This is a genomic window from Spirosoma foliorum (assembly GCF_014117325.1).
In the GTDB taxonomy this organism is placed as follows: domain Bacteria; phylum Bacteroidota; class Bacteroidia; order Cytophagales; family Spirosomataceae; genus Spirosoma; species Spirosoma foliorum.
Genome location: NZ_CP059732.1, coordinates 2,360,343 through 2,418,013, shown reverse-complemented (window position 1 = coordinate 2,418,013; position 57,671 = coordinate 2,360,343). Strand labels below are relative to the sequence as shown.

Here is a 57,671-nt window from a genome sequence, read left to right as displayed (position 1 = left end):
GTGTCGGCATGGTAATTCTCGGGGAAGATAGGCCGCAAAGCACGGTCTACTAAACGGCTAATCAGAATTTCGTGATCGCCCAGGCGACCTTCCCGTCGTTGGAAACTTCCTGGAATCCGACCAGCAGCCGCAAATTTTTCTTGATAATCAACAGACAAAGGCAGGAAATCAACCCCTTCTTTGGCATCTTTACTCGATACGACAGTTGCCAGTAGCATTGTGTCGCCTAATCGTACAACCACCGCCCCATCGGCCTGTCGGGCCATTTTTCCGGTTTCGATGGTAATTTCCCGCCCGTCGGGCAGCGCAACGGATTGCGTGGTGATTTGAAACATACAACAGATTTTGAATACGTCCTCTTACAGCTTTAAACCGCTTTAACAGCCTGGCACACCAATGGCTATTAACCGTTTCCGGATTTTGTAATCTACTAATTTTTTAACAGGTTTTCACCACTTTCCTATAGAAACTACAAAAATGAGGGAATCTACTAGTTGCAGATTCCCTTTTTTTGTGAAGTCGCCGATTACTTCCGCAATCCTAGCGCGGCCAGAATAGCCCGGTAACGCATGATGTCTTTTTTCAGGAGGTAGTTCAGCAACCGCCGACGCTTACCTACTAATTTTAAAAGACCCAGTTGGGTGCCGTAATCGTGCTTGTGAACTTTCAGGTGAGCAGTTAAATGACTGATCCGGTAAGTGAACAGCGCGATCTGGGATTCGGCCGACCCGGTGTCCGTTGCGCTTTTGGCATGGCCCGAGGTAGAGAATATCTCCTGTTTTTTTTCGGTCGTTAGATACATCTTCAGACAGCTAATAAAATGAAAAATTGAATTTGGGTGCAAAGATAGCAAAAATAGTCGATATTCGCTAGGAATATATCAATAGTTCCTGTAGCTGACAACCACTTAAACCTGATGACTAACCACTGACGACCGACGATCTTTAAAAGTCGCAACTCTCCTCTTTAACTTTTCCCAGGCAATGACATACACATCTTTATCGAACAGGCGTGAGTCGTGCCGGGCACGTTGCATCAATAGAAGCCCAATTGGTAATAGAACAATATTGGCCATCCAGGCACCAATAGGTACCCACAAGAGCCCCTCTTTGGCGTATTTGTCACCTGTGATCGTCAATACATATAAGAAAATAAAGAAGACGATGGCAATAAGTACAGGAACGCCAAAGCCTCCTTTCTTGATAATAGCGCCCATCGATGCACCAATCAGAAACATGATAAAAATCGAAATTGACTGTGTGAATTTGTGATGCGTTTCTAACTGATATTTCCACACGCCTTTCTCTTTTTCAGTCAGATACGTCACATTTGATGTTGAATACGATAAAATATTCTGTGCCTGACTTAGCGCTGCCTGCGCTAAATCGGGGATTGCAATAGCCCGTTTTTTCAGGACAGAGTCAACCCATTTTCCATCCTTCACTACCTTCTGTCGAAGAACCGCATCTGCTTTAAATTGGTAATTGTAATATTGACGTGAAGTGCTGGCTACATTCAGACTTGTCTTCGTATAATCTTTCCGTAACGAGTCTGTCAACGTCGACAGTTCGTTCAGGTTCTTCATGTATTCGTGATACTCAAACTGGTTCTCATCCGTCCGTTTAATCCCGAATGATTCCATGCTGATTACGAGCCGATAATCCTTAAAGCCATTCCGCATAAACTGTGCTCCCTGATTAGGTGCACCAGCGGTGAAACTAAAGCTATTATTATCTGAATACTCTTGATAATCATTCCCGTTGAAAAGCTGGAAAACAAGATAAGATCGATCCTTATCCATGAACATCCTCCCCGAATCAGCCAGAATAATTTCGCGATTACCAGCTTCCAATCCAGTCGTTGAATGCTTATAAATAACCAGCCCCTTCAACAAATCGCCGTTTTTACTCTCTTTGGGCCCTTTAATCTTGTGATCTACTTTGATACTATAACCTGGTAAATCGTTATAAAAAATGCCTTCTTTCAGATTCAATGTAGCTTTTGCGGTTTTGATATCATAGAGCAGACTATACCCTTTCAGGTTTGCCCAGGGTGAAACCGAATTGTTGAACCAGAACGAAAATATACTGATACCGACTGCCACAATCAGCAAGGGCTGCATAGCTCTTGTGAGGGAAATTCCAGCGCTTTTGAGGGCTGTCAATTCAAAAAATTCGCCGAGATTTCCGAACGTCATCAGCGACGATAGCAAGACCGCCAATGGAAGAGCGGTTGGTATAGTCAGGAGGGCAAAGTAAAAAAGTAATCGACCAAAGGTAGCCAGGTCTAGATCTTTGGTAACAAAATCGTCAATATAAAACATCAGCAGCCGCATCAGAAAAATAAAGATGACGACAGTGAGGGTCAAAAAAAACGGCCCCCAAAACGAGCCGAGTATTAATTTATCAATTTTTTTCATATAAATGAATAATGTATAATGTTGAATGTATAATGCTATCTCCCTAACGAGCTGTTACACATTATTCATTACTCATTATACATTTTTAACTCCCTACAATTTCCTTCAGTTTATCAATTAAACCATCCCAAAGGTCTTTGAGTTCTTCTTCATCCGTTGTGCTGGAGTAGTCAGTGACACGGAGAAACGTCGACTGTGTTAATTCACTTTGATCGACCCGGAAGTCAACGTAGTTATTATCGCTCTCGTTATCGTCTGTATTTAAAAACTCAAAGCGCACCCCTTTATTTTGCCTCATAGACACTTGCCGAGCAATGTGGCTTTCGTTATCCCATTGAAAGTCGAATCGCTGTTCGGGCATCGTATTGACCTTGCTGGCAAACCATTGCGAGAGGCCCGATGCCGTGCTGATGTAAGGGAACAGCATTTTGGGAGATGCCCGAAGTTCGTACTCGGTAATAAATTTCAATTTCTCCATAACTTATTAGACTAAAGGGGTCATTGGCAAAGGTAAACGATTTTTTTTGCGAAAGTCAACGTCATTTTTTGTTTAAAGAGGATTTTTGCCTACTTTTGTGGAATCAAACGGCGGGGTAGCTCAGATGGTTAGAGCGTAGGATTCATAACCCTAAGGTCGGCAGTTCGATCCTGCTCCCCGCTACTTAGTTTTTGAAGCCCTTTACACTTCTGTAGAGGGCTTTTTTATTCCCCCAGATAACTGCGAGCCCTCAACCAAGCGCTATAAAGCCTTACCCTATTTGCTAAATGTATTCATTTAATGGGATTCTGCCGAACATTCCTGCAGAGATTTTTCTGTTAGTCCGAATTTCATGAAATAACCAGGGCAATTCTTTCTCAATAGGCCAGTTACGAATTCCTCTAGGCGACTAATAACGATCCCCCTGACAGTATGGTGACTGTCAGGGGGATCGTTATTAGTCGTTAGCAGAGACGCTAGATGTCAATCTATTTCCAGATTGATTGAGCGGTGTATAGCGCCAAATCTTTCACATCAATAGCAGTGCCCCAGAAATGAAGCCCCTCACTGTTTCCAGATACCGGCTTTCTTTCCAGAGAATACGAGTAAGCCCCACCATCGATAAACACTTCTATGGACGTGCGATCAACATAAATATCAGCTGTGATCTCCATGCTGGTCATATTTTCTGGTGAATAGAAAACTCCATTTACCCGGTTATTATTCATATCATAATCCAGCACCCGCTGTCCGAATAACGACAATCCCGCACTCGTGGCATGCGACAGTTTAAACGTCGTCTTGATCCGAAAGCGATCTAACGAACCAATAGATTTCAATTTCTCGTTAGCCTCTGCAGCACTCAGTGACGAGCTTTGCTGTACTTTTTCAAACAACTGTTCTGCTTCTTTTACCGGTACACTACTCAAACGTAAGCCATTTTTGGTTGTATGTAGCTTTAGCTCGGTGGGTAGTAGCATCATATTGTTGAACGGCATCCCCGGCTGGGCAACACGTCCCCAGCCAATTTGAATGCGTCGGGGATCAGTTTGGGGCATATTGGCGAATGTCTGTGCGGCATAGATAGTCCCCGTTACATAATAATGCTTGCCCGATTCGGGTGTAAACGTTTTCCCATCGAACGAGCCGATCATATACGTAGCAGATGCCCCATACATCACCCATTTTGTTTTCTTAGTATCACCATCAATTGGCAATTCAAACAAGTCAGGACATTCCCAAAAACCAGTCACATGACTTTCGTATCGCCACTCCTTCATGTTCTTCGACGTATAAATCGAGTGCCCGTCCCGCTCGTTTAACACCATTACCCAATGCTTACCAGGCTCATACCAAAACACGCGAGGGTCGCGGGTGTCTTTGCTGTTCCACTTTGCTTTAGAATCAATCAGTGGGTTCTTCGCATATTTTGTCCAGGTGCGGCCCTTGTCCAGACTATAGGCCATACACTGAATCTGTTTTTCGGGATTATCGACTGTGTAAAAAGCAACCATAGCCGGGGTATTGCCCTGATTAAATCCGGCAGTATTGGCATAATCAATCACAGTCGACCCCGAAAACATGGTACCTAAACTATCAGGGGAGAGCGCAGTTGGCAATTCCTCCCAGTGAATCATATCGCGGCTTACGGCATGCCCCCACGACATGTTTTCCCACTCTCGCTCATAGGGGTTGTGTTGATAAAAAAGATGATACTCACCGGCATAATAGATCATGCCGTTGGGATCATTTATCCACCCCCGGCGGGTTGAAAAGTGATACTGAGGCCGGTTCTTCTCCCGATACAACGAATCCTGACCCGCAATTTTATCGGCCTGATAGATTTTCGTCAGCCCTTCCCGGCTACCATCGTATTGAATAGTAATGGTTTTTCCCTGAAGCCCCGCCATATCGCAAAACACCCAATAGTCGGGTTCACCAGCGGCAAGCCGTATTTTGAAAGAGCGCTCCTGCTTAGTATTGATCAGGAATTTCATTGTCCCCCGGTTTTGTGTTTGCGCTATGGGCAGGTTCAGATATCGTTTGTTAATCGTCATGGACACAGACTGTGCATAAAGAAATTGGCCAACAGAACTGGTCAGTACGACTAGTATAATGAATTTTACTAGTGATTTCATCGTCAATTAAGTAATTAGGAGCTGAAGGACTTAATTTAGAATTTATACTTTTATTAGGACTTTCGCAGGGAGCCATGCCACGGTGAAGCACATCGTGTATTAGTAAACACGATCGGGTGTTGTGGGGGAAGAGCCTGCCTGATTTTCATTTATCAATTTTATCGTATGAAACAGCCTTCAATTTCTCACATAATCGTTCAGGTTACGCTGTTTCTAACTGTATCAATACTTCCTTTACAAGCACAGGTTATTCATCTAGATAGCCTGACAATCGACTTATCGCAGTCTAGCAGAAGTGATATCGGCCGGTTGAAGTCAGCTTTGAGTCAACCCATTTATTCAGCACAAACGGCCGATTCGTTGCTTACCCGAACCCGCCAACTGGCCTATCTCCCCGGACAAGTCATCGCACTCTGCCAATTGGCAGGAATCCGATTACAACAGCAGCAAAACCAGCAGGCCACTGCCCTATTGCAGGAAGCCAGTCAACTAGCTGAGCAAATTCGCGATTTAAGAGAATCAGTATGGGCCATGAATCAGGTTTCCAGAATTCAACGCATGAGCAGTCGAGTTGCGCCCGTATTTTCTGCCTCCTTTGCTAATGTGCTGGAATCGTTAGGAGTAGCCATGAAGATTAGTTCATCTATGATGGCAAAGAATAAATCCCGCTCATTTTCTACTGAAATGAACGCTCAGGTCGATAAACGGCAATCTGATCGGCGTTCCATTCCATCAAATCCGTTCGATTATATAACACCACCGATACCGGGAGCGGATTATAATCCACTACAGGGACACCATTTTCACTTTAAGCCAGATATTGTCGATCGCCTGCTCGATACGTTGATTCGTTTTGACAAAAGCAGTCCACGCGTAGTTATCAAACTCTCCGAGCAACGAAAACGACGGGATTCGAGTCAGGCAATGAGTAAGGCATATGCCAAAGAAGGAGATTATGCCAAGGCTTATCAGTATTTTTTGCAATACAGTGCGTATAAAGACAGCCTAACCGCTGAGACGACTACCCGACGTCTGGCCTCTCTGCGCTACAAGCAGAATCTGCTCAAAAAGGAAGCCCAGATCAAGCTGCTCACCAAAGATCGTCAATTACGCGAGCAGGAATCGAACCGCCAGAAGCAGTTTGTACTGGTTCTTGTCGGTGTCATTACCCTGCTCATTGGATTTTCGCTCATTCTGACACGTAACAATCGAGCCAAACAGCTGGCTAATAAGCAACTAAACGAACAGAAGGAAGCCCTTCAACAGGCACTCGTGGAGTTAAAAACGACTCAGGCCCAACTCATCCAATCCGAAAAAATGGCTTCATTGGGCGAATTGACGGCTGGTATTGCGCACGAAATTCAGAATCCGCTGAACTTCGTTACTAATTTCTCGGAAGTCAGCACAGAGCTGGTCGATGAATTAAAAGAAGGGCCTTTCCAGAATTTGCCGGACTCGGAGAAGGAATACGCCGATGAGATTTTAGGCGACCTAACCCTGAATCTTCAGAAGATTACACACCACGGAAACCGGGCTTCGTCAATCGTTAAAGGGATGCTGGAGCACTCCCGAACTTCAACCGGTGAACGCGCCCCTACCGACTTGAACGATCTGTGCGACGAATATATGCGGTTATCCTACCACGGATTACGTGCCAAAGACAAGACCTTTAACGCAGAACTAAAAACCGACTTTGACCCACTCGTCGATAAAATCGATGTGATACCACAGGATTTGGGCCGGGTGCTGCTCAATCTGTTGAACAATGCTTTTTACGCTGTTTCAGAAAAGAAAAAACAACAGCCCAATCATTACCAGCCATCTGTAAGCATCAGCACGAAACGGCTGGAGAACCAGGTAGAAATCAGGATAGTGGACAACGGCACCGGTATACCCGAAGCGGTTAAAGACAAGATTTTCCAGCCTTTTTTTACCACAAAGCCGAGTGGTTCGGGCACGGGGCTGGGCCTTTCTCTTTCCTACGATATCATTACCAAAGGGCATAATGGCTCGCTACAGGTTCAGAGTCAGGCCGATGTGGGTACCGAGTTTATTATTTCGCTTCCGTCAGATAAAAAATCGGTGCCATTTTCTAGCGCGAAACCCTCCTAATTTCCTCCTTTAAGTGTCTTTTAGCATGACGGACAATTCATTTTTTCAAGCAGGAGTCTCCAGCAAGTCAAAGCAACGAAAGGAACTATATCAGTTGTTAGGCAAGCTACCTGATCGGAAACGCCCCATAACGGTGGAGCTAATTTCCACGCAGGAAAGCGATGAGTTAATTACAGAAAAACTCCTTCTGGATATCAATGGGATTGAGAAGGTACCCGCCTATTTTACGAAGCCTAAGAATCATCCCGGCAAACTTCCCGTAGTTTTATTTAATCATTCTCATTTCGGTCAGTACGAAGTAGGAAAAAATGAATATGTGTTGGGCAGGCCCGAAATGCAGAAGCCCCCTTATGCTCTTGCCCTGGGTCGAGCGGGTTACGCGGGCCTGTGCATTGATAGCTGGTGTTTTGGGGAACGCCACGGACGCAGCGAAATGGATACCTTTAAGGAGATGCTTTGGAATGGTCAGGTATTGTGGGGGATGATGGTGTATGATCATTTACGAGCACTGGATTACCTGCACACCCGATCGGACGTTGATACAGGCCGCATAGCCACAATGGGCATGTCGATGGGCAGTACTATGGACTGGTGGCTGGCGGCTTTAGACGAACGGATTAAAGTCTGTGTTGATCTGTGTTGCCTTACCGATTACCAGGCCCTATTAGAAGCCAGAGGACTTGGCTTACATGGCATCTACTACTATGTTCCAGGTTTACTGACACAATTTACCACGAGTCAAATCAATGGACTGATTTCACCCCGCCCCCACTTTAGTCTGGCCGGGCGATTCGATCCACTGACACCACTAGCTGGTCTCAAAAAAATCGATCAGCAACTAATTGAAATCTATCGGCACGATGGCGCACCAAACGCCTGGAAATTAAAGATTTACGAAAGCGGACATCAGGAAACAGAAACCATGCGGGCTGATATTATGACTTTTTATCAACAATGGTTATAAGCCGACGCAACCTTAATGCCTGTTCTTCCGTATGCTGAGCGAGTGGGAGTCACACTTTGGGTCGAAACTTATTGTGACGAAAGTTAGATTTGGGAGAAAAACGCTGGAACTTATAGCTCCGGCGTTTTTTGTGCGGCTGTCCTGATCTATAAACCGGCTTCTTTCCACACCATTTTTCTTATTTTCAAAAGATTCTCTATTTATTAAAAAAACTGAGCTTATGCCCCACCATGAGGCATCAATTGGCTCAATTATTGCTACTTAATTAATGTTCATTGCCGTCTGTTTACAGATTTCAATGAGCTACATATATGGGTATATGGGAAACGCTGACTCAATTGGGTCAGCGTTTTTTTGTTATCTCCTGGTAATTGTTACTTTTTGGCAGAGATCAAGTCTTGATAAGTACGTTTCCCAAGCCCATATAGTCATTCATAGAAATAGCCCGCCAAACTTGGCGGGCTATTTCTATGAATGACTAGCCGCAAAAAAGCGATTACTCAACACGTTTCTGTAAGCTTTTCCGCACTTTATCGGCCGCGGCTAAATCCATCAGCGTAAGATTTGCACTCTTTCTAAGGGTAGGCGATGCTGTCAAAATTTCTGTTGCCATTTTGATCAGTAGAGCGGCTGTAGCCGCCCCGTTCACTTTCCGACGGATAGTACGGGACGGGGTAGCTTTAGCTGCATGAGACGCTAGCGTGTGCAGGTGAATTGACTCCATTTAGCTTAAAATTTGGTTGTTTACGTTCTAATTTAATAACAAAATAAACGCAACTTTCCGCATAAAAACAGCTACTATTTAAGCGTAAAAAGCTAGTCATTCACAAGGAAAACCCATTAATTATCAAGATCATAACGAATAAAAATACGCAGATTTAGCTTTGATCATTTTGTGTGACCCCGATGGGGTCAAATGTTTATAGAAATACCCAATTTGCTATAAGCATTTGACCCCATCGGGGTCACACAAAATACACTTTAATTTAATTTCGCTTGATTGCTTAATTGACGACCACCGGAAAATTGGTATCCAAATCAGAAGACCCCGGTGTAGCAGTGCCATTTTTAACATTCGGCTGGTGCCGTAGCACAACGTTTAGTTTACCAGATCCAGCAGCGCCTGTTTTCACTTCAATCGTTAGCCCAATCGGGTAAGGACCTGGCGATGGATTCGTGTCCCGATCTGTCAGCGTTACCGTTAACAGATTCGAAGGCGTAGGTGTATATACGAACAAGTGCTCATTGGCCTTTTCCTTGATTTCTTCCGTAGCATCCAGCACTGGCGTTTTTGTTTTATCCAGCAGTCCAATAACACCCGTATAGGTCGTATTCGCTTTCAGGGTGAGAGTAGCCTTGCTAAAATCAGCCGTTGTATTCAGATTTTCGATCGTTGCGGTAAGGCTTTCTGTTGGCGTAGCCTTGTTTGTGAGCGTGAGTGAAGCGGTTGTAATTGCCTCATTATCATCGGTAGGCGCTACGTTTTGTTCATCTTTACTACAGGCTCCAGCGAGTAAGGCAATACAGGCGAGCCAGATAACTTGATTTTCTAAGTACTTCATAACTGACAAATTTTAACTGTGAAACTAGGTTGTAATTAATTGAGCATTTAAGGACATAGCTACGCCACGGTTAGCCTTTTGGAAGACTATGGCATTGCATTTTTCAAATTCCGTCAGGAATTCACGTGTTTTTGGAAAGCGAGAAAGGCAGCTTCACTTTAAGCATAATATTCCTCCCCGGCTCATCGGCGAAATAGCGAAAGCGGTTCAGATAATCCCGATACGCTACGTTAGCCAGATTGGTACCGCTCAGAATGACACTCATCGGCTGCCTGCCCACCTGAGTTACGAAACCCAGTTCGGCACCGAGCAGAAAATAAGCAGGGGGCGGAGCGGCAAAATCACCCGTAAAAATGATCTGCCCATTTTCCTGGCGACTCGTTACCGCCGGCGCTCGGTTTTGCCGGGCCACGTACAAGCCACTCAGCGATACATAGAGATTCGACAATTTCCCCCATTTCTCCCAATCGTAGCGCAGGCTATTATCCGATCGGTTAGCCGGAATATAGACGAGGTAACTACGATCGGTCTGATTATAGGCAAACAGCAATGAATTTTTGGTCGTTACGGTTAGTTGGTCCGTTAGTTTATAATTCAAGGTTGCATCGATTCCCCGAAATGTAGCGCGCACTTGCGTATACGTGTATGACGGGAAAGCCCCCCTTTGCCGAACAATAGGCACCGAATCCGGTTTCAGGTAGATGTAGTTATTAATCAGGTTATTATAAGCCCCAATCTCACCGCTCAGTCGCTTACCTGTATAGGCCAACACAAGATTTCCATTGTAAGCCTGCTCAGGCTGGAGATTCGGATTGCCCCGTTCGTAGGCTACCGCACTTTGGTGTAAACCGTTGGAATACAGATCGGCTACATTAGGCGCCCGCCAGGCTGTGCTTAGGTTAGCTGTCAGCGTTAAGTCAGGCCGAAGTTGATAAGCTAGCCCCAACGAGCCGTTTGCATTTTGCCAACTGTGCGTCTCGTTGTAGGTCTGCTTGGTGGCATCATCCAGAAAATAAGCCCGCAACCACCGATAATCATACCGCAACCCGCCCTCAATAGTCCAGGGGCCAACAGCATAGCGTTCTATAGCGAACAACCCCGCTCCATAGTTTCGGAAGTTTGGAATCAAAAACAGATACTGCCGAACATTACCCTGTGTGATGCCATTGAAACCAAGGCTACCTGACCATTGTCCGGCCGATTTGGTTTTGATGGGCGCATGTTCCCAAACCAAATCCATCGTTTGAGATTCCAGCTTGAGGTACAATTCGGGCGTCAGTATGCCACTAAATGAAACATAATCGTACTCTCGGCGCTGATTTTTTTGCCAGGCATAAGTCGCCGTCAGTTCGCCCCCACGACTGGAATGAAGATAGGCTCGTACTTTCAGCATATCGTGCTGCACATCCTGATAAGGACGACCCAGCGAGTAGGAAAATCCAGGTTGCGACAGTGGTTCCGTGCGCTGGAGAGCAGCATACAAATCAGCTAAACTACTTACCTGAGCCCCCGTGAAAAGGCCAACTTTGGTGTCGAACTGACTGAAAAATACCTCTGCACCCCATCGTTTATGATCGTAATGTAAATCGCCAGAAAAGTTGTTTTCGTGATAGCTGGTATTTTCCATATAATAATTAGGCGTTCGTACATAGCCCGATCGTTTTACCGTACCCTGCAATCGCCAGCTTAGCCCCGCTAATTTCTTACTGAATACACCCTCCATCATCCCGGAGGCTACACCCAAGCCGCCATTGGTTCCACCCACTACGTTTACTTCCCCTCCGATTCCGGGTCTCGTAGGCATGGCTTTAGGCTCCACTAGAATTACGCCACCAATGGCATCGGAACCGTAACGAATACTGGCCGCTCCCTTAATAACTGTCAGCCGAGACGCCAGAAACTGATCAATCTGTGGGGCATGTTCGGAACCCCATTGCTGGTCTTCCTGCCGAATTCCATTGTTCAGAATAATGATTCGATTGCTATATAACCCATGAATAACGGGTTTAGAAACACTAGGACCGGTCTGAATCGAATACAAACCTGCAAGCGACTTTAAGCTCTCGCCTAACGATTGACCGCGTGTTTGATCCAGCGCTGCACCCGATAAACTAACTTGCGTCTGTAATAATTGCTGGGCTTCCGAACGGTGCTCTGTCACAACAACTTCCTGCAATAACTGATTATCGGACACTAGCTGTACGGTAGGTAGCGTCATCAATGAATCGCTACCAACGGTTACAGAAACCGTTTTTGTTTTATAACCAACAAATTGATAGTCAATCGTATACTTACCAGCGCATAGTTTATTGATTCGAAAAGAACCTGTTGAGTCGGCCACCGAACCAGTTTGCAATTCGTGGATATAAACCGTTGCTCCTACCAGTGGCTCATGCGTATCCTGTCCTAAAATCCGGCCATGAACTACTTTAGTACACATAGCCGATTGTGACCAACCGACTGAAATCGTGTTGGTTAATACCCAAATCCATAAACCGACTTTCCAATAGTTACGCATCAAGCTTTTCCCCAATCTGATTTCAAGGTCCCCTCAAGATCATTTATGCAACAACGTTGCAATATTAACTAAAAATATGAGATGACGTCTTATTTTCGAGTTATTGACTGATAATTTTGTTAAACCCCACCGGGCAAAAACACAAAAAGCCACTGATAGTCAGTGGCTTTTTGTGTTTCAACAAGTTTTCATCTAGTGCAGAATCTCAAAGACTAATTCGCGTAGAATATCGCTCTCGCTCATGGTTGGCGTGTCAATTCCTTTGCTTTGGGCATCGGCCCTCCGGATGGCGTGAATAATGGAGGCTACTTTGGGAAGCGGAAATGTACGGGCTGCCGACTGGTAATCTTTCACGAAAAACGGATTTACGCCGAGTAGTGGGGCCAGTCCTTTATCGCTCTGATCTTTAGATGCCTGCACCAATAAGACCTTACTGAAATAGCCAAAAAGTTGTGACAGAATGACGACTAATGGATTGTCTTTCGGGTTTCGCCCGAAATAATCAACGATCTGATTCGCCTTCACCACATCGCGTTGGATAAGGGCTTTTTGCAGCTCAAAAACATTGTATTCTTTACTAATCCCGACTAATCGCTCAACGGTTGCGGCCGAGATCTCTTCGCCCACATGGAGATTAATCAGAATTTTGTCGATTTCGCTCGCCAACCGTTTAAGGTCGTTGCCAATGTGATCGGCCAGGAGCTGACAGGCTTTAGGGCTAACTTTGGCCCCCTGTTCGCGGCAGTACTCGCCCACCCAATCGGGTATCTTGTTGTCGTATAGCTTTTTAACACCCAACAGTTTTCCTTTGGCCCCAAACGCCTTCACCCAGGCTTTACGCTCGTCGAGGGCTGGCTTGCCGTCTTCCCGTGTATAACAGAGCATCAAAATGGTACTAGAAAGCGGATTCAGCGCGTAATCTTCGAACAGTGTCTGTGCCGATTTATCGTTGATGCCATTCATCTGCTGGGCTTCTTTCACGAGCACCAACTGCCGCTCGGCCATGAATGGATAGCGTCGGGCGTAGTTCAGAACGGCCCCGGCATCCGTATCTTTCCCGAACAGGACAAACTGATTGAATCCTCGCTCAGCAACTGGAACAGCCACTTTTTCAAGTTCCTCAGCGATCCGATCAATATAATAGGGTTCATCGCCATGAATCAGATACACAGGGGCAATCCGTTTGTTACGGATATCTTTCAGAAGAGCATCAACAGCAGGAATCAAAACGGTATTCGGTTTATGGTATTTGGCAACTGGTAGTGCTGAGTGATGTCAGGTTCTTAAACCTGACATCGTGAGGTTTCTTAAAACCGATTTTAGCACTTCTTAGACAATTAAAGGTTTTGAGAAACCTTTAGCGTCAGGTTTAAGAACCTGACATCACTCATATTAATCTGAATCTTGAATCACAAAAATAACGCTTACTAAACATTTATGCCGAATTAAAACGCCAGAACACGATTCCTGCGAAAAGTAGCCCTGTGTTTTCTATATTTAGCTCTTCACTCCCAGACACTTCACTCAATGCCAAAACATCTCCTCTATTTCGCCATTTTCCTGCTTAACTACTCTCTACAGGCCATCGCCCAAACACCCAGTTCCTACGAACGGCAGGAAGTCATGATCCCGATGCGCGATGGCGTTCGGTTGAATACAGTGATTTACACGCTCAAAAACAGTAAAGAAGCGCTGCCTTTTCTGCTGACACGCACGCCATATGGTGTTAGCGAAACGCCAACTCCCGATCGTATCCAATACGTAAAAGACATGGCCGACGATGGCTATATCTTTGTTTATCAAGACATTCGTGGGCGCTACAAATCGGAAGGCACGTTCGAGATGCAGCGCTTTACCCGAGATAAGAAAAACTCAAAAGCTATCGACGAAAGTACGGACACCTACGATACCATTGAGTGGTTGCTTGCGAATGTTCCGAACAACAACAAAAAGGTGGGCATGTATGGGATTTCATACGCAGGCTGGACTACGGCTATTGCCGCTATTGACCCACACCCCGCTCTGGTGGCCGTTTCGGAGCAGGCAACCCCCTCTGACATGTTTCTGGGAGACGATTTTCATCATAACGGAGCGTTTCGGTTGAGCTATGGCTTTGAATATGCCTTCATGGAAGAGGCCACCAAAACAGATTCGTTGTTTCCGTTTCCCAATTACGACACCTACGACTGGTATTTGAAATTAGGTCCGCTTTCGAACGCTAACAAGTTGTATTTCAACGGAAAACTACCGACCTGGAACGACTTCGTCAAACACCCGAACTACGATTCATTCTGGCAGAAACAATCGCTCATTAATCGCATTGATAGTAGCCCTAAAATACCGACTATGAATGTAGCAGGCTGGTGGGATCAGGAAGATTTTTACGGCCCCCTGAAAGCCTACCAACTTTGGGAAAAGCAGGATCAGGCACACAAAAACTTTCTGGTAGCGGGTCCCTGGAATCATGGTGGTTGGGGCCGAAGCGACGGTAGCACCTTAGGAAATATCAAATTCGACACAGCCACATCGGTAACCTTCCGAAAGGAGATTCAGGCACCCTGGTTTGCGTACTATCTCAAAGGGAAAGGTTCTGGGAATTTTGCCGAAGCCGTTACGTTTCAAACAGGTTCAAATACATGGAAACGCTATGAAACCTGGCCCCCTAAAGAAGCCTCGAAGCGTAACCTGTATTTTCAGTCCAACGGTAAACTATCGTTCGATGCACCAAAAGCAACAACTGGTTCCGATGCGTATGTGTCTGATCCAGCGCACCCTGTCCCCTATCGCACGCGCCCAATTGAAGCTACTTACGGACCAGGTTCTCGCTGGCGCACCTGGCTTACTGAAGATCAGCGATTTGTACACAATCGCCCTGATGTGCTGTCCTGGGAAACGGATGCTTTGACCGAAGATATAACGGTAACAGGCGAAGTATTGGCTAAATTATTTGCCGCGACAACGGGTAGCGACGCCGATTGGGTTGTCAAGCTGATCGATGTGTATCCAGCCCACGATCCGAAGCAACTCGCCATGAGTGGTTATCAATTGATGGTAGCGAATGATGTGTTCCGGGGCCGATTCCGTACTAGTTTTGAAAAGCCGGAAGCCATTCAGCCCAACAAGACTGAAGCCTATTCGATTGATCTCCATTCCATTAACCATGTGTTCCGGAAAGGCCATAAAATGATGGTGCAAGTTCAGAGTACCTGGTTCCCGATCATCGACCGGAATCCGCAAAAGTTTGTTCCAAACATTTTTGAAGCAAAAGAGAGCGATTACCAAAAAGCCACCCACACCATTTTCCGCTCGGCTGCCTATCCATCACATCTGGAGCTGAGCGTGGTTGGAAAGTAAAGACGTTTTTGGGCAATTACTCTGCCTTTGTCCTGTATAATCAATCAACATGGTCTGAGTTTATAATCATCTATCCAAGCCGAACGCCCCAACTCGTGCAGCCTAATCGATTAGTTCACATCAGCGAAGACCCCACTATTAAGGTTTTCGAACCCAAACCTTCTCCGTCTCATTTTGATTCTATTCATGGGGATGTCGTGTTTGCAATTACCGAGACGCTCTTGCACAATTACCTGTTTCCTAGAGATTGCCCAAGAGTAACGTTTTATTCCAAAGACAGTACGTCAGAAGTTGACAAGGAAAAATTTCTAGGCAATACGCCTGCATCGTTTGTCGTCGTGCTGGAAAATAAATGGCGTGAGAAAATAGAACAAGCCCAGCTTTATTGTTACGAATTTCGGCCGGATAATTTTGTGTTACTTGACGAAGGCGCTGGCTATTATGTCTCTTACCAAAGTGAAACACCTTTATCCATGCGAATTATAAAAAATTGTTTAGAGGAATTAGAAAAGAGAACTATTGAGGTGCGCTTTGTAGAAACGCTGTGGCCGTTAGCTCGGGAAGTAGCTGAGTCTACATTGCAATTTTCCTTGATCCGAATGCGAAATGCAATACCTGAATCTTGAACAGTAGAATTGCTTGTTTTACCAATCAGACGATAGGAGGAATATCAAAGTTCCCATGGGTTAAGTTTAAAATTCCTCCTATCGTCTGATTGGCAAAAAGCAACAGTCTTTAAACATAGTACAATTATTGACTCTACTAATCAATGTAATAGTTTACCACTACCTATCGCCGAAAAGTCGGGCATTTGATAACGGATGGCGGAATCAGGTAATGAATGGAAAGTTGGGCCAGTATATAAAAATCATTACCCGGTAGCCCTCGCCTGACATCCGGGGAAACAGCATATAAGGTTGATAAGGCCTTAGTTCGGTCATCGCCCGTACGAGCAGCAATTGGTTCAGCCCGTCGATCTGACATTGTAGCTGACAAGGCCGATGGCAAATCGCCCGGATTTGGATAAAAGCCACTTACATCATCGAGATAATCCGTAAACGTGTAGCGAAAACTGAGTTCGGCGGCCAAATTCAGGCTTTCCGTAAGTTGCCAGCGCATGCCTGCGCCAACCGGTATGGCGGCTGTAAGCAACGAATAGGGCTTAGCGTAACCAGGCTGCCCTTGCCCTTCGGTGCCCAGTGGTTGCAAAGCAACCCAGTCCCCTAAAGAACCATCTGCATTGACAGGCGTCCTTGCTTTAGGATTGTGTGCCACCAGCGCTACACCAAGCGTCAGATAGGGGGTAAAGGCTGGGCGTTGGTTTGGCCGACGGCCCTCAGGAATAAATTGATAGATACCACTCAACGCTAACTCTTTAAGGTCATTCCGGAAGTGAAGATTCCGCTGAAATTGAGCGGGATGCCCATTCGGTTCGTCTTTATTAAATGTGTAATCATCTCCAGCCAATCGAATTAGGGTTAAGGATGCCCGAGCAGAAAAGCTGGGGGTAAGATGACGGGTAAAGCTCCCTCCTACGTTCCAGCGGGGTGACAATGAAAAACTTTGAAACGCTTGATTGGGTGGCGCCAATTCTCCCAAATAGAATGACGCTCCTCCAGCGATACCCACTTCAGAAAACGGAATAAATTGTGAATTACCGCGACGTTGCGCTTGCACATTAGGCAGGCAAAAAAACGCTATGCAAAACATAGCCGGTACTAATTTCATAGACATACAATTCGAATGGTACCCAAATAACGCGAAATGGGTCCTTAATGCCACAAAGTTTAGAAAATTTGTGGCGATTACGGTACTATAGCCGATAAGAAATGGCGTTTTTCACTTTAGTAACGGCAATAGTTGCTGTATGTATATAAATTGAGAAGAGTTACTCAAACTTCTACAAGAACCACTATTTACTCATATTCGTCTTTTGAGAAAGGCTATTAATCACGCTAAATCTCAAAGATTTAACGTGATTAACAGCCTTCGCTCTTAGTTCTGGGACGTGAATTGATACACCCCTGAGCCGATCTCAACAGGCAAGTAGCCGTCTTTATAGGCTTTTACGGTTATAGCCGAATTTGTTTTTACGGCTTTGCCAGCCTCTAAAACAGTCGTAGGATTTATTGTTGGGATGAAAACAGTGGCTATGGTATTAATAGGTACTGTAACCTGCACCTGAATGGAAGAGCCGTCTTTTTTCCAGGCGGTTGTAATCATTCCGTTGATGGAATGGTAAGTTGCTTTTACTTGCTTAATACCCAGCCGGGCAATTTCGGGTTTGATCGTAAACGTTCGATAGCCAGCTTCTCCAACCTGAATTCCGGCGGCATACTCAAATAACCACTCATTTACGGAGCCAAAGGCGTAATGGTTAAAGGAATTCATGCCCGCATTATTCTCGAAGCCTTTGCCCTTGATGTAACTATTCCAACGCTCCCATATGGTATTGGCACCATTGACCACTTCGAACCCCCAGGAAGGATAGTCTGTACTTAACAATAAATTGTACGCTTCATCGCTGTGCCCCGTACTCGATAAGGCAGGCAATAGTGGCTTCACCCCTAAAAAGCCGGTTGAGAGTTTGTTATTATTCGCCTTAATAAGTTCTACCAGCCAATTACCCGCCTTTTGGGTAAGGTCTGGTTTAAGCATATGCATGTAAATCGCATTGGCATACGCGGTTTGGGTATGTCCAGCAAAACCCATGTCTCCATCTACATAGCCATCTCCATTACCATACGCAGCACTATTCGTTTTAAACTTCCCGGTTTCGTCGGTGTAGTGCGCCAGAAATGCCTGTTTGATCTTCGTAAAAATGGTCGTGTAATACGCCGACTCATCCTGTTTGCCGATAGCCTTGGCCATTTCGGCCATCATAGAAGCCACGTAGCCGTAGTACATGGTTGCCAGCATGTCGGGAGGTGTTTTCTTCCCCACCGAAAGCCAGTCGCCAAAGCCACCTTTAGGGGAAATTTCCTCGAAGCTGCCTTCTTTATAAACATAGTCTCCTTTACTCTTTGCTTCCATAAACTTGAGATAGGCCACCATATTCGGCCAGAATTCCCGAATTACCCGGGTATCTCCGTACGTTTTGTAAATGGTATACGGGCAAATAATCCCAGCCTCCGACCAACCCGGCGAATACGTATCTGTTTTGCGAACGTTGGGCGCGGGGGCATAAATTGGATAGGAATGATCGGCTCGTTGTGCGTCGTTTAAATCAACCAGCCATTTTGTGTAAAACGCCGAAATATCAGTATTGAAAGCAGCAGACTGAACATAAGCCTGCGCATCTCCCGTCCAACCCAGTCGTTCATCGCGTTGTGGGCAATCTGTTGGAACATCAAAATAATTGGATCGTTGTGTCCACACAATGTTCTGGTACAGCTTATTAATTAGTAGATTATCTGTACTGAACGAACCAGTTGAGGGGGTAGCAGAGGTCAATACAATGCCCGTAATCGCATCTAGTCTTGGGGGAGTTCTGAACCCAGCAACTTCTACATATTGAAATCCATGATAGGTAAATTTTGGAGTCCAGGTTTCACCGTCCTTACTGCCCTTAAGAATATACGTGTCCGTAGCACGAGCCTTCCGTAAATTCTCGGTCATTAGTTCACCATTTGGGAATAACACTTCGCCAAATTTCAATCGAATGGTGTCCCCTTTGTTGCCTTTAACTTTAAGCCGTACAACACCTGCAAAGTTTTGCCCTAAGTCAAAAAGGTATTTCCCACCCGATTTTGGCGTGACAGTTTTCGCCTTTAATTCCTGAAAAACCTGAATTGGATTTCCAGGATAAACCTCAATCTTTCGTTCCGCTTTATCTGGATAAGTGCCACTTTTCTTCCATTTCGAATCATCGTAACCAACTATACTCCAATTATCAAAGTCGAGATTGGCATTGTGCGTTTCACCATTTAAGATGTCGGCTTCAAGGATTGGGCCGTGATTTGTCTTCCAGCTTTGGTCGGTAGTTATGATCTCTTTCTCCCCATTGGTATAGTCTACTTCCAGTTGCGCCTTTAGCAATGGAACACTTCCATAGAAATTCCGCACCACGGGATTACCTACCAGCAAGGCGTACCCAAGATAACCAGCATACCAACCATCGGACAGAATAGCGCCCAGTGCATTTTTACCCGTCTTTAGATTGGCCGTAACATCGTAGGTTTGATAATAAACCCGCTTGTTATAATCGGTCCAGCCAGGTGTAAAGTAGTCTTTCCCAACACGCTTGCCATTGATCTGAAACTCATATAAGCCAAGCGATGTAACGTATAACCGTGCTCGCTTAATGAGCCCTTTCAGTTGAGTTTCTTTTCTGAAAAACGGAGCGGGGGGCAGATGATACGTTTTCCCTTTTCCTAAGGCCGTTAAGTCATTTCCAATCCATTCGGCTTTCCAGTCGGATTTAGTTAGCAAGCCCATTTCCCATTTGGCAATGGCGCTCCAGGGGCCAGGTTCGCCATTTTTATCCCAACTCCGAACCTTCCAATAACAAATAGCCCTGGCAGCCAATGGCTTACCCGCATATTCTACTTGATTAGTAGCATTGCCCGCGACTTTATTAGAATTCCAGAGATCGGCTTTGTCTGCAACTAATTGTTCAGGCGATGAAGCGACCAGTAGCTGATAGGCCGACTGTGTCTGACCTCTTACTAGAGATGTCAGCTCCCAACTTAGGCGAGGTTTTCCGACATCAGTCACCGGATTTACTTTGTATTCAGTACGTAGATTAACTGGCTTTAAATCTGAGGCCATAACAACCGATTTAGCCCCTAATTGGAGGGTAATAATACAGGCAATGAACAGCATAACCTGCGCCTTAGACCGGACAAAAATCATGAATTAGTCAGGGATTACTACCTAAGAAAATCCGTTATAAATGGATTGATATACTGCCACGGGAAAGGTTCGATAAGTAACAAAACTACTGTATAAAAAGCCTTTCGAATCCGAATTTACCGAACGTCGATAAGCCATTAGTATAAAGTAAAACAGCAGATTTTTTCATTTGTAGAAATGAATCGGCCATGCAGTTACCAAAGCTTATTCTACGAAAAGTACAAGTACCAACCTGTTTCATTTGAGTCAACAAAAGGAGGGTATTTTTACCACTCACTCAAAATAAATCCAGTCTAATCTAACCCTAGCGCTGGATTTGCGTTTCTTTTGTAGAACACTTTTCCATTCATTAATTCATTACATGAAGTATTCACTCAGTTTAGGGCTGTTTTTACTGCTAGCAACGGTCGGTTTTTCTCAAAACCTACTCGGGATTTCGACCAGCCGCTATGGAGGAACTAACCGCCTATATATTAATCCAGCTTTAGCTGCAGATTCCCCCTCAAAGTTCTATTTGAACGTATTTACGGGTAATGGCCATGTTGATAACAACTATGTCCGGTATCAGGCCCCATTTTCCTTACTCAGTCTGCTGACAGGCACTGTACCTGCCCAATATAAAAACTCAAACGGGACCATTAAATTTGAGCAAGACTATACCCAGGAGATGTTAAATGGCAGAGCAAAAAATGGGACGGTCTCGGGTGAAATTCGTGGCCCGTCTTTACTGATGAAAACCGGTGAACGAGGAGCATTTGCAATCACCACCCGCTTTCGAGCCGTGGGTCAGGTAGTTGGGGCTTCGGAGCCACTGCTATCGTCCTTGCGAGCCAGTTTGAATGACGGCGCCTTGTATAGCATTCCTAGCACCGACAATAAATTCAATGCCAATGCCAACACCTATGCCGAATTAGGTTTAACCTACGCTGGGACTGTTCTGGAGGGCGATGGCCGTAAACTTCTTTTAGGGGCAACGGCAAAATTTATGCTCGGCTATAATGGCCAGCAATTGATTAACCGGGGTATGAATTACCGGATTGTACAGGACCCTGCTAACGCGAATAATGCTTATCTGGAGGTTAATAAACTGGATGCAACCTTTGCCTACACGAATTATCTTCAGAATCGGAGCTTAACTCCATCTACTTTATTTAGCTCTTCGGTACCTGGCCGGGGCTTTGGGGTTGACATTGGCCTGACTTATATTGACCAATACGATGCCGAAAGTCCAGCCTTGCAATTAGGCATCGCACTGACCGATGTTGGCGGCCTGACTTATAAAGGGCAGGAATACAGGTATACTGATATTGGTACAAACCCTGTTAAGTTTCGAAGTAGCGACTTTAATAATCTTAATGGAACTGGTTCGATCATTGAAGTTATCCAGAACAAATTAAACACTGGTCGAACTCCCGATAACAATACGTTTAGAGCTGGTCTACCAACCTCGTTAAACCTAACAGCCGACTATCAGTTACCCAGTGGATTCGGTATAAACCTGACGTATTTGCAGGACATGCGGGCGTTACAGGCAACTGCTATTCATCAACCAACCATACTCGCTGTTACGCCGAGATACGATGCTCGCTGGCTAAGTTTAGCACTGCCTATTGCTTATCTGAATGGTGGGATAACCGCAGGGGGTTCTATACGGGTTGGGCCAGGTTGGTTGGGCACCGATAATTTTCTGGGCCTGATTGGCACAAAATCCAACGGTATTCAGCCTCGTGGCTTAGATATTTATGCGGGCTTAGCATTTGGTATTGGGCGAGTTAACGAGGAATAAAGTCGTGATGCTCATGAAATGAGTGTATATCCCGATTTACCGACTCCACTAAATCCATCGCTCTATTTGCAATAAAATGCGTATTTTTGATTAAATCTGCCAGTAAAACGGGTATTTGTAGGGTCTGTTATGACCGAGCGCGCTACTTTTTTCGATACACCACTTTTGTACCTCAAGGGATTAGGCCCGCAACGTACTGAACTGCTCAACAAAGAGTTGAATTTGTTCACCTACGGCGACCTGATTCAATACTATCCTTTTCGCTTCGACGATCGTTCCCGCTTTTATACCATCGACGAACTGATGGATTCCATGCCTTCGGCTCAAATACGCGGGCGATTACGGGACTGGTATCTGGAAGGTGAGGGACCGAAAAAACGATTGGTCGCGACGTTTACCGATGGTACCGGCTCATTGAGTCTCGTCTGGTTTCAGGGGATTACGTATATCGAAAAAACCTTACGGCGCGACGGAGAATACATTGTTTATGGAAAGCCCCAGTCGTTCAATGGGCAGTTTAGTATCATTCATCCCGAACTGGAAAACGCAAATACCGCTTCGGAACACGAAATGGGCTTTTTCCCGGTTTATAATCTGACCGAAAAACTCCGTAAACGCCATCTCGACAGTAAAGTTCTTGGCAAGGTGATGCGGATCTTGCTCGAACAATCGTGGCCGCATATTCACGAAACGCTACCCGATTCGCTCATTCAGCAATTTCGGCTGATTGGTAAACGGGAAGCTATGTGGAACATTCACTTACCTCAAAATCAGGGCTGGCTAAAACAGGCTCAGCGTCGGTTGAAATTTGAGGAACTGTTCTACAACCAGCTACGACTGATCAAAAATAAGCTTATTCAGAAGGAGGAATTTCCGGGACAGGTATTCCGGGACACCTCACTGATGAAGCACTTTTATAATGAACTGCTACCCTTTGAATTAACCGGTGCCCAGCAGCGGGTTATCAAAGAAATATACGCCGATTTTCTGACCGGGAAGCAGATGAATCGGCTGTTGCAGGGTGATGTGGGTAGTGGTAAAACCATCGTTGCTTTTATTGCCTGCCTGTTGGCTATTGGAAATGGTGCACAAGCCTGCCTGATGGCCCCTACCGAAATTCTGGCCGACCAGCACTACAACGGCTTAAAGCCTTTTGCGGATGCTATGGGCTTAAACCTCGGTATTCTGACGGGTTCGACCAATAAGAAACGCCGGGTGGTTTTGCACGAAGAGCTGCAATCGGGCAAGATGCACATTCTGGTTGGCACACACGCCTTACTCGAAGATGCCGTGCAATACAAAAACCTTGGCCTGTGTATCATTGATGAACAACACCGATTTGGCGTTGCGCAACGGGCAAAACTCTGGCGGAAGAACGAAGTAGTTCCACCACACATTCTGGTTATGACAGCTACGCCGATTCCACGCACGCTGGCCATGACGCTCTATGGCAATCTCGATGTATCCGTTATCGATGAACTGCCCAAAGGCCGCAAACCCATTAAAACCGTCCATAAATACGACAAGCACCGTTCTGAAGTATTCGGGTTTATGCGCCAGCAGATTGAGCTTGGTCGGCAGGTATACGTCGTGTATCCGCTTATTGAAGAATCCGAAAAGCTTGATTACAAAGATCTGATGGATGGCTTTGAGAGTATGCAGCGGGCTTTTCCTCGTCCAAAATATGAAGTAGGCATGCTACACGGCAAAATGCTTCCTTACGAGAAAGATGACGAGATGAAACGCTTTTTAAAGCAGGAAACCCAGATTCTGGTAGCCACAACCGTTATCGAAGTTGGGGTTAACGTACCGAATGCCAGTGTAATGGTCATTGAAAGCGCCGAGCGATTTGGCCTTTCTCAGCTCCACCAGCTACGTGGGCGGGTTGGTCGGGGTGCCGAACAATCGTACTGTGTCATGATGACCGGCTACAAACTCAGTAGTGATACCCGTACCCGGCTAGAAACGATGGTTCGGACAAACAATGGCTTCGAAATTGCCGATGTCGACCTTCAGCTACGTGGCCCTGGCGATCTCACGGGTACGCAACAAAGTGGAGTAATGGATTTAATGATTGCCGATCTGGCTAAAGATGGCGCCATTCTCACAGCAGCCCGCGAATCGGCACAGGCAATCTTAGCCGAAGACCCAGAACTCGTGCTCCCCCAGCACGCTCCCATCCGAAATCACGTCGATGCGCTTAAGCAGACTGAAAACAACTGGGGACGTATTTCTTAAATTTTTTTAGAAATATTTTTTTCTCTGTACCCTGGCTAGGAACAGTCAAACATGTCTTCTTTTAAATTCCAGCAACTGTATAAAACACAACAGCCTTGTTTCAAAAGAGTCACGTAACTGCTTAGATCACAGAAAAATAGCCAAAGAAAAATTAAACTCTATTACCATAAAATCCTATTTAATCTACAGCTTTTCTTCAAGGTGATTAACTATTTTTTAATCCTTTTTTGTACATTAGCAGCAAATAATGTTAAAATAAGCTCTATTTTAGGTAATTATTAACGAGTAAAAACACTCAGTACTTAAGCTTTAACCCATTGTTAAATTAACAATAAGTTAAAGCTTATGCAAAAACAATGTACGCACCAGAAGCTCTTCTTTCTGCGAGAAGATGCCTTCCCAACAAGCACGATCAGGCCCCGGAAGATCGTGTTTTGTTCTCTGTTTCTGTTTAGCCTGTTTTGCTCGATTGGGGCCTTCGCTCAATCGAAAGTAACGGGTAAGGTAATTGACGCACAAGGCTTAGCTCTCCCAGGAGTTAGTATTGTTGTCAAGGGCACAACAACAGGTACAGTATCTTCAGCTACCGGGGACTACACGCTTAATCTACCTAAAGGCAACGAAACGCTGGTCTTTTCTTACATCGGATATGTAAGCCAGGAAATCGCAGCAACTGGTCGCAATTCGATTAACATCACCCTGGCTTCCGACGACAAGATGCTGAACGAAGTTGTTGTGGTGGGGTATGGCGAGCAGAAGAAAGAAACCGTAACAGGAGCCGTAGCCACCGTAAAAGGGACCGACTTGATAAAATCCCCGGCGGTAAACCTGAGTAACTCCATTGCGGGCCGGATGCCGGGCGTTATTGCAACAAACGCCAGCGGTGAACCAGGTTACGATGGAGCAGCTATCCGGATTCGGGGCTCTAACACATTGGGTAATAATGACGCCCTGATCGTTATCGATGGTGTACCAGCCCGGGCTGGGGGTATTGACCGCCTGAATCCGGCTGATATCGAAAGCATGTCAGTTCTGAAAGATGCCTCGGCAGCCATTTATGGATCTCGGGCAGCTAACGGGGTTATTCTTGTAACAACCAAACGGGGTAAAAGCGGTAAGCCAGAGTTGTCATACAGCTTCAACCAGGGCTTTGGTCAGCCAACCGTTATTCCCAAGATGGCATCTGCGGCCGAATATGCCCAGTTGAACAACGAGATTAACCTGTATAACTTACCTGCGCAATATTGGAAAGACGCTAATGCAGCTTTTAATACAACAGGTAGCTATACCCTGCCCGACAAATCAGTAGCTAAAGCTGCTTTTACACCAGACGATATCAAGAAGTTTCAGGATGGTTCGGACCCTTGGGGTCACCCCAATACCGATTGGTTCGGCGCGGCACTGAAAACCTGGTCGCCCCAGGTGCGGCACACGTTGCAATTAGTAGGTGGTTCAGAGAACATCAAGTACCTGACCTCGGTCAACTATCAGAATCAGGATGCTTACTACAAAAATTCGGCTACGGGTTACAAGCAATATGATTTCCGTCTGAATCTGGATGCCAAAATCAGTAAGTATATCAATCTGGTAACGGGCGTAGTGGGTCGTCAGGAAAATCGGTTCTTCCCAACGGTTGGCGCTGGTGATATTTTCCGGATGCTGGCACGGGGATATCCAAACAAGCCTGCTTTCTGGCCAAATGGTTTACCCGCTCCTGATATCGAGAATGGACAACAACCTGTACTCGTTACAACCAGCGCTACGGGTTACGACAGAGATACACGGTATTATTTGCAAAGTAATGCCAGTATTAATATTACTAACCCCTGGGTGCCAGGCTTGAAGTTGACTGGTAGCGTTGCGTTGGATAAATACATTCAGCAAGGCAAACGGTGGCAGACCCCCTGGTTCGTATATAGCTGGGATTATACTTCCTACGATCCAACAACGAAGGAACCTCTGCTTCAGCGCGTACAGAAAGGGCCTGCCCAGTCTACCCTCAATCAGTACACTAATGATCAGTTCAACTCGCTGCTGTCGGGTATTCTGTCCTACGATCATACCTTCGGTGCCAGTCATGCCATCACGTTGCTGGCTGGTATCACGAAGGAGCAATCTAACTCAAATGGCTTTTCTGGCTTCCGCCAATACTTTAACTCGACGGCCATCGATCAGTTGTTTGCTGGTAGCCAAACTCAGCAGATTGCCAATACCACGGCCGCATGGGAACGGGCTCGGATGAGTTATTTTGGCCGGGCTGCGTATAACTACAAAGAAAAATACCTGGCTGAATTCCTGTGGCGCTACGATGGTTCGTATATGTTCCCGGCTGCCAGCCGTTGGGGTTTCTTCCCTGGCGTGACGGCAGGCTGGCGTATTTCAGAAGAGGACTTCTTCAAGAAAGCCCTGCCAGTTGTTAGCTCGTTGAAACTACGGGCATCGTGGGGGCAATTGGGTAACGACCAGGTGTATTTCAACAATACCCTGCGCGAGTACGATTACCTACCAACGTATGCTTACGGCGACGCTGTGAATTCGAACTGGGGTTATGTGATCAACAACCAGGTAGCACAGACACTGTATGAAAATGGTGTCCCTAATACCAAGCTAACCTGGGAAGTTGCCAACAACGCTGACATTGGTCTGGAAGGATCATTGCTGAACGGAAAGGTTTTCTTCGAGTTCGATGTGTTCCAGAACAAACGGTCAAACATCCTATGGCGTCAAAGTGCGTCGATTCCACAAACAACGGGTGCTACCTTACCAGCTACCAACATCGGCCGGGTGACCAATAAAGGTTACGAATTCCGGGTTGGTTACAATGGTCAGGCAGGAGATTTAAAATTCAATGTGAGCGTAAATGGTGGTTATGCCAAGAATACAATTACGTTCTGGGATGAAGTACCTGGTGCACCAGAGTGGCAGCGTTCGACAGGCAAGCCAATTCCAAGCGACGTGAACAACCCAAACAATGCCAATGGTACACTCTTGTATCAATATGACGGCATTTTCTCTACACAAGCAGAGATTGACGCCAACAAGCTGGATTACAGCGGTGTAGGCGCCAGCCTGCTACGCCCCGGCGACATGAAGCTCAAGGATATCGATGGAAATGGTAAAATCGATGCCAATGACCGTGTACGGGCCGACCGTAACAACCAACCCCGTTTTCAGGGTGGTTTGAACGCCAGTGTCCGCTACAAAAACTTCGATCTTAGCATTCTTTTCCAAGGATCAGCCGGTGGCCAAATCTTCCTGCAAACGGAGTCAGGCACCATTGGTAACTTCTTGAAATACAGCTACGATCACCGTTGGACGGTAGACAATCCAAGCACCGTTGACCCTCGTATAGTTGACCGCAGCAATCAGTACTTCTCTAACGGTACCAGCTACTGGCTGAGAAGCACAGACTATATTCGGTTGAAAAACCTGGAGTTGGGCTATACCCTGCCTAGTACTATTGGGAACAAAATTGGTCTCAGCAATCTGCGCGTTTACGTAAACGGCTTGAACCTGGCCACCTACGCGCCAGCCATGAAAGGCATTTACGATCCCGAATCGACTAATAGTGCGGGACAATATTACCCACAAGCACGGGTGATCAACACGGGCGTAACACTCAGTTTCTAATCGATTAATCAGACTAGTATGAATTATATAGCAAAGTGTTTATCGTTCAGTCTGCTGTTGGGCACAACGATGATCGCCTGTAACAGTGATTTCCTGAATACTAAGCCGCTTGATAAAGTATCGGGCGACGCCGTTTGGGCCGACCGTTCCCTCTCCGAAGCGTTTGTAACGGATGTATATAACGGCATTCGGGATGGTCTGCTGGATCAAATGAGCTTCGACTGTCAGACGGACAATGCCCTGTATAGCTTCGGCAAACAGGACGTTAATGAAGCAAACGTCAGCCCCTCCAATACCGGCACTATTAAAAGTACGATGGAGTGGGGAGCCGTCTACGCCCGCATTCGGGCCGCTAATATTGCCTTGGCAAAATTGGCTAAGCCTACGTTTGACAATAGTGGCGATTTGGCCGGTCGGATGCGTGGTGAGATGTATTTTATGCGCGCTTACCTCTACAACCAGTTACTGCGCTATTATGGGGCTATCCCTATGATCAAAACGCCTTATACGTTGGATGAGCCAGATTTTACCGTGGCCCGCAATACGTACGAGGAGTGTGTTAACGCCATCGTTACTGATCTGGACTCAGCCTCTGCGCTGTTAAAAGGCCGTAGCATGGCCGCTGGCCGGGCTACAATGGGGGCTTCTATGGCCCTGAAAGCACGGGTGTTGCTTTATGCTGCAAGTGATCTGCACGACATTCCAACGGCCAAAGCTAAGTCAAGTGTCATCGCTGGTTTCGCCAACCCAGAATTACTGGGCTACGTGAGTGGCGACCGCACTACTCGTTGGAAACGGGCACAAGATGCTGCGAAAGCCGTTATGGATCTGAATCTGTACGGTTACAAGCTGAACCTAACCGCGCCGGTTACTCCGGCCGAAGGTCAGCAGAACTACATTAACTTGTCGCTGTCGCAGAACGGAGGAGAAACTGATGGTATTTTCCTAAAGTACTACATCCGTGCCTCGAATGACGACTGGGGTTCCTGGTTCCCTCGTAACAATATGCCAAACGGTTACCATGGCTGGACTTCCAGTGAACCGACTCAGCAAATGGTCGATAACTACGAAATGATGGACGGTACGAAGTTCGATTGGAAGAACCCAACTCACGCAGCGGCTCCTTACGAAAATCGCGATCCCCGTTTCTATGCATCTATCCTGTATGACGGTGCACAGTGGAAACCACGTACACCCGATGGAGCAGGTATCGACCCAGCCGGTCAGATTCAGATGGGCGAATATGAAGTGGGCACTTCGGCCTCCCCTACCAAGTTTTCGGGCTTAGACACGCGGAACAGCACCATCGAAAACTGGAACGGTACCTGGACGGGCTACGCGATTCGTAAGTTCTTTAACACAGACGTTTCTATCGTGGATCAGAATATCCGTCAGGAAATTCCTTCGATCCAGATTCGGTTTACGGAAGTCGTGCTGAACTATGCAGAAACCTGCTTGATGCTGGGTCAGGAAGCTGAAGCGAAGAAATGGATCAACGCTGTTCGTTTCCGGGTCGGTATGCCTGCCATCACTGAAACGGGTGCTGCTCTGATAACGCGTTACCAGAATGAGCGAAACGTCGAAATGTTCATGGAGGATCAACGTTTCTATGATGTTCGTCGTTGGATGATTGCCCCAACTGTACTCGGTCAGCAAGCCCGCATTATTGTAATTGCAGGTAAGTTAAAACCAGGCAAGTCGGTTACGACTTACAAGTACAGTAAGGATAACTATACCTATACGTACAGCGTACAGGATCTGGGAACTGGGAAAGAAAACCGGAAATGGAACGATAAGATCTACTTCCTCCCTATCAGCCGAGACGAGATTAATCGGAACAACAAGTTGATTCAGAATCCCGGTTACTAATATTCATTAATAAGTTTGTTATTGAACTGATGCCGGCGTATTGATGCGCTGGCATCAGTTTTTTGGTAACAATCCGTTCTTATGCTATGAAAACAAGTCTGTTTTGTACACTAATCTGGGCAATTATTCAGAGTAACGCGCAGGCTCAGAGCACAAATTTGATCCGGGTAAGAGGGGGGGGTAAGTGAAACGAAAGCACTACCTTTTAACGAGCGATATCGCTACGAGCAGTTTCGAAATGGTACGGTTTTATTTAACAATGGAACATCTGCGGCAGCTCGCTTTAACTACAACATACTGTTGGGCGAAATGCAATTTATCAACGCACAGGGTGATACGCTAGCGATAGCTGATCAACCTATGGTTCGGCTGGTTAGTATTGACAATCTTGCACCAGGCGATCAGTCACCACCACAGAATGTATTCTGGCATGACCCAAAATTGGGGTATATGGAACTGATTGATACGTATGGTTTCGTCAAACTCGCCGAAAAGCGAATTTTAGAAATGGCAAAAGGTGAAAAATTAGGGGCCTATAATCAATCATCAGGCACAGCATCCATTACCAACTACCAGTTCTATTCTTCCGATAATGCATCCATACGTAAGTTTGATGCGAAAGGGGATCTTCTGTTGATAAAAGGCAAAACTTACCTTATTATTGATCAGAACAACCGTTCTTATCTGCTGAATAAAGCTAATCTATTGAAGGTATTCGGCAAACATCGGGAACAGGTTATGGCCTATCTGACAAATGAATCCGTCGATTTCAAGCAGGAGAACGATTTAAAAAAACTGCTTGCTTACTGTAGCAAATTGCTATAAATAGTCTCCTCAAGTTCTTTATCGATTCTCTTTTATGAAGTTTTTTTTACGTGCACTATCTGGTTGGTTGCTTCTTATAACTTATTTCCTGGCAAGTGGTTGTCGGGAGAATTCTTCCGATGGACAGGCTACCTCAGAGAATACTGGCCCTCCCCTCTTTACCTCATTAACACCCGAACAAACTGGGGTTACGTTCGCCAATAACCTGACCGAAGGGCTGAATACAAACGTGCTCATGTACGAGTATTTTTACAATGGGGGCGGGGTAGCTGTTGGCGATCTGAATGGCGACGGACTGGAAGATATTTTCTTCAGCGGCAACATGGTTCCCAATCAGTTGTACCTCAATAAAGGAGGTATGAAATTCACCGATATAACCGCAACCGCTGGTGTAGCTGGTCGAGAAGGTCCCTGGCGAACGGGCGTAACAATGGCCGATGTAAATGGCGATGGTCGGCTTGATCTATTTGTCAGTTATTCGGGTAGTTTACCTCCACAAAAACGCATCCCCCAACTCTTCATCAACGACGGCCCCGATGCACAGGGCATCCCGCATTTTTCAGAGCAGACAGCTCAATATGGTTTAGACAGACCGGGACAGAGCACACAGGCCACTTTCTTCGATTATGATCGCGATGGTGACCTCGATCTGTTTCTGCTCAATCATAATCCCCGCTTATTGCCCATCCTTGACCCACAGGCGACATCGGCCATCATGCAACAATCGAATCCAGAAATTGGCTCTCGCTTGTTAAAGAATACGGGCAATCATTTCGAAGACATAACGGAGCAATCAGGCCTGAGCAGTTCAGTGCTGAGTTATGGCTTGGGAGTCGGCGTTTCTGATCTGAATAATGATGGCTGGCCAGATTTGTATGTCTCGAATGATTATGGTGTTCCTGATTATCTCTACATCAACAATCAGGGCGGGCGGTCTGGCGGACCGGTGTTTACCAATCAACTCAGCACCAGCGTTCGGCACATTTCCAATTTTTCGATGGGTAACGATGTTGCCGATGTGAACAACGATAGCCGTCCCGATATCCTGACTCTCGATATGCTTCCGGAAGATAACCGGCGACAGAAGCTATTAATGGCTCCCGATAACTACGACAAATTCGACCTTAGTGTGCAGTCGGGTTTTCATTACCAGCACATGCGAAATATGTTGCAGCTTAATGAAGGAACATGGGGAGCGCCCCAGGGTGTAGGTGGCAAGGTGCAGGGAACTGCCAAGCCCCTATTCTCTGAAGTTGGTCAGATGGCGGGCATTTCTAATACCGATTGGAGCTGGTCTCCCCTACTGGCCGACTATGATAATGATGGCTGGAAAGATCTATACATCACTAACGGCTACGTTCGCGATTATACGAACCTGGACTTCCTGAAATACATGACCGACTACATGAAAAATCGTCCGGCGAATTTCCGTCGCGAAGATGTTCTGGAGTTAGTTCATAAAATCCCATCCTCCAATGTCGTGAATTATATGTTCCGAAACCGTGGGGGTGATCCATCTGGCGAAGTCACATTTGCCAACGTAGGTTCGGCCTGGGGGTTAACGCAACATTCTAACAGTACGGGAGCCGCTTATGCCGATCTGGATAACGACGGTGATTTAGATCTTATCGTAAACAATACCAACCAGCCCGCTTTCATTTTCCAGAACGAAGCCAATAAAGAACGTCAGCATCATTACCTGACTCTAAAACTGGAAGGCATTGGGGCAAACACACAGGGGCTAGGTGCTAAAGTAATTCTCTATCGTAAAAACCAACAGCAATACGTCGAACAGATGCCAACGCGTGGTTATCAGTCGAGTATGTCGCCACGATTGCATTTTGGTTTAGGAACCGACACGGGTATTGACTCGCTTCGGGTAATCTGGCCAACGGGTAAACAACAACTGCTGACCAATGTAAAAGCGGACCAACAGCTGGCATTACAGGAGAAAAACGCACAATCGACGTTCCAGTCTCCTAAGGTGGGGCCTGCTCTTTTTCAGGAAATAAAATCACCCATTGCCTTTACCGATCCGATTAATAAAGCCAACGATTTCAAACGGCAAACGCTACTAGTCAATGCACAGTCCTTTAATGGCCCCTGTTTAGTCAAAGCCGATGTGAATGGCGACGGTCGTGAAGATGTGTATGTGGGAGGCAGTACGGATCAAGCCGGAGCGTTGTTTATCCAGCAACCTGGCAACCAGTTTAGTCGTAAAGCCCAACCCGCTTTTGAAGCGGACAAATTGAGTAATGATGCCGATGCCGTTTTCTTTGATGCTAATGCCGATGGCTTTCCTGATCTCTACGTATGCAGCGGTGGTTATGGCGATTTAACCCCCGATGATTCCCGTTTGCAGGATCGCTTGTATTTGAATGACGGCAAAGGGAATTTCACCAAAAGCCCGAACGCATTGCCTGTTTTGAACACCAGTGCCGCTTGTGTGCGCGTAGCCGATGTTAACGGAGATAAGCACCCTGATTTGTTCGTTGGGGGTCGGGTCATACCAGGCCGTTATCCCGAAACGCCTAAGAGTTTCCTACTCATTAACGACGGTCATGGGAAATTCACGGATCAAACAGCCCAGTTAGCCCCTATGCTATCCACCCTTGGGATGGTTACCGATGCAGCCTGGATTGATCTCAACGCCGACCGCAAACCAGAGCTGGTTATTGTTGGTGAGTGGATGCCTATCACGGTGCTCGGCTTTTCAGGAAAGGGCTTAATCGATCAGACAAAGACGTACTTTGAGAAGGAATATCGGGGCTGGTGGAACAAACTTCTGGTCGATGACTTTAACGGCGATGGGCGACCTGATTTGGTCGTAGGAAATCAGGGCTTGAATACGCAATGCCGTGCCAGCGACAAGGAACCCGCCGAATTGATTTACAAGGATTTCGACAAAAATGGCAAAATAGACCCGATCCTTTGTCTGTACGTGCAGGGGAAAAGCTACCCCCACGCTACCCGCGACGAACTGCTTGATCAGTTAGGTATGCTTCGTCATAAATTCACCAATTACGATAGCTATTCCAATGCTACCCTGGCTGATGTATTTACGGATGAACAATTGGAAGGCTCGAATAAGTTGATCGCAAATCAATTAAAAACCAGCCTCTTTTTGAGTAACTCAGCTGGCAAATACGCTGAAAAGCCCTTACCGCTAGCCGTTCAGGAATCACCAATCTTCACGATCACTCCTGTTGATTATGATAAGGACGGTAAAAAGGACTTGCTTTTGTGCGGTAACACAACCCAGGCTCGTTTACGATTCGGTCGGTCCGATGCAAACTATGGATTGCTTCTTCGGGGCGATGGTAAGGGGAATTTTTCAGCAATTCCTCAACAGCAGGCCGGTTTTCAATTAGTGGGCGATGTGCGAAGTGTATTACCCGTGGGAAATACACTGTTATTCGGCATCAACCAGCAGCCTGTAAGGGCTTATAAAAACTAATTAACCACAGAGCCACAAAGAACACGGAGTTTTTGGTTTATACTCCTGTGTTCTTTGTGGCTCTGTGGTTAATCCTTTTCTAAAGAAGCTTTTTTGTCATCCCGACGAAGGAGGGACCTTAAATTATCCTTATTAGAGAGCTAATAAACCTTAAGATCCCTCCTTCGTCGGGATGACAAAAATGAATTAGTAACTCTCGTTACTTGTTTTCGTATTTGTCTTTATACGTTTTGTAAAGGCGCTTGTGTCGGTCATCCAGATTCACTTTCCGACCCTGAATAAACACCTGCTCAACTACGTTCGTCCGCATATCTAATGCATCGCCCGCCGAAACGAACAACGTAGCGTGCTTACCTTTTTCGAGCGTACCGACCAGGTTATCGACTCCCAGAATTTTAGCGGTGTTCGAGGTTACCATTTTCAAGGCTTCTTCGCGATCTGTTACCCCGAAACCAGCGGCTGTTCCAGCCAGGAACGCCAGGTTACGGGTCCGCCACCAACCATCCGAATAGCTCAGACCAACCAGTACGCCAGCTTTGTGCAGAATACCAGGCAGTCGGTAAGGAAGGTCAACATCTTCGTCTTCGCGGGTTGGAAGTCGGTGTAATTCGCTCAGAATAACCGGAACATTGTTCTCTTTCAGAAACGAAACCACCCGGTGCGATTCTTCGCCCCCAACAATAACAACTTTCTGAACACCCAATGACTTCGCAAACGTAACGGCCTCCATAATGTCCTTGCCGTAATCGGCACGGATGTACAGATTCTGTTTGCCCGTAAATAACCCACGCATCGACTCCAGTTTGAGGTTCATTGGCGTTGGATTTGTCAGCGCAGAATACGCTTTCGCATCGGCAAACGTCGCCCGAAGCGCATCGATCGCAGCTCCCCGACGTTCGTTTTTACGGACAACGGTCGTGAAATCCTCAAAATTGAAATCGCGGGCCAGGTAAGTTGGCCAGTTAAGCCAGATACCGTCGTCTTTTTTCAGCACCGCATCTTCCCAGTTCCAGCCATCAGACATCATGACGCTCGAGCTTCCCGAAATAGTACCGCCCTGTGGCACAGCCTGTGAGAACAAAACGCCATTGTTCCGAATCGTTGGGATAATTTCGGAATCAGTGTTATAAGCAATCAGTGACCGGATATTAGGATTCAATATGCCAACTTCACGCATATCGACTGTTGCCCGAACGGCACCAATTTCCTGCAAGCCAACCGTTGAAACTGGCGAAATAAGGCCCGGATAGATATGCTTGCCCGACACGTCGATCACCTCAACGTCGTTCAGATTCAGGCGAACCGTTGTTCCATCAACAACATTCGTAATGACACCATTGCTGAACAGAACAACCCCGTTAGGAATTACCTGCCCGGTTCCAATGTGTACCGTGCCGCCCATGAGCGCAATAGCCTTTGTTTGCGGCTTTGCCGGAGCGGGGTTCTGGCCATAGCTCGTAAGCGCAACCAGAGCTAATATGGGAATTAATAGTTTTTTCATATTATGTTGGTTTTTGGTATTCAGTTTATGGTTTACGGTAGGCTAACGCACCCCCGTAAACCATAAACTGAATACCATAACATTGCCTCTATTTCTGCTCTTCCTCTTCTTCAGCAAACATGCCTTCTACGTCTTCGCAATGCCACATACGTGCCCGACGGAAATTAGGCCGCACAGTCGACGCACCGCCCGATTTAGCAGTCAACATCTTCTGAATAATCCGGGCGCGTTCGGCCTGAACACCATCACGTTTGGCATCTTCATCTTTCAGGCTGAAATAGGTAGCTCCTTCAATCATCGTGATTTCAGGACGAGCATAAATAGACAGTGGGTGCGCATTCCAGAGAACCAGATCGGCATCTTTACCCGCCCGAATGCTACCAAGTTTGTTATCCAAGTGTAGCAGTTTGGCAGGATTCAACGTTACCATTTTCCAGGCATCTTCTTCAGGAACGCCACCATATTCGACCGTTTTAGCCGCTTCCTGATTCAATCGACGGGCCATTTCAGCATCATCAGAGTTGATCGAAACAGTTACGCCTTGGTTGCGCATCAGGGCTGCATTGTATGGAATGGCATCGTGTACTTCCATTTTGTACGCCCACCAGTCAGCAAATGATGAGCCGCCTGCACCATGTTTCGCCATTTTGTCGGCCAGTTTATAGCCTTCCAGAATGTGCGTGAATGTATTGATCTTGAAGCCCAGCGAGTCAGCTACTTTCAACAGCATATTGATTTCCGACTGAACGTAGGAGTGACAGGTGATGAATCGTTTGTTTGCCAGAATTTCGGCCAGTGCATCCAGCTCAATGTCCCGGTGGGGAGCAATCGCCGTTGCTTTTTCCTTAGCTGTCAACTTGTTATAATCAGCCCACCCTTTGGCGTACTCTTTCGCCCGGATGAAGTGATCCATATAAACCTGCTCCACGCCCATCCGCGATTGTGGGAAGCGAGTTAGCACGTTCGGGTTGGGGTAGTTGGCCTGTTTTACGTTTTCGCCCAGCGCGAACTTGATGAATCCATCAGCGCCTTTGATCAGCATGCCATCGCCCGATTCGCCCCATTTCAGTTTCACAATAGCCGACTGACCACCAATCGAATTGGCCGAGCCATGCAAGAGTTGCGAGGTCGTAACGCCACCCGCCAACTGACGGTAAATGTTAATATCGTCCGGGTTAATTACATCCGACATCCGCACTTCAGCCGAACTGGTTTGGCCACCTTCGTTGATCGACAACAGGGCAATGTGCGAGTGTTCGTCGATGATACCGTTCGTCAGGTGTTTACCGGTTCCGTCCACCACTTTCACGTTCGCAGGAGCGGTTAACCCTTTGCCAACTTTAGAAATCTTGCCGCCTTCTACCAGTACGTCTGTGCCCGTAAGAATACCATCTTTTTCATTCGTCCAGACGGTCGCATTTCTGATCAACACCGTTTCGGCCTGTGGTTTTTTCAGGTTACCCATCCCCACAAACGGATAAAGTATCGTAGCCGCCGTATTGCTCGCTGGGGCAGTAGCCGTCGTCGACGCCATAGCCGATGTGGTGCTGGTAGCCGACGTGGATGTGGCCGTTGTTGAGCTAGGTGCATCGCCCGTACGAGTTGCCGACCAGGTAATGATTTTACCATCTGGCGATTCGCCGTCGCCTTTGATCGTCGTACCCGTCCGATAACCCGTCAGACGCGTTGTACCGGGCTTCCGCTTGTCTAACTGAACCTGAATCGATATAATATCACCAGCTACAGAAACCTTAGGAGTTACTTTCACCGTATCCACCAAAATCTGGTACTCAGGCTTGTCTGGTGTTTTTCCGGTGATATTTAGTTTCAGATTGCTCTGACTGCCAACCGTCAAACTCCAGGTTCCACGTAAATCAGCTGCGTTTTTATTAGCGACTATGTACTGTTTACCCTGCATCCAGTTTTCAAAAATCACATTGTCGGCGCTGAATAGGTTACCCGAAGTAATCAGGAAGTTAGCTACCCGACCTTTTTGCAAGGTGCCCACCATGTCTTCAGCATGGATCAGTTTAGCCGGAATAGTTGTCAGCGCTTCGAGTGCTTTCTGTTCCGACAAACCATTTTCAATGGCTTTGCGAAGGTTAGCCCAGAAATCAGCTTTGTTTCGTAAACCAGCGGTTGTCAGCGCAAAGGGGATATTGGCTGCGGCTACGCGTCCGGCGTTCATAGGGGCCATTTCCCAGTGCTTCAGTTCGGCTAACGATACGTTGTCCGCATCCCACGAGTCTTCAACATCATAAGGCTGGGGGAAATTTAGGGGAACAATTAAGGAAGCTCCTGTTGCTTTTACTTCATCCAGACGCTGATACTCATCGCCTGAGCTTCGGATAATGTATTGAATACCAAACTCATCGCCGATTTTGTCAGCCCGGAGAATGCCAAGCTTATCATTGGCTTCAAAAATAGCCGGTAACGAACGGGTGCGATTCAACGCGTCGAGCGACATGTTTGCCTGCTCTTTACTGCCAGCCCGCTTGTACCAATCGGCATCGTACATGGCCTGCCGCAACAAGGCTACTACGCCCATCATGGAGTTTGGATACTGCTGTCCAGAAGTTCCTTTGCTGAATGAATAGTGAGCCGTGATATTTGGCTTAAGCACCAGTGTATTCTCACGATCATCGGCCAGCGTAACCAGCGAACCGGTTCCTCGCGCAATACCATCGTGTGCATGCGTCAACACCACCCCGAAACCCAACTTACGGAGTTCATCGGCTTTGGTTGGATTAGCCTTGAAAAGCGTACTGGCCTCGTTTTCTGGCTGAATCGCCTGATTCCAGTAATACGCTCCTTTTTTGTTCGACTCATATTGTGGAGCACCACCACCCCCACGACCACCACCACCTGGACCGCGAACGATCTCGGGCATACCATAATCGGAATCAATGTCAATGAGGGCCGGGTAAATCCGTTTGCCCTTCAAATCGGTAACAACGGCACTGTTGGGTACACTAACCGCAGTTCCTACAGCCTCGACTCGACCATTCCGAATCAATAGCGTAGCATTCTGTAAGGTAGTTTGGGGGTCAACAACAATGGTTGCGTTGGTGAAGGCATATAGCCCCGGTCGCTCGTCATAAACGCCATTTCGCGGAAAGGTCGTCTGGGCCATGACTGAACAGGTCAGACTGACTGCGAACAGCCCTGTCAGGAGAGGTTTTAACATGAAATTGATGAGTTGATGATTGGGTTAACGGTCAAAAATACAGAAATAAATGAGGTTTTGGGCAGTGAATCCAAAGAAGATTTCGTCAATTCCCATTTGAAAAAATAAATTTCTTTAAAAAGAAAAATGTTTCTTCATTCTGTAATAACCAATCCTTTTATTCTACTATGAATTTTTGGAGGCTGTTGATTCGTTTTTTTTGCCCACTCCTGAACTTCTCTTTCCCACAAACGGAGTGTATGCCTCATACCTGCACAGGATAATTGGGCGAATAACCGTATTTTCGTAGTCTAATAATACTGTAAGTACCAAACTTTGGCAAACGAGGTAAGTTGATTTGTTACTTTCTGCTGGATTTATGCCTGCAACAATAGGGCATTCTTTTGCGTTTGGGTATGCGTAAGCCTGTGGAGTATGAGTACAAATCTACCCCATAACATACTGTCTATCAATCTATGCGATATCTTTAGTCCCACTTATGAAACCTGTTATCCGTTTGTTTGTGGGCTTCCTGCTTCTGGTTTCACCAAAGCTATCCTGCTGTCTGGCTCAGATACCGTTGGCAGATTCAATAGGCACAAAAGACTCTACCCAGATTGCCCAACCAGTGCATCATTTACAGGATGTCGCCGACCTGGTTAAACGCTGGTATCCCCGTTTGCATATTACCCCGCACGATTCTTCATCTCTGCAGGAAGGCAAACGGTTTATGATGATTATTCCGCAGATTGGCTATACGTTGCAAACCCGTGCGCTGGTTGCTGTACTCGTTAACTCCCCATTCCGACGGCCTAATGCGAATATGTCGTCGATGAGCGGGCAATTGTCGTACACCCAGAATAATCAGATAATCCTGACGGCGAATTCGATGATCTGGAGCCGGAACAATCGTTATCTCTGGACTAATGACTGGCGGCTAATGCATTATCCACAAGCGACTTATGGTTTAGGTATGTATACTACTACCGACCGGATTATCAATATGGATTATGCCTATTTTCGGTTTTACCAGAGTTTTCTACGTCGGTTAGCGCCCAATTTTTACGGGGGTGTCGGGTATTATTTGGACCTCCACTGGAATATAGATAGCTACATTCAAGGGCCTAATGGTGTTCGTGAACTAGTCCGTATTTCTCGTTATTCTGATGGGGTTCAGGGACGTTCGATCTCATCGGGACCGGTTCTGCATTTACTTTACGACAACCGGAGCAACGCCATTAATCCAAACGGGGGCCTATACGTCAACACGGTTTTTCGGGCCAACGGGGAGTTTTTAGGTAGCGATGACTCGTATAAATCGCTCTTAGTAGAAGCTCGAAAGTATTTTCCCTTGTCTTCCCGATCAGGCAACATTCTGGCTTTATGGTCATATAATGCCTTTACCTTAAATGGCGATCCGCCTTTTCTGGATCTCCCCAGTACGGGTTGGGATAATACAGGCAATATTGGTCGGGGTTATATACAGGGTCGATTTCGAGGCAAAAATTTCCTATATGCCGAAGCTGAATACCGATTTCACCTCACCAGCGACCGGCTGTTAGGTGGTGTTATTTTTGCCAATGCCCAGTCAGTAACCGAACTAAACAGCGGGCAATTTGAAAAAATAGCGCCGGGTATCGGTGGTGGCATTCGAATCAAAATGAATAAAGTGTCGCGCACCAATCTTTCTGTTGATTACGGCTTTGGTTTGGACGGTTCGCGCGGCTTGTTTTTCAATCTGGGCGAGGTGTTTTAAAGCCACTTTTGAACGGACAGAATCAGTAGAACAAGAAGTCATCCATTCGTAGAAACGACAATAATGAAATTTATCTGTCTCCTAGTTCTGTCCGTATCGGTTCAATCACTTTTCGCCCAATCAACATTACCCATCATCAAAGCAACGTCTAAACGGGTGGCGATTAATGATGGGGGTTATTTAGATAAAAATGCCTGGTCACTTTCACCTAAAATTCGCCCGGATGTGTTCACAGCCGACCGATCGCGAAAATTGCGAAGAAAACTTCCTTAAAGCTGATGCCTTGTCGGGCAAAGCCAAACCGGGTGCGTTAAAAAAAGGTACAAAACCGTCACGGTAGATGCGTAATTACAACCTTGTTAGTGTGGAGCCAATTACAAATCGTCTCAGACAGGAGCGTTTGTTAAGATTAAGTCTACAACCTTCTAATAGCCAGCCACTCGCCTAAAATTGTTCGTACTTTGGAAAGTAAAGTACGAAAGTGAAACAGCCAAATTGACCCTAAATGAGCCTACCGGATGTTGCCCCCCGGATTGAGACCACTAGGAACACGCGCGGGGATGAACTTGTCAAAAGTAGGATCAGTTAGAGCGTTCAGGAACGCAATGAGATTATCCTGATCAGCGGGCAGCAGAGCAATTCGCTGGATATTTGCATCTAATTGCTCTGCCCGCACATGCGGATTTTGTGAAATAGGCTCGCCGATGTCGTCATAAAACTTCAGTACCTGCTTTAGCGTCTGAAAAACCCCGTTATGCATGTACGGGGCTGTTAGCCCAACGTTTCGCAACGAGGGCGTTCGGAATGCATAGGTCCCCCCCGCACCTGCGTCAGAAACGGCCAGTTGCGTATTGTCAGGTACTGACATTACGTGCAGTTTGTAGTCAGAAAACATCGGCCCCGAATGGCAAATGGAACAGCCCTCGTCCTTGAATATCCGCATTCCCTGAATTTGCGGGTCAGTTAGCGCCGTTTTATCCCCCTTCTGATACTGATCGTAGGGTGAATTCATTGCCAATAAGGTACGCTCAAATCTTGCAATGGCGATGCTGATGTTAGCCGCTGTAATGGCCTGGCTACTGCCAAAGGCGGTCTGAAATAATTGGCGATACTCAGTGTTTTTTGTCAATCGGGCCACTAGACTGTCTAACGTAATAGCCTCGGCGTACGCATGGCCACGCATTTCCTCAAATGTAGTTAGCGGGCCGATCAGTTGATTTTCGAGACTTTTTGCACGGGAGTCCCAGAACATTGGCGCGGTCATCGACAGATAATGTCCATTTATATCCATGCCATTAAAGGCTGCATTGAGTATGGTCTGCGTATTTCGCTTCGTTAACGGTACGTCGTTGGGTTTTAGAAAGCGACGGTTTTGTCCGTAACCAACGGCATTGGTACCCAAGGCCAGATCTAATCCATCCGTATAGGCATTATTGGGATGATGGCAGGTCGCACAGGCTACGTCTTTATCACCCGACAAGATTGGGTCCCAAAACAGTGCCTGGCCAAGCAGAGCCGTATCATTCGTAATTGAATTAGTGACCGTAATGGACTGGATGGGTGTACTTACTGTAGGAGCTATAGTCGTAGTGGTCTCATCTTTTGTACAGGCTTGGAAAACGACGATAAAAAAAATAATTACCGTAAGGAGGGCTACTATATTTTTGCACATCACAGGAGTAAATTAAGTATAAATAACTAGAAATTGCTCAATTTAATTCCTCGACAAATTGTCTGAAGCCTTGTCCCCATAGTTGGGTAGTTTCTGAGAAGGTCTACTATGCTGCGGTTTGGACCCTTATTTGAGAAAATTAACTTTTCGTTGAATGGTGAGTATTTATTTTCAACCCTAGGGCTGTACTTGTAAAGTACGATTCTGCCATATTGCTGAACATTGGACTACACAGCCTCAGTCAACATGATATTCAGTTTCTGCGCCACACCTGATTTTGACTTTATGACTTACTTTGCCCGTTATATACAGGCAACAGTACAAAACGGCCTCCTGGTGATACCTGATCATCTGGGCCAGGGGTACGTTCGTAAATTCTCATTCGGGCCAGACTTCAAAATTACCATACATCGGTACTTGCTTAAGGAAGATCTGATCATCAAACGCAATGCGTCCGGCCAGGGAAATGAGCTGATCACCGTTTTTTTTTACAATAACGAGCACGCACTCCAGATTGCGTTCAATGACGACACCCAGATCCTGTTTTCTCAGCGCGACGAGTCGGCGGTCCAAGTTACGTCTAACGATCTCAGCTCAACCATCCGTTTTCCGGCCCATCAACAAATTCACTATGTGGTTGTTGCCATAACGCCACCCCGCTTAACCCAATTGTTAGCCGTCACTGAGCCCAATTCGGTACTCCAAACCATTTCCGGCGGTGGCAATTCCTTCCTTTTTTTCGAGCGCATGGAAGCCCAGACTAAGTTGCTGCTTAAAAACCTGGCTGCGGTGGACATGAATGACCTTCTGAGCAACTTTTACATGCAAATCAAGGTGCAGGAACTGCTTTATCTGGTATTTAGTAAACTGTGTCTACGCGAAAGTGCTGCCCATCAAACCATCAACAGCGCCGATGCGGAAAGACTCCTTTTTATACGGAACGAGATTATTAGCGACCTGAGCGTGCCACCGCTCATTCGCGAACTGGCTCAGGTCGCTGCCATGAGCGAAACCAAGTTAAAACTGCTGTTTAAGCAAACGTTTGGCACCACCATTTACAATTATTACCAGCAAGCCAGAATGGAGGAAGCCGCCTTTCTGTTGAAACAGGGCAAGCTTTCCGTTGGAGAGGTAGGTTACGAGCTGGGCTTTTCCAATCTGAGCCACTTCAGCCGACTTTTTGAAAAGCATTATGGCTTAAACCCAAAGCGATACTCGTATTCGTAACGTGCATTTTACCCCAGATAATCGGGTGGAAAAACTTGCTGACCATGCTTTTCGGCGATAGCCTGCAAGTGTTTAATCGTGGCTGCATCCAGCAGCGGTGGCGGAAGAAACTGGCCGGGGGCAACAGGTTGGCCGATCTCCTCAAATAACGATTCCAGACCGGCCGGTACTACGGTGCAAAGTAAATGGGCCGTTTGCTCAGTCTTATTCTTGAACCCGTGCACCACGCCCCCTTTAGGAATGGTAATCAATGATCCTTTGGTCGCTGTATACTTGCCAAATTCGGATCTAACCTCGATTTCGCCTTCAACCACGTAAAAGGATTCTTCAAAATTCGCGTGGGCGTGTGGTCCAGGCCCTCCGCCGGGAGGGATAAGCATGTCAATCGTTGCGAAGGCTCCTTCTGTGTCTTTGCCACTAACCAGAATTCGGTAGGTGCTCCCCCCGACAGAAACGCTTTTCCCCTCTTGAGGGCCAACAGTGATCGGTTTTTGGTGATTTTCCATGATGCATGATTTAATTACGGTACAAAACTCGGAAGGATCCATCTTGGAAAATATTCCAATGTGACCGTAAATCAGTCCTATCGGACAAACCAAATCGGACAGTTAGCACCCTCTATATAATACGTAAAGAACGCCTGCTGGGCCGATATAGGGCGTAATCTACCTCGTCGGATTCGACTGTTTTTCCGACTTTTTGCGCTATTTATAGTTCGTTCTATCGTCCACCTTTGCTGTATAGAAACGAACACACATAGCCATGAAAAAAGTAATGTATAACCAGTTCGGCGACGAAAGCGTGCTGGAATTAGTCGAGCAAGTAGTGCCAGGTATCCAGAAAGACCAACTGCTGATCCGGGTAAAAGCGGTTTCAATTAATCCCCTGGATTGGAAGGTGTACGGCGGAGAAATGAAATTGATGTCGGGTTCTAAATTTCCTAAATCAGTAGGTATCGATTTCTCGGGTATTGTCGACCAAATCGGAAGCGACGTTACCCGCTTTAAAGTAGGGGATGCGGTCATTGGCCTACTGGACGTATTCAAAGGTGGTGCCCTGGCAAATTACGTTGCAGTCCATGAGACCGACATTAGCCCAAAACCTGCCAATGTCTCCTTTGAAAAGGCAGCCGCCTTACCCGTAACCGGACTGTCAGCCTTGCAAATCATTGATCAATTGGCCGCCGTCGGCCCAAAACAGGATGTATTGATCAACGGAGCTACTGGTGGAATTGGCCTATTTGCTGTGCAGATTGCCAAAAAACGAGGAGCCCGCGTGACGGCGGTTGTTAGTACCAAAGGTGTTGAAGAGGCCATAAAATGGGGGGCAGATACTGTAGTCGACTACACCAAGCAAGCTATCAAACAGCTAAATCAGCAGTTCGACGCGGTTATTGACCTATCCACCAAGCTGTCATTTAAGGAGGCCAAGAGCCTAATGAAACCAAGAGCAGTCTTTGTCAGTACACTTCCCTCCCCCTTAACGCTCCTTTACTCGTTTGTTAACAATCTCATTTCCGGAAAAAAACTAAAAATCCTGATCCTAAAACCAACCGTTGACGGACTCACTACGTTGACGAAGCTCGCTGAAACTGACCTGGAGGTCGTGCTGGATAAGACGTACTCGCTTAGTAACGTCAGGGAAGCCTACCGCGAATCTCGTCGTACTAAAATTATGGGGAAGTCGGTGATTGTTCTTGATTAACTTCCAGAGATAGTATTGTGATCAATTCTGCTAAACGTTCCGTTTAAGAAGTGGCTAAAGGATTCCTTCCACTACCCGACACTTGGCTACCGACACAAACTACTGCGCCGATTCAAGCCAGGAGGCTTTCTCAAACAAAGTCACTAGAGCGGTCAATAGTCAATGCAGAATATGGAGGTATAGACTTCTTGTCTACCATTGGATAAAAAAGATGCTAATTGAACGCGACAAATGGCTAATCTATTTTTATTGATGCTTAAATAACGACCGACTTAGGCCTGATTTTGTAAGGTCTGTTTTCCTTTGATGAGCGGTGTATAAGTCAGTAGTAGCTACTAGGTTAAAAACTTAAGAAAATGAATTTCCTACCTCAGCGAAGTAAGCTCCTGTATCCCATTTCGAGAATTACATCGCTACGTTCTGGATTGCCAAAACTGTACTCTTTATAGCGCAATTAAGGATCATTTAACATCTTTGCTATCCTATACTACTCTCCTACTAACGGGTACAAAATAAAGCAATCTTGTACAATTAATTATATTATTTCAATTGATAGTAAGGCATTATCAAGATGGTAACCTATTTGTCAACGATTGCTATTACAACAATTTAACTTTTACTGAAGTTAATAATTCTGTTTGCTCAGCTCGCTTCGTTGTCCGCGCGGCTGGATTGAGCGTTTTTTTAACTTTATAATCAACGTATGAAAAAGCTAACGGTTTCCTCCACCCTAGGGCTATTAATGGCCATTTTTTTTGTTTGTTCAGGGCAATTCCTGATAAGTTGTAAGAACGATACCCCCGATCCAAATCCTACTACAGGAACCACAAATCCCGGTTCGGGTACGGTAACAACCCCAGGTACCGGAACAACAACTACCCCTGGTACTGGCACGACTACAACACCTGGTACTGGAACCACATCAACCGGTTCAGTTGTATCGGTCAGTGAAACAATTGGACAAACAGCAAATTTAACCTTGCTGGCTGCAGCAGTTGCAAAAGCAGGTTTAGGATCAGAATTAAACAAAGGTGAACTAACCTTATTTGCTCCAACCGATGATGCCTTTAAAGCAGCCGGTTATGCAACTACCACGGCTATCAATGCATTGCAAGCCTCCGATCTACAACGTATTCTCAGATACCATGTCATTGGTTCGCGCATTGATCTGGGCGCTTTTCCAACCAATGTAAATACTTCCTATCAAACGACACTTGCCGACAGCCGAGTTGTCGTTTTTAAATCAGGGGAAACTGTTACCGTCAACAATGCGAAGATCATTCAGGGTAATATTGCTACAACGGGCAGTGTCATCCATATCATTGATCGGCTACTGATACCACCCACAATTACTGTTGTGGATCTGGTCAAGAGCAATGCTGATTTATCGTTGCTGGCAGCTGCTATTGATCGGGCTGGCAGTACAATCCAAACCCTTGCTACCACGAATACAGCTACGGGCATTAGCGTGTTTGCGCCTACCAATGCAGCGTTTAAAGCGGCCGGGTATGCCGACGAGGCAGCGATAAAAGCGGCTGATCCTAAAGTATTAGCCAATCTGCTTAGTTATCATATTCTAAATTACCGGGCCTATTTACAAACATTCCAGAATGGATCAGACATTGTGACGGCTCAAGGCGAAAGCCTTCGATTTACCGTGAGTAATAATAAAGTAACTATTCTTGGAAAAGGGAATGGAACGAATGTAGCGACAATTACACAGGGTGATTTTTCTACTACTGGTGGAGTTGTTCACATCGTTGACCGGGTTTTACTTCCCTAATATTGACACTCCATAGCTGAGTAAGCTCACTTTCTTAGGATACCACGGTTTACGATTTTGACCTATTTCCTTAAGAAAGTGAGCTTGCCGTTTTAGACGCTTCGTTTAGAACGATTGAGCCATCAAGCAGAATTAAGTTCAGGGGACGTAAGTTGGGGGATAGCGCATATAGTGGCCAGTAAACCCTGTGTTTTAAAAGACTTCTATAAGCGAATAACAAACACAATCTTTAAGGAGAGTACTCCTTATTTGCTTATCTATAAAAAGTACTATGAAGTGCTTACTCTAGGTAGTGAAGTTAGATTCTCGTTCGTGAACTAAACTGATCGGTTCTACTCTATAAACTTCAATGGAGTTACTAATCGCCATTCCGATTCGGGGTTGTTCCGTTCAAACATTATATTGAAGGCAAATACAGTATTGTCTGACTGAACATCGGTCAGGCTATGTCCTTCTGGCGGATGTTCAGAACTAATAGGAGTATATAAGGCTACTTTATAGCGAGTACTTCGAATACTCATTTGATTAATTCGCTGGGTTAATTCTTGGGAGAAGCGTAATGAAATACAATGCATCTTATTAGACTGGTTACTTATGTTTCCCTTAAAACGAATAAGCTGGCTAAACTCCGTATTTCACGCTATATTTTTTCTATTTCGCAAACTACAGGAAGGATTGCGAAATAGCTTAATCAATGTCATTTCTTCCTACGAACACCGTTCCTTTGAGGAAAATTTAATGCCGAGTGGGCAAGATATCCTATAAATAGGTATTACTCTCCAGCGGGCACTGAAGCGGGTGCCTGGTTCTGATCATTCGAGCGACCTTCCCCTTTAGGCCCTTTCCGACGTTTTTTTCGTCGCTTGTTTCTGGCCTTCCCATCGCCATTGGCTGAAGTTGGCGGCACACTTCCCCCCGCAATTTCAGTAGGCGTCCCTTCGGTAACACCCACTACGCCTTCCGGGCGGGGTTTACGTTCGGCATCAGCTCCCTGTTCACGACGACGCTCACGCCGTTCGCCCGAAACTGGTTGACTACCTTCTGGCCTAGGCTGCCCACCTCCACGACGGCCATCGCGTCCACCTTTACCATTATTGTTACGGGCCCCGCCTTTACCACGTAGTCCGCTAAATCGTTTCGGATCAAAAATGGGCGATTTGCCCATATCTAACGCTTCTGTAATCGATTGTTTGTCCACGTCACGCTCAATCAGGCGTTCAATGTTTACAATACGGTTCTGATCCTGATCGCTAATAAACGTAATAGCCGTACCAGTGGTAGCCGCTCGTGCCGTTCGTCCAATTCGGTGAACGTAATCTTCGGCATCACGCGGAATGTCGTAATTAACGACGTGTGTCAGATTATCAATATCAATGCCCCTCGATAGCACGTCGGTCGCGACCAGAATTGGGAAGGCTTTGTTTTTAAAATCGCGAAGAACCACTTCCCGGTCGTCTTGCTCCAGATCAGAACTGATACCGCGCGCGTCATAACCCAGTTTACTCAAAGCCCGCACAATGCTGTTTACCTCCGATTTCCGTGACGTAAACAGCACCATGCTTTGCACGGGTTTCGTACTGTTTTTAATCAAATGTGCCAACAACGGCAGTTTCTGACTATCGTAGGCCAGATAGAATTGTTGATCGATGCCAGCGGCTGGTTTCGAAACGGCCAGTCGAATTTCTTCAGGATCAGTCAGGATTCGCTTCGAAAACTCGCGGATTTTATTGGGCATGGTAGCTGAAAAAAGCAACGTTTGCCGCTTAGTGGGCAGTTTCGCTACAATGTTCAGAATATCATCCGAAAAGCCCATATCGAGCATTTTATCGGCTTCATCGAGTACTAGATAGTCGATCTTGTCGAACTTCACATAGCCGAGTTGCATGTGTGCAATCAGTCGGCCAGGTGTAGCAATAATGATATCGGCTCCCGTTTCGAGGGCTTTGCGTTGTTTATCCCAATCATCGCCTTTTCCACCGCCATAAATAGCAATACTATTGGCATTCACAAAATAACCGAACCCTTCAACCTGTTCATCAATCTGCTTTGCCAGCTCACGGGTTGGAACCAGAATAAGCGTACTGGTATGATCGTGGTCGGCGTGCGAAATTCGGTCAAGGAGGGGAATCAGGTAAGCGGCTGTTTTTCCTGTACCCGTTTGAGCACTGGCAATCAGATCGCGTCCGTCAAGAATTTTGGGAATCGCCAACTCCTGAATGGGTGTGGCTTTTAAGTAGTTCATGGCATCCACTCCGGCCAACAGGTCGTCGTGGAGATTAAATTCCTGAAATGTCAAGGTAACAGCTGAATGATGGTGGAACACAACTGACCTTACTTTCCCGGTCAGTAAACCGCTTGATTTGAAACAAATATAACGAAAAAACAGAATTTACCTAGTAAGCGGCCTGGAGGCTGTTTCTCGAATTTTGCACTGTCAACGTATCCACTAACAGCTGCATCAGTGACCTTACCTCCATGTTAAGCGAACTAATCCGGTTCCTAAACCTTTTCTAACTACCTGAGTTCGTTTTGTAGAGAAAAGCCCATTCTTATACCAACAGGTAGGAATTTTCGCCGTTTACTCTTGTTTGTGAATTTAGTTAGCCTGAAATCGACTCCTATGAAAACATATATCGTTTGTGTATTCTTACTGATTAACAGTCTGCTCACACTAGCCCAATCGAAGCTGGAAACAGTGGCCGAATTTGGCAAACACCAACCCATTGGCTTAGGTGTTTCGCAGGAGAACCGCATTTTTGTTACGTTCCCAAAGAATCCAACGAACTATGATTATGGTCTGGCAGAGATTATCAAAGGGAAACGGTATCCCTATCCGAATGCGGAATGGAACCAGTGGGATTCGTTGAAACCACAAAGTCGATTTATCAATGTACAGGCTCTTTTCGTCGATCAATCCAACATGCTTTGGGTACTTGACCCCGCCAGTCCTGCCGGTCAGAAAGCGCTTACGGATGGGATTAAGCTCGTAAAAATAAACCTTGCTACGAATCAGGTGGAGAAGATTTATCGATTCGAAGATTTACCCCGCGAACGTACTGGCCTAAATGATGTTCAGGTTGATTCAAAGCAACAGGTTGCGTATCTCTCAGACCCAGGACGAGGTGCCCTTGTTGTGCTGGACCTCAGGTCGGGCAAAAGCCGGACCGTTTTAGAAAATGATCCTTCCACAAAGGCCGATCCGAATTTTGTACTGACCATTGATAGAAAGGAGGTGCGGGACAACAAAGGGAATCCATTCAAGAGTAACGTCAATGGCATTGCGTTGACACACGACTACAAGTACCTCTATTTCAGACCAATTACCCAGACAAAATTATTCCGCATTGCCACTAGCTACCTTATAAACTCAGCCCTGTCGCCCAGCGAATTAGCTGCACACGTTGAGGTAATGGGTGAAACGGGGGTTTCGCACGGTATGCTTGCGGATAAACAGGGGAATGTGTATCTGACGGACTCTCCCGATAAAGCCATTCGGTACTTTACGCCTAAGCGAGAATTAAAACTGCTTGTGCAGGACAATCGTTTACTTTGGCCCGATAGTTTCGGCATTGGCTCCGACGGCTATTTGTACGTAACAGCCGCCCAACTCCATCGGGGCAAACGCTATAATAATGGGGAAGACAAAGTGGAATACCCATTTCGGTTATATCGAGTGAAACTTCCGAAATAAGAAGCCAGTTTTACGGCATTCATTCTCTTATTTCAGTTGTACTTTTGCGCTACTTATCTTGTAGCCCTATGCTCAAACGTTTCCTACTCTTCACGCTAATTAGTGGTTTTCTTTTCCCTTCATTTCTTTTCGCTCAAGCCCCTACGGCCTCTTCCTTAGAGGACACGCTCCAACTCAATGAAGTTGTGGTGCGGGGTTACGCAACTAATCGACGTCTACTCGAAACGCCAGCATCAGTCGGATTGCTCACGCGTCGGGATTTGAACCAGCGCTTTGGCGCGCCTACGTTGATTCCGGCACTGAATACGTTACCAGGTGTTCGGGCCGATGAACGATCGCCGGGAAGTTATCGGCTTGCCATTCGGGGAAGTGCCATTCGGTCGCCGTTTGGTGTACGAAACATCAAAACGTACTGGAACGAAATGCCCCTTACAGATGCGGGCGGCAACACCAACCTGAATGCGCTTGACGTTCGGGCATTCGGCCGAATTGAGGTTATCAAGGGTCCGTCGGGAAGTTTGTACGGTGCCGGAACGGGCGGTACGCTTCTATTTAGTGGGTTGGGCGTTCCAGCGGGTAAAAGTACAATCGAACTTTCGGCTCTGGGCGGCTCCTATGGATTATACGGGAATGGACTGGTGCTGCAAACTGGCAAAAACAACTCAGCCATATCGCTCAATTACAATCATTTACAATCAAATGGCTACCGCGACCAAAGTGCTGTGGTGCGAGACAATCTGAGCTTTACCGGCTCATTCAATGTCAGCCCCAAACGGACGGTTTCGATGTTGGCGTTGTACTCAGATCTACACTATCAAACACCGGGTGGTCTGACCGAAGCCCAGTTTCTGGCCAACCCTCGTGCCTCTCGTCCAGCAACGGCTACTCTCCCAAGCAGTGCCGCTCAGAACGCCGGGATTTATCAGAAAGTGGGCTATTTCGGATTGTCGCACGAATATCGCTGGAGTGATCGTATCCAGAATACAACGGCCATTTTCGGCACTACCACCGACTTCGCCAACCCCTTTATTACGAACTACGAAAGACGAACCGACCAGGGCATAGGGGGCCGAACCGTCACCCAAATCCGTTTCCCGAACAGCCCATTGCCAACGGTGGTAACCATTGGAGGTGAGTTCTTACGCAACTTTACGGTCGACCGGAATTTTGGAAACCGGGGTGGCGTACCCGATAGTATCCAGACCGACGAAGAACTCATTTCGAGACAATCAACCATTTTTGCCCAAGCGGAAACCGAACTGCCTGCTCATTTCCGACTAACGGCAGGCTTGAGTCGCAATGATGTCCGGTACGATTTTACCCGGTTTATGGTACGATCTGGAGGATTGCCCACCGCTATGATCACCCGGAATTTTACTCCAGTCTGGTTACCACGGGTGGCTCTGCTCCGCACGTTTGGGCCAAACATCTCGGCTTTTGTCAGTATCAGCACGGGCTACTCGGCTCCATCAAGCCAGGAAATACATCCTTCGGCCGGTGGCTTCAGTACGACCCTTAATCCCGAACGTGGAACCAGCTATGAAGTAGGTCTGCGCGGAACAGTTCTCAACAGTCGGCTTCGGTTCGATATAGCTCTGTACAAACTTCAATTACGTGAAACCATCGTGCGTCGGTCAGATGCAGCCGGAGCCGACTACTTTGTCAATGCTGGCCGGACCGATCAGCCGGGATTAGAAACGCAAGTCGCCTATGATTTTGTCATGCCATCGTCTGTTTCCAGCGCTTCGACATTCTCTCTGTTCCGATTGTGGAACAACCTGACCTTGATCAATTATCGGTATCGCGACTATCAACAAGGTACCGTCGATCTGTCGAACAATCGTATTCCGGGTGTAGCGCCTACAACCAATATTACGGGTATCGATGCAGAAACCAAATCAGGTTTTTACGCTCATTTGACCTACCAGTTTCTGCTGGAATTTGCATTGAACGATGCCAATACCGCCTTATCGAACCCAACTCAATTATTACAGGCAACACTCGGTTTCCGGCGAAATATGGGGCAACACTGGATGCTTGATGTATATGCCAGTGGCGATAATCTACTGGACAGAAGTTACTCTCTCGGCTATGATCTGAACGCCGTTGGGAACCGCTATTACAATGCAGCCCCCGGCCGAAATGGCATGGGCGGTGTGCGATTAAGCGTAAAATGGTAAATGATAATGATGAATTATAAATGATGAATGATGAATTTTGTCAACCGCATCATTCGTCATTTATAATTCATCATTCATCATTCAAAAGTTGCTCACCGTCTCTAACCTCACTAAAGCCTATAATGGGCATATTGCCCTAACGGTCCCGGAACTGCATTTAGCAGCGGGCATCCACTATTTCCGGGGCGGAAATGGCTCTGGCAAAACAACATTTTTCCGAACGGTAGCTGGCTTACTGCCCTTTTCGGGAGAAATTGTTCTGGACAACAACTACGAGATCACGCAGAATCCGATCGATTATCGAATGCGGGTCAACTACGCTGAAGCAGAGCCACTTTACCCCTCTTTCCTGACAGCCCGCGATCTGGTTGCATTTGTTGGCAAAGCCAAACAATCGCCCGCTGGTCAAGTAGATGCCTTAGGCGAGCTGTTGGGTGTGGATGCCTTCTGGACTAAGCCAACGGGACAGTTTTCGAGTGGTATGCTCAAGAAGTTATCGCTGCTGCTAGCCTTCCTCGGAACACCCCGCCTAATTCTGCTCGACGAGCCGCTAACAACCTTAGACGTAGCAACCACCGAAAGGCTCTTTACCTATGTGCGACAGCTTCGGGATGAGCAGCACGTTTCTTTTTTGCTGACTTCTCATCAGGACGTTAGCCTGACAGGCTTATCGATAACCAGTGTCTGGCAGGTGAGTTCGGGAGTCATTACACAAAGTGAATTATAAATGCTGACGTTCCTAAACAAACTCCTGATTGGTCCCTTTTACGCCAAAAATGCAGGTACGTTTCTGGTAATACTTCTTTTAGCCTTTGGCTTTCTAAGTGCCACGGAACATAAAGCGCTTATTACTGCCGCATTGGGTTCACCGTTTTTTCTGGCTATTGTATTCGTTCTGTGGGGATTATATCTCCTGAAAACCATCTCGTTCATCTGGCAGGAATTAACGGCTCCAGAGCATTTTTTTCTGCAGACGTTCTGGCTCGTACCAAAACCTACACGCTGGGCGCTCTGGTTGGCGATACAAACGGGTCTGTTATTACCTATTATTGCGTATGCAGGCTGGATGGTACAAATGGCTGTCCATTATCAGAAATGGGATTCGCTTAGTGCTATTGTCCTCGTTATGCTGGCCCTGATTGGAACGGGAGCAGCTGCGGCTGATTATCGGCTTCGACACCCTAATCCCGAATCAATTCGTTTACCGCATTTAACAGTTCGACTCCCTTACGAGCTGTTTTTTCCCACTTTCTGGCTACGGTATGAACCGCTCTCATTCCTGTTGACAAAAGCTTTTTCAGGATTACTACTAGCCGGTGTCTGCCGTCTGTACCCCACTGACGATTACGACCAGCGTCTCTTGTTGATTGGGTTGTTGCTCGCTATTTTAGGGCATTCGCAAGTAGGCAATCAAATCAGCGAATTTGAGCAAAAGTATCTGCTTCTCTTACCCAATCTGCCTCTGTCGTGGTTACAGCGATTACGCCGATATGCGCTCACTTACGGCATCATCTGGTTACCCGAACTCCTGATTTTACTTCGCAACTGCCCCTCCGACATTGGTTTCGAGTATATCATCCGGCTCTGGTTAACGGGCTGGGGTGCTTTATTATTCATGCATAGCCTCGCTTATGGTCGAAACATCATACCAGACCGCTGGCTGTCGGGCGTACTCGCTACGTTTATTGGCGGTCTTTTAGCTATTATGTTTGGAGTTCCCGTAGGCGTGTGGCTGGTGCTGGGTTGGCTGGGGGCCGTTGGCTTTTGGTATCGGTCGGTTCGCACGTAGAGACGCAAGGTATTGCGTCTCCTATGCGTCAGCAAAACCATCCGGTCAGGAGACGCAAGGGGTTGCGTCTCTACTCGCTCTTCAACACCTTAGCCGGATTGTTTCTGGCGGCTTTTAACGTTTGGGAACCGATCAGTAAAAAGGCCAACACCATCACCACCACTACACCAATCAGCAATTCACTCAGTCCGATAGGCTGGTGGTAGGCGAAATTGGTTAGAACAACTTTGTCAAAGAAGAAGTAGGTAACTGGTAGGGCGACTAAGCTAGCGATCAGTAACAGGCCTAAAAATCCTCTACTGAGCAAGAAAACCAGACCACCTTCGGTTGCTCCCAGTACTTTCCGGATGCTGATTTCCTTTAATCGGGTTTCGGTGGTGAACACAACCATGCCAAACAAGCCTAGTGAGGCAATGCAGATGGCCAGAAAGGCAATGAAGCCAATTACCTTCACCATGACGGAGAACTGACTGTAAGCCTCTTCAATCTGATCATCATAGAATTTGGCCTCCAGGGGATGAACTTTGTCGATCTTGCGCCAGATATTGTCGATACTTGCCATAGTAGCAGGTAAATCGGTGGAGGCAATCTTCACATTCAGATACCCCCAGGGCTCATCGGCTGAGTACCGGAACATGACGGGCTCAATCTTCTTTTCCATCGTTCCGTAGTGAAAATCCTTTAGCACGCCTACGATAGTGAGTTTGTTGCCATCCACAGTTACCACTTTACCCAGCGCTTTTTCAGGGTTTCTATTGGCAATATTGAACCGTTTTAGTACCTGCTCATTCACGATGACTTCACTTTCTTCTCCTTTCTTCGGGCGCAACGTAAAGTTTTTACCAGCCACCATCTTATGATTGTGTACAGGTAAATAGTGTTCATCAACCAGATTGAGCCAAACCATTGCCGAATCTCGGGGATCGGTATATTTCATACTGGTGCCATGAATACTGCCCAGGCTTGTTATCATCATCGATTGGGAAATTTCCCGAACAGCCGGAATTTCCGATAACTCTTTGGCTACTATATTTCCTTTATTGCCCTGCAACCGGATATTCAAAATATTTTCAGTCGTAAAGCCCAGGTCGAACAGAACAAGTCCCCGGTATTGATTATAGCCAATCAGGGTGGTGGCAATAAATATCAACGAGAATGTATATTGGATGACGATCAACGCTTTACGGATACTAACCCGTTGAAATACTTTGACGCTTGAAACGTCCTTTATCACCTGAAGGGCACTAATTCGGGAGAAAAACAGGGCGGGCAAAAATCCGGCGGCAAGGCCAACCAACATGGCGAAGACCAGAAAGTAGAGAATGATTCGGGGCGATAATTCAAGTAAAAGCAGATCACCGATATGTGGGTCTAATGCTAGAAATTGAGCGCGTAAGAACAAAAACAAGCCAAATGAAAACACCAGGGCCATCAGGGCAATAATTACTGATTCCGCCATAAACTGCCCTAACACGTGGCTTTTCATCGCACCTATAATTTTACGAATGCCTACTTCACGGGATCGCCGGAGTGAACGGGCGATCGAGAGGTTCGTGTAATTAAAACAGGCCGAGAGGATAATAATGAACGCCAGACCAGCTAAAATCCACATGACAATGGGCCTCATGCTGGGTCCAATTGCGTTATCGAGCCGCCTACTTAATACGACTTCGTTTAATGACTGAAGCGCAACAGTATACTTTCTATTCTTTATGGCAGCATTCTCCTTCTTACTTAGTTTATCAAGGGCCAGTTGTAGCGATTCAGGATTACTGGTTGATGGCAGAACCATATAGACATAGTTCTGCCAGACGTTTTCCCAGCTATAAAAATTAGGATCTTTTTTAGCTAACAACGCATCGGCCGTAGCAAACGAAACAAGGGCTTCAAAGCGTAAATGCGATAGTTTAGGTACGTCTTTCGCAATACCAGTAACCGTATAATTCAGTGAATCAAAACGTACATTCTTGCCTAGTGGGTCAACATCTCCGAACAGTTTTTTGGCCGTTTTTTCAGTTAACACCAACGAATAGGGTTCTTTGAGAGCCGTAGCCGGATCGCCTTTTAGCAAGGGAAATGAAAATACCTTAAAGAATGAGTCATCTGCCCAGTAGGCATCGAATGGCACAACCGTTTCTCCCACATGAGCATCCCCCGAGAACCCATTGCGAAGAATCGTCAGTTCTTCTATGCCTGCTACCGTTTTCCGAATTTCCTGACCAACCTTTACGGAAGTAGAGGCCAACTCCACCGCAGGCTGATCTAAATTCTGAAATGTAGTAATGACTCGATAGGTTCTATCCCTCTTCAGCTGAAAATCATCGTACGAAAGAAAATCGGAGATTATAGAAATAACAAGTAAGCCCACCGACATGCTAACGGCCAGCCCGAAGATGTTAATGAAGGAAAATAATTTGTTGCGCACCAGACTGCGCCGGGAGGTTTTGAGGTAGCTGCCAATCATGATCCAGTGAATGAGAAGATTAATAAAATCGGGTTTGCGAACAGTATAAGGTCGGAAGAATTTTAGGGCATCCAGGCAGTAAATAAGGCGGGCGCGTTTAGCGCCTTTCGTTTTTAGATTACGCTCGAAATATTCGTTAAGGTCGCCCTGTAGATCTTCAAGCAAGGCAGGGCGGCAATACCAACGCAACAGGTCCTGCGCCCAACGGGGCGGTTTGGGACTGTCTGGTTTATCGGAGTCTGTACGGTCGTTTTGATTAATAAATCGATTCATATTGAGCCTTCCAGATTGAATCCGGGAATAATCCGCCAGAGTGATTCACGAACTTCTTTGGCATTGGTCAAGGCAATTTTACCCGCGTGCGTAACTTCGTAATAGCGCTTGCGCTTTCCTCCCCGTGTGTTAGTTGCTTCGCCCATTCGGCTTTTCACCAACCCCTTCTCTTCCAATCGATTCAGCACAGCGTGCACAACGCCTAGCTTCGCAGCCCGACCCGTATGTTTTTCCAGTTCATCGCAAACGGCTACACTATAG

At 46.5% G+C, this 57,671-nt stretch carries 37 protein-coding genes and 1 tRNA gene (2 of these 38 cut by a window edge); 19 read left to right on the top strand and 19 right to left on the bottom strand.

From position 1 onward, the window contains the following. The 4 genes from H3H32_RS09880 to H3H32_RS09865 all read right to left on the bottom strand — a co-directional run. Nucleotides 1–335, bottom strand: partial view of a polyribonucleotide nucleotidyltransferase gene (locus tag H3H32_RS09880; protein ID WP_182462514.1) — the beginning only. 1,792 nt of this gene lie to the left of the window's left edge; the window shows 335 of its 2,127 coding nt (coding positions 1–335); it begins with the start codon at nt 333–335; the stop codon falls past the left edge of the window. A gap of 191 nt (nt 336–526) precedes the next feature. Then, nucleotides 527–802: a 30S ribosomal protein S15 gene (gene rpsO / locus H3H32_RS09875; RefSeq protein ID WP_182462513.1), complete on the bottom strand. Its 276-nt coding sequence runs from the start codon at nt 800–802 to the stop codon at nt 527–529. Nucleotides 803–907: 105 nt separating this feature from the next. Continuing rightward, on the bottom strand, nt 908–2,419 hold the full coding sequence (locus tag H3H32_RS09870) for an LptF/LptG family permease (protein ID WP_182462512.1): 1,512 nt from the start codon (nt 2,417–2,419) through the stop codon (nt 908–910). Nucleotides 2,420–2,504: 85 nt separating this feature from the next. Further along, complete coding sequence (locus H3H32_RS09865) at nt 2,505–2,897, bottom strand: START-like domain-containing protein (protein WP_182462511.1); 393 nt, start codon at nt 2,895–2,897, stop codon at nt 2,505–2,507. A gap of 109 nt (nt 2,898–3,006) precedes the next feature. On the opposite strand from H3H32_RS09865, the gene H3H32_RS09860 reads away from it, so the two are divergent. Continuing rightward, nucleotides 3,007–3,080 (top strand) — tRNA-Met (locus H3H32_RS09860). A gap of 305 nt (nt 3,081–3,385) precedes the next feature. Here H3H32_RS09860 and H3H32_RS09855 read toward each other — a convergent pair. Continuing rightward, nucleotides 3,386–5,035, bottom strand: a complete 1,650-nt coding sequence (locus H3H32_RS09855) for a glycoside hydrolase family 32 protein (RefSeq protein ID WP_182462510.1) — start codon at nt 5,033–5,035, stop codon at nt 3,386–3,388. 165 nt (nt 5,036–5,200) lie between these two features. Here H3H32_RS09855 and H3H32_RS09850 point away from each other — a divergent pair, with 165 nt between their 5' ends. Beyond that, a complete protein-coding gene (locus tag H3H32_RS09850) occupies nt 5,201–7,147 on the top strand; it encodes a sensor histidine kinase (RefSeq protein WP_182462509.1) in 1,947 nt (648 codons plus the stop codon). Nucleotides 7,148–7,172: 25 nt separating this feature from the next. After that, complete coding sequence (locus H3H32_RS09845; protein ID WP_182462508.1) at nt 7,173–8,111, top strand: dienelactone hydrolase family protein; 939 nt, start codon at nt 7,173–7,175, stop codon at nt 8,109–8,111. 496 nt (nt 8,112–8,607) lie between these two features. Here the strand turns inward: H3H32_RS09845 and H3H32_RS09840 are convergent, their stop codons facing one another. From H3H32_RS09840 to holA, 4 genes are all read right to left on the bottom strand, one after another. Further along, a complete protein-coding gene (locus H3H32_RS09840; RefSeq protein WP_182462507.1) occupies nt 8,608–8,835 on the bottom strand; it encodes a hypothetical protein in 228 nt (75 codons plus the stop codon). A gap of 280 nt (nt 8,836–9,115) precedes the next feature. Next, the gene (locus H3H32_RS09835) at nt 9,116–9,673 is read right to left on the bottom strand and encodes a hypothetical protein (RefSeq protein ID WP_182462506.1); all 558 of its coding nucleotides are present in this window, start codon (nt 9,671–9,673) and stop codon (nt 9,116–9,118) included. Nucleotides 9,674–9,794: 121 nt separating this feature from the next. Beyond that, nucleotides 9,795–12,191: a TonB-dependent receptor gene (locus tag H3H32_RS09830; RefSeq protein ID WP_182462505.1), complete on the bottom strand. Its 2,397-nt coding sequence runs from the start codon at nt 12,189–12,191 to the stop codon at nt 9,795–9,797. Nucleotides 12,192–12,383: 192 nt separating this feature from the next. Beyond that, nucleotides 12,384–13,418: a DNA polymerase III subunit delta gene (gene holA / locus H3H32_RS09825; RefSeq protein ID WP_182462504.1), complete on the bottom strand. Its 1,035-nt coding sequence runs from the start codon at nt 13,416–13,418 to the stop codon at nt 12,384–12,386. A gap of 300 nt (nt 13,419–13,718) precedes the next feature. On the opposite strand from holA, the gene H3H32_RS09820 reads away from it, so the two are divergent. Beyond that, nucleotides 13,719–15,545, top strand: coding sequence for a CocE/NonD family hydrolase (locus H3H32_RS09820; RefSeq protein WP_182462503.1), 1,827 nt, complete (start codon nt 13,719–13,721; stop codon nt 15,543–15,545). A gap of 95 nt (nt 15,546–15,640) precedes the next feature. After that, complete coding sequence (locus tag H3H32_RS09815) at nt 15,641–16,171, top strand: DUF6886 family protein (protein WP_182462502.1); 531 nt, start codon at nt 15,641–15,643, stop codon at nt 16,169–16,171. A gap of 163 nt (nt 16,172–16,334) precedes the next feature. Here H3H32_RS09815 and H3H32_RS09810 read toward each other — a convergent pair whose 3' ends face one another. Both H3H32_RS09810 and H3H32_RS09805 read right to left on the bottom strand, forming a co-directional pair. Then, nucleotides 16,335–17,273: a hypothetical protein gene (locus H3H32_RS09810; RefSeq protein WP_182462501.1), complete on the bottom strand. Its 939-nt coding sequence runs from the start codon at nt 17,271–17,273 to the stop codon at nt 16,335–16,337. A gap of 267 nt (nt 17,274–17,540) precedes the next feature. Further along, nucleotides 17,541–20,399, bottom strand: coding sequence for a family 78 glycoside hydrolase catalytic domain (locus H3H32_RS09805; RefSeq protein ID WP_240543736.1), 2,859 nt, complete (start codon nt 20,397–20,399; stop codon nt 17,541–17,543). Nucleotides 20,400–20,760: 361 nt separating this feature from the next. On the opposite strand from H3H32_RS09805, the gene H3H32_RS09800 reads away from it, so the two are divergent. From H3H32_RS09800 to H3H32_RS09775, 6 genes are all read left to right on the top strand, one after another. Continuing rightward, complete coding sequence (locus tag H3H32_RS09800; protein ID WP_182462500.1) at nt 20,761–22,185, top strand: DUF5723 family protein; 1,425 nt, start codon at nt 20,761–20,763, stop codon at nt 22,183–22,185. Between the two features lie 129 nt (nt 22,186–22,314). Continuing rightward, a complete protein-coding gene (gene recG / locus H3H32_RS09795) occupies nt 22,315–24,423 on the top strand; it encodes an ATP-dependent DNA helicase RecG (RefSeq protein WP_182462499.1) in 2,109 nt (702 codons plus the stop codon). Nucleotides 24,424–24,768: 345 nt separating this feature from the next. After that, complete coding sequence (locus H3H32_RS09790; RefSeq protein ID WP_182462498.1) at nt 24,769–28,053, top strand: SusC/RagA family TonB-linked outer membrane protein; 3,285 nt, start codon at nt 24,769–24,771, stop codon at nt 28,051–28,053. An 18-nt stretch (nt 28,054–28,071) separates the two neighbouring features. Further along, on the top strand, nt 28,072–29,922 hold the full coding sequence (locus H3H32_RS09785; protein ID WP_182462497.1) for a RagB/SusD family nutrient uptake outer membrane protein: 1,851 nt from the start codon (nt 28,072–28,074) through the stop codon (nt 29,920–29,922). A gap of 309 nt (nt 29,923–30,231) precedes the next feature. Further along, nucleotides 30,232–30,747: a hypothetical protein gene (locus tag H3H32_RS09780; protein ID WP_182462496.1), complete on the top strand. Its 516-nt coding sequence runs from the start codon at nt 30,232–30,234 to the stop codon at nt 30,745–30,747. A 34-nt stretch (nt 30,748–30,781) separates the two neighbouring features. Beyond that, a complete protein-coding gene (locus H3H32_RS09775; RefSeq protein WP_182462495.1) occupies nt 30,782–34,204 on the top strand; it encodes a VCBS repeat-containing protein in 3,423 nt (1,140 codons plus the stop codon). A gap of 199 nt (nt 34,205–34,403) precedes the next feature. On the opposite strand, the gene H3H32_RS09770 is transcribed toward H3H32_RS09775, so the two are convergent. Together H3H32_RS09770 and H3H32_RS09765 are read right to left on the bottom strand one after the other, a co-directional pair. Then, nucleotides 34,404–35,705, bottom strand: a complete 1,302-nt coding sequence (locus H3H32_RS09770) for an amidohydrolase family protein (RefSeq protein WP_182462494.1) — start codon at nt 35,703–35,705, stop codon at nt 34,404–34,406. 88 nt (nt 35,706–35,793) lie between these two features. Continuing rightward, nucleotides 35,794–38,892: an amidohydrolase family protein gene (locus H3H32_RS09765; RefSeq protein ID WP_182462493.1), complete on the bottom strand. Its 3,099-nt coding sequence runs from the start codon at nt 38,890–38,892 to the stop codon at nt 35,794–35,796. A gap of 478 nt (nt 38,893–39,370) precedes the next feature. On the opposite strand from H3H32_RS09765, the gene H3H32_RS09760 reads away from it, so the two are divergent. Further along, nucleotides 39,371–40,627, top strand: a complete 1,257-nt coding sequence (locus H3H32_RS09760) for a BamA/TamA family outer membrane protein (protein ID WP_182462492.1) — start codon at nt 39,371–39,373, stop codon at nt 40,625–40,627. Nucleotides 40,628–41,138: 511 nt separating this feature from the next. Here the strand turns inward: H3H32_RS09760 and H3H32_RS09755 are convergent. Next, the gene (locus H3H32_RS09755) at nt 41,139–42,299 is read right to left on the bottom strand and encodes a cytochrome-c peroxidase (RefSeq protein ID WP_182462491.1); all 1,161 of its coding nucleotides are present in this window, start codon (nt 42,297–42,299) and stop codon (nt 41,139–41,141) included. Nucleotides 42,300–42,545: 246 nt separating this feature from the next. Between H3H32_RS09755 and H3H32_RS09750 the strand changes: the two genes are divergently transcribed. Next, entirely contained in the window at nt 42,546–43,526 is a 981-nt protein-coding gene (locus tag H3H32_RS09750) for a helix-turn-helix transcriptional regulator (protein WP_182462490.1), read from the top strand. A gap of 8 nt (nt 43,527–43,534) precedes the next feature. On the opposite strand, the gene H3H32_RS09745 is transcribed toward H3H32_RS09750, so the two are convergent. Continuing rightward, nucleotides 43,535–44,032 (bottom strand): cupin domain-containing protein, encoded by a 498-nt coding sequence (locus H3H32_RS09745; RefSeq protein WP_182462489.1) that lies wholly within the window; start codon nt 44,030–44,032, stop codon nt 43,535–43,537. A 256-nt stretch (nt 44,033–44,288) separates the two neighbouring features. Between H3H32_RS09745 and H3H32_RS09740 the strand changes: the two genes are divergently transcribed. Then, on the top strand, nt 44,289–45,230 hold the full coding sequence (locus tag H3H32_RS09740; protein ID WP_182462488.1) for an NAD(P)-dependent alcohol dehydrogenase: 942 nt from the start codon (nt 44,289–44,291) through the stop codon (nt 45,228–45,230). A 703-nt stretch (nt 45,231–45,933) separates the two neighbouring features. Next, the gene (locus H3H32_RS09735; RefSeq protein WP_182462487.1) at nt 45,934–47,013 is read left to right on the top strand and encodes a fasciclin domain-containing protein; all 1,080 of its coding nucleotides are present in this window, start codon (nt 45,934–45,936) and stop codon (nt 47,011–47,013) included. 332 nt (nt 47,014–47,345) lie between these two features. Here the strand turns inward: H3H32_RS09735 and H3H32_RS09730 are convergent, their stop codons facing one another. Beyond that, the gene (locus H3H32_RS09730; RefSeq protein ID WP_182462486.1) at nt 47,346–47,534 is read right to left on the bottom strand and encodes a hypothetical protein; all 189 of its coding nucleotides are present in this window, start codon (nt 47,532–47,534) and stop codon (nt 47,346–47,348) included. A 251-nt stretch (nt 47,535–47,785) separates the two neighbouring features. Further along, nucleotides 47,786–49,255, bottom strand: coding sequence for a DEAD/DEAH box helicase (locus H3H32_RS09725; RefSeq protein WP_240543818.1), 1,470 nt, complete (start codon nt 49,253–49,255; stop codon nt 47,786–47,788). Between the two features lie 378 nt (nt 49,256–49,633). Between H3H32_RS09725 and H3H32_RS09720 the strand changes: the two genes are divergently transcribed. The 4 genes from H3H32_RS09720 to H3H32_RS09705 all read left to right on the top strand — a co-directional run bounded on the left by H3H32_RS09720 (nt 49,634) and on the right by H3H32_RS09705 (nt 54,673). Further along, nucleotides 49,634–50,704 (top strand): L-dopachrome tautomerase-related protein, encoded by a 1,071-nt coding sequence (locus H3H32_RS09720; RefSeq protein ID WP_182462484.1) that lies wholly within the window; start codon nt 49,634–49,636, stop codon nt 50,702–50,704. A gap of 68 nt (nt 50,705–50,772) precedes the next feature. After that, nucleotides 50,773–52,884, top strand: coding sequence for a TonB-dependent receptor (locus H3H32_RS09715; RefSeq protein WP_182462483.1), 2,112 nt, complete (start codon nt 50,773–50,775; stop codon nt 52,882–52,884). 88 nt (nt 52,885–52,972) lie between these two features. Then, nucleotides 52,973–53,611 carry an ABC transporter ATP-binding protein gene (locus H3H32_RS09710; RefSeq protein ID WP_182462482.1) on the top strand — a complete coding sequence of 213 codons (639 nt, stop codon included), beginning with the start codon at nt 52,973–52,975 and terminating at the stop codon, nt 53,609–53,611. Beyond that, the gene (locus H3H32_RS09705; RefSeq protein WP_182462481.1) at nt 53,612–54,673 is read left to right on the top strand and encodes a hypothetical protein; all 1,062 of its coding nucleotides are present in this window, start codon (nt 53,612–53,614) and stop codon (nt 54,671–54,673) included. 70 nt (nt 54,674–54,743) lie between these two features. Here the strand turns inward: H3H32_RS09705 and H3H32_RS09700 are convergent, their stop codons facing one another. Together H3H32_RS09700 and H3H32_RS09695 are read right to left on the bottom strand one after the other, a co-directional pair. After that, nucleotides 54,744–57,410 (bottom strand): ABC transporter permease, encoded by a 2,667-nt coding sequence (locus tag H3H32_RS09700; RefSeq protein WP_220472626.1) that lies wholly within the window; start codon nt 57,408–57,410, stop codon nt 54,744–54,746. Then, nucleotides 57,407–57,671: the 3' portion of a PadR family transcriptional regulator gene (locus tag H3H32_RS09695; protein WP_182462480.1), read on the bottom strand. 71 nt of this gene lie beyond the right edge of the window; 265 of the gene's 336 nt are visible here — the last part of the coding sequence; its start codon lies beyond the right edge, outside the window; the stop codon is at nt 57,407–57,409. Before H3H32_RS09695 ends, H3H32_RS09700 begins: the two co-directional genes overlap by 4 nt.

Bases quoted from the DNA above. Each gene is read 5' to 3' on its own strand.
- rpsO (WP_182462513.1), bottom strand. From the start codon at position 802: ATGTATCTAACGACCGAAAAAAAACAGGAGATATTCTCTACCTCGGGC.
- H3H32_RS09870 (WP_182462512.1), bottom strand. From the start codon at position 2,419: ATGAAAAAAATTGATAAATTAATACTCGGCTCGTTTTGGGGGCCGTTT.
- H3H32_RS09865 (WP_182462511.1), bottom strand. From the start codon at position 2,897: ATGGAGAAATTGAAATTTATTACCGAGTACGAACTTCGGGCATCTCCC.
- H3H32_RS09855 (WP_182462510.1), bottom strand. From the start codon at position 5,035: ATGAAATCACTAGTAAAATTCATTATACTAGTCGTACTGACCAGTTCT.
- H3H32_RS09850 (WP_182462509.1), top strand. From the start codon at position 5,201: ATGAAACAGCCTTCAATTTCTCACATAATCGTTCAGGTTACGCTGTTT.
- H3H32_RS09845 (WP_182462508.1), top strand. From the start codon at position 7,173: ATGACGGACAATTCATTTTTTCAAGCAGGAGTCTCCAGCAAGTCAAAG.
- H3H32_RS09840 (WP_182462507.1), bottom strand. From the start codon at position 8,835: ATGGAGTCAATTCACCTGCACACGCTAGCGTCTCATGCAGCTAAAGCT.
- H3H32_RS09835 (WP_182462506.1), bottom strand. From the start codon at position 9,673: ATGAAGTACTTAGAAAATCAAGTTATCTGGCTCGCCTGTATTGCCTTA.
- H3H32_RS09830 (WP_182462505.1), bottom strand. From the start codon at position 12,191: ATGCGTAACTATTGGAAAGTCGGTTTATGGATTTGGGTATTAACCAAC.
- H3H32_RS09820 (WP_182462503.1), top strand. From the start codon at position 13,719: ATGCCAAAACATCTCCTCTATTTCGCCATTTTCCTGCTTAACTACTCT.
- H3H32_RS09810 (WP_182462501.1), bottom strand. From the start codon at position 17,273: ATGAAATTAGTACCGGCTATGTTTTGCATAGCGTTTTTTTGCCTGCCT.
- H3H32_RS09805 (WP_240543736.1), bottom strand. From the start codon at position 20,399: ATGATTTTTGTCCGGTCTAAGGCGCAGGTTATGCTGTTCATTGCCTGT.
- H3H32_RS09800 (WP_182462500.1), top strand. From the start codon at position 20,761: ATGAAGTATTCACTCAGTTTAGGGCTGTTTTTACTGCTAGCAACGGTC.
- recG (WP_182462499.1), top strand. From the start codon at position 22,315: ATGACCGAGCGCGCTACTTTTTTCGATACACCACTTTTGTACCTCAAG.
- H3H32_RS09790 (WP_182462498.1), top strand. From the start codon at position 24,769: ATGCAAAAACAATGTACGCACCAGAAGCTCTTCTTTCTGCGAGAAGAT.
- H3H32_RS09785 (WP_182462497.1), top strand. From the start codon at position 28,072: ATGAATTATATAGCAAAGTGTTTATCGTTCAGTCTGCTGTTGGGCACA.
- H3H32_RS09780 (WP_182462496.1), top strand. From the start codon at position 30,232: ATGCAATTTATCAACGCACAGGGTGATACGCTAGCGATAGCTGATCAA.
- H3H32_RS09775 (WP_182462495.1), top strand. From the start codon at position 30,782: ATGAAGTTTTTTTTACGTGCACTATCTGGTTGGTTGCTTCTTATAACT.
- H3H32_RS09770 (WP_182462494.1), bottom strand. From the start codon at position 35,705: ATGAAAAAACTATTAATTCCCATATTAGCTCTGGTTGCGCTTACGAGC.
- H3H32_RS09765 (WP_182462493.1), bottom strand. From the start codon at position 38,892: ATGTTAAAACCTCTCCTGACAGGGCTGTTCGCAGTCAGTCTGACCTGT.
- H3H32_RS09760 (WP_182462492.1), top strand. From the start codon at position 39,371: ATGAAACCTGTTATCCGTTTGTTTGTGGGCTTCCTGCTTCTGGTTTCA.
- H3H32_RS09755 (WP_182462491.1), bottom strand. From the start codon at position 42,299: ATGTGCAAAAATATAGTAGCCCTCCTTACGGTAATTATTTTTTTTATC.
- H3H32_RS09750 (WP_182462490.1), top strand. From the start codon at position 42,546: ATGATATTCAGTTTCTGCGCCACACCTGATTTTGACTTTATGACTTAC.
- H3H32_RS09745 (WP_182462489.1), bottom strand. From the start codon at position 44,032: ATGGAAAATCACCAAAAACCGATCACTGTTGGCCCTCAAGAGGGGAAA.
- H3H32_RS09740 (WP_182462488.1), top strand. From the start codon at position 44,289: ATGAAAAAAGTAATGTATAACCAGTTCGGCGACGAAAGCGTGCTGGAA.
- H3H32_RS09735 (WP_182462487.1), top strand. From the start codon at position 45,934: ATGAAAAAGCTAACGGTTTCCTCCACCCTAGGGCTATTAATGGCCATT.
- H3H32_RS09730 (WP_182462486.1), bottom strand. From the start codon at position 47,534: ATGAGTATTCGAAGTACTCGCTATAAAGTAGCCTTATATACTCCTATT.
- H3H32_RS09725 (WP_240543818.1), bottom strand. From the start codon at position 49,255: ATGAACTACTTAAAAGCCACACCCATTCAGGAGTTGGCGATTCCCAAA.
- H3H32_RS09720 (WP_182462484.1), top strand. From the start codon at position 49,634: ATGAAAACATATATCGTTTGTGTATTCTTACTGATTAACAGTCTGCTC.
- H3H32_RS09715 (WP_182462483.1), top strand. From the start codon at position 50,773: ATGCTCAAACGTTTCCTACTCTTCACGCTAATTAGTGGTTTTCTTTTC.
- H3H32_RS09705 (WP_182462481.1), top strand. From the start codon at position 53,612: ATGCTGACGTTCCTAAACAAACTCCTGATTGGTCCCTTTTACGCCAAA.
- H3H32_RS09700 (WP_220472626.1), bottom strand. From the start codon at position 57,410: ATGAATCGATTTATTAATCAAAACGACCGTACAGACTCCGATAAACCA.